Here is a 47,227-nt window from a genome sequence, read left to right as displayed (position 1 = left end):
GCCGGCGGTTTCCTTATTGCGATAGGGCTGACCGTCGGCGCCGTCCTGGGGATGACGCGGGGGAACGCGCTGATGTGGCTGTTGATCGGCGCGCTCGCCGGCGTCGCCGCCGCGGTGGTAATCTGGTTGGTCGACCGGCGGCGTTGAGCCTCACTTCAGCGAGCGCGCCAATCTTACCACCCGCCCGATAATCTCCGCCCGATCCGCGCGCACCGGCGCGATGGGCGGGGCGGCGGGATTGTCGCTGGCGATGCGAAGCTCGAGCCCGATCCGCGCCACTCGCTTGACCAGCAGAGCGCCATCGAGCCGCAGCACGAACAGCCCGGGCCGCGACGACAATCGCCGGTCGCCGGTATCGACGAACAGTGCATCGCCGTCATGGATCAGCGGCTCCATCGAATCCCCGCGTGCGGTGATCATGGTCAGCGCGTCAGGCGTCACGCCTAGCCGCGCAGCGACTCGCGGGTCGATGCGCTCCTCGCCGATTGCGCGGTCGTCCTCGACCAGCCCGCCCGGCCCGGCCGCGGCCTGAGCATCGATCCGCCGCACCGCCACCATCCCGACATCGCGCTGCGGCGCGCCGAGCAGGCCCTCGTCGATCCCGAAGAACGCCGCGAGCCGCGCCCGCGCCTCCTCGTCGAGCCGCTTGGGCGACCCGCGCTGGACGAACTGCTGCAGATAGGCCGGGTTGCGCCCGATCATCCGCGACAGCGCCGCCAGGCTGGTGCCCATTTCATCGGCCATCGCCGCCACCGTTTGCCGCGCGTCCATCGTCAGCACCATAGTCGTAGGAAATTTCCTAGACAAGTTGGATTTTGGAACAGAACAAGAACTTATTCGAGCGAATCGAGAAGGGCTTGGCAATGCATATCGGGCGGGAAGTGGAACGGTTTTTGCGGCGGACGGGCATGCCCGCGACCAAGTTCGGGCGGCTCGCGGTCAACGATCCGCGCTTCGTGCTCGACTTGCGTAACGGGCGCGAACCGCGTTCGTCCACTGCCGTTCGCGTAATCGACTTCATCGTCGCGCAGGGGTCGCCGCGATGACGCCGCTCATGCGCGTAGGGGTGCGACTTTTGCGACGTTTGGCGGCGGAGCGGTCGCTGAACGTCACGATCGACGTGCTGGGAGAGCGACCTTGGGCATCGGCGCTGTTCGTCGGGACGCGGCTGACGATCGCGGTCGAAAGCGCCGATGACGAGCGGCTCGACGAATGGCTTATCGCGTTGCCCGACATGGACTTGCCGTTGTCCGGGCATTTCGTCGCGAGTGCGGAGTTGGTAGAACGCCGAGCCAACGCTGCGACGATCGAACTGCTGCTGATCGAGGGCTAGCCGACCCGCCGGGCGAGCGCGCGGAGTGCGTCGAGCGTTTCTTCGAGCGTTTGCTCGCGCTCCGGCTCTGCTTCGGCGGCGGGTTCTGGCTGGCGCTTGGCGACGCCACGCTCAAGCCGCTCGAGCAAATCGTGGATAGTCGCTTGCGGCAGCGGCTGTGACGGTTCGTTGTCCGGTGCGACCGCCAGGCCGAACGTTTCGATCCGCTCATGCGGCGCGAAGCGCGGCGCGGAGACCGGGGTCAGGACCGGCGCTTGCGGCGCAGGTTCCGGATCGGGCAGTTGCGCGGAGGTCGGGGCCAGGACCGGCGCTTGCGGTGCGGGCTCGGGATCGGGCAGCGGCGCGTCGGTCGGCGTGCGATACGCGGCGATCGGCGTGTCGAGATCGGCGGGCACGTCGCACGCCTCGACCACGAAATGCGGCACGATGGCCGGCACGTCCGCTTCTTCCACGACCGGCTCGGCCTTCACGTCAAGGAACGGCGTGCCAAGGTCGCGATTGGCGAACACCGGGCGGCGCGGCGGCGCATCGGGATGCGCGTCGGCGCGGCGTAGCACGGGGACGCCATCCTCAGGCGTTGCGCGATTGAGCAAGACGGTGCGCGCGCCCAGGATCAGGAACAGCCCGAACCAGATAACTCCCCCGGCAGCGAGCGCAGCGAAGAAGGCGACGGCCAGCCGCGCGGTCAGCCCGAACGGCGGCGCGGCGGCGGTCAGCATCGCGGCGACGCCGCTGTCCATCGCCATGTCCTCGATCACCACGATCGGCATGAGCAGGAACGCGACCGCAACCAGGCCCGCGGCGACGATTCCCGCGGCCGGGGCAATCGGCACCGCGACCGGCGAGCGGCGGGCGAAGAGCGCGCCGAGGGACATCAGGTGCTGGCGACGGTTCGTGGCAAACATGCGGGATCCGATTTCCGAGCGTCGATAAGTCTTTGGTAAACCGGGGCGTAACGCGAAATGTTTGACGACCAGTTACGATCGCGCTCGACGAAGGCCCGCGCCCTCGCTCGACGGGCGTCCCAGCCGGTGCGGTCGGCGAACAATCCGGCCACCGCGCTCGCAATCGCGTCAGGGCTGTTCGGGGCAAACAGCGTGCCGGTATCGCCGTCGCGAATCAGTTCGCGATGCCCGCCGACATCCGACGCCGCGACCAGCCGCCCCTGCGCCATCGCTTCGAGCGGCTTGAGCGGGGTGACCAGATCGGTCAGCCGCATCTTCTTGCGCGGATAGGCGAGCACGTCGATCAAACTGTAATACCGCTCGACCTGGTCATGCGGAATACGCCCGACGAACCGGATCGCGCCCGCGACCGGCGACGCGGCGGCTTGCGCGCGGAGCGCCTGCTCCATCGGTCCGCCGCCGACGAGCAGCAACTTCGCGTGGGGCCGCGCGGCAACGAGCGCGGGCATCGCCGCGATAAGATCGTCGAGACCTTCATAGTCGTAGAAGCTACCGATGAACCCGGCGACATCGTCATGCTCACCCAGCCCCAAGTCGGCGGCGAGCGCGGCATCGCGCGGCAATGGCTCGCCGAACAAGGTCAGATCGACGCCGTTGGGCGACACCATGATCCTGGCCGGGTCGATCCCGCGCGCCACCAGGTCGCCTTTCAACCCCTCGCAGATCACCGCGACGGCATCGGCGCGGCGGACCGCGCGCGTCTCCAGCCATTTGGTCGCGCGATATTTGAGCGACCCTTCGCTGCCCGTGCCGTTGCCGACCGCCGCATCTTCCCAGAAGGCGCGGATTTCGTAGAGCACCGGCACGCCGAGCGCATGACCCGCGCGCAATGCCGCCATCGCGTCCATCACCGGCGAATGCGCGTGAATGACGTCGGGGCGGAAGTCGCGCGCGACCTCTGTCACGCGCTCGGCCAGTGCCCCGATTTCGCGCCACTCGCCGATCACCGGGAGCGATTCGCCGGACGGTTCGGTGCGATAGAAATCGAGTCCGTCAACCGTCTCGGCGGCCACAGCGCTCAAACCGTGCCGTGCCCCGGTCACCGCCGCGACCTTCCACCCGCGCGCGATCTGCGCCTTCAGAATGGCGCGCGTGCGAAAGGTGTAGCCGCTCTGCAACGGCAGACCGTGGTCGAGGACGTGGAGGATGCGCATCGTTAATAACCTCTGCCACGCCAGTGTTTAACGCAGCGTCAACCCGGGGTCGCTAGGCAAAGCGGGAGACAGGCGGACACGGGCCAATGATCGACAATTTCGCGCTGGCCGTAAGCCATGGACTGATGCTGCTCGCGGCATGGTTCCTGCTGCGCCGCCGCGACCTCGACGACGAGCGTCCCGAGCCTCCCGAAAAACCGTTCAAGCGCCCATGATCCACGATCTCGCCTTTGTCGGTTATCTGCTCGCGCTGATGGGGCTCGCGCTGCGGCGCCCGTTCCTGTTCATCCTGACCTATGTCTATATCGACATCGTCTCGCCGCAGCGGCTGACCTATACCCTGCTCAATACGGTGCCGATCTCGCTGATCGCGGTCGCGCTGGCGGTCGCGTCCTGGGCGGTTGTCGATCGCAAGGAAGACACGCGCATCGCACCGCGCCAGTTGCTGATCGTGCTGCTGCTCGGGTGGTGCGCGGTGACGACGATGCGCGCCGACTTCCCGATGGAAGCGCTCGATAAATGGGATTGGGTGTGGAAATGCCTCGCCTTCGCCGCGTTCCTGCCGCTCACGTTGCGCACGCGGTTGCGGATCGAATCGTTGCTCACCTTCATGATCCTGTCGGCGGCATCGATCATCATTGTCGGCGGGATCAAGACCGCGGCGGGCGGCGGCGGCTATGGCTCGCTCGACTTGATGGTGACCAACAATTCGGGGCTGTACGAGGGATCGACGATCTCGACCGTCGCCATCGCGATCATTCCGACGATCCTGTGGCTGGGCAAATACGGCACGATCTTCAAGCGCGACTGGAAGGTCAAATTGTTCACCGCCGCGCTGGTCTTCGCCTGCCTGCTGATCCCGATCGGCACCTCGACCCGCACCGGCTTGCTGTGCATCGGTCTGCTCGCGCTGCTGCTGTTGCGCGATGCCAGGCGCAAGTTTCTCTACCTCGGCATGATCGGCGCGCTCGGGCTGGTCGCGGTGCCGTTCCTGCCCAAGTCGTTCACCGACCGTATGTCGACGATCCAGACCTACCAGCAGGACGAATCCGCCGCGACGCGGGTCGCGGTGTGGAAATGGACGTGGGAATACGTCAAGCTGCACCCAATGGGGGGCGGCTTCGAAATGTACCGCCAGAACCAGATCCGCTACGACATCGTGAAAGCGGATGGGGTCGCGGGCAACGCCAAGCTCGACACCACGCTGACCACCGACCGCGCGCGTGCATACCACTCGGCCTATTTCGAAATGCTCGGCGAACAGGGCTGGCCGGGCTTCCTCCTGTGGATGGCGATCAGCCTGACCGGGATCGTGCGGATGGAAGTGATCCGCCGCCGCTACCGCAAGGCGCCCGAGAAGGAAGCGTGGATCGCGCCGCTCGCCGGGGCGCTCCAGGCGGGGCAGATCCTCTACATGCTCGGCGCGTGCTTCATCGCGATCGCGTTCCAGCCGTTCATGTTCATGATGATCGGCGCGCAGATCGGGCTCGACACCTACCTGAAGCGCAAGCGTGCGGAAACGTCGTTCCGGCCGATGGGACGCCGCAACCGCTCGACCGATCCCCAACCGGCGCTGGCATGACCGGGCAGCACGAACTCCGCGCGCTGACCAGCGCACGCGGCGTCGCGGCGTGGATGGTGGTGCTGTACCACATCCGCTTGTCGGTCGCGGGGTTGCCCGAGGCGTGGGTGCATGTCTTCGCCAAGGGCTATCTCGCGGTCGATTTCTTTTTCCTGCTGTCGGGGTTCGTGATCTGGCTGAGCTGGGGGGCGCGGCTGCGCAACGATGGCTGGCGTGCGGTGCCGGCGTTCCTCCAGAAACGCGTCGCGCGGATCTGGCCGCTGCATCTGTTCGTGCTTGGCGGCGCGGTCGCGCTGGCGCTGGCGCTCGCCGCCGCGGGACGGCACGACCCGGTCAAATATCCGTTCGGCGAGCTGCCGCTGCACGTCTTCCTGCTGCAGAATTGGGGCTTCACCGCCAAACTGGCGTGGAACGACCCGGCCTGGTCGATCAGTTGCGAGCTCGCCGCTTATCTCGCTTTCCCGTTGCTGGTGCGCGCGGTCGATTGGCGCGCGTTGCCGAGCTGGTTGGTCGCCGGCGTGGCGGCGGCTTTCCTCGTGATACTCGCCGTCGTGATGTCCGGCGAACCGACCCTCGGCCACGACATCGCGCGCTTCGGCCTGGTCCGCTGCCTGACCGAATTCGCCGCAGGGAGCGCGATTTGCGCACTGTGGCTGCGGTGGAAAGAGGCACCGTCGACTCCGGCCTATGTTGCATTTGGCGGTAGCGCCGTCGCAATGATTGCGTGGGCGTTTGGCGTGCCGGAGACATTGGCGGTGCCGTTCGCCTTCGCGGGCCTACTGCTCGGCCTATCGCTAACCTCAAGCATGCGCGGCAACCCCCTCGACTGGGCGCCACTGCATTATCTCGGCGAGATCAGCTACGCGACTTATCTCTCGCACTTCATGCTGTTCGTGGTGTTCAAGCTCGCCTTCGTCGACGACGCGCACGCGATCCCGCCGGTGCTGATCGCGCTTTACTTGGCGCTGGTGCTCGGCTGCTCGGTCGCGCTCTATCACCTTGTCGAGCGGCCAGCGCAGAAGTGGGTCAATGGGCTCCACCTGCGGGGAAGGCGCGACGGCCAGCCAAATCTCCTGCCGTCATCCTGAACTTGTTTCAGCATCCATCGTGCAACAAGCGAAGCGCCACCTGCGGCGCGTTGGATGCTGAAACAAGTTCAGCATGACGGACTGAAGGAGCTGCGCGTTAAGCGTCCGCCAGTTCCTCCGCCAACGCATCGATGATCGCCCGATTGAACGCCGGAATATCGTCGGGCTTGCGGCTGGTGATCAGCTTGCCGTCGACGACCACCTCCTGATCGACCACATCCGCCCCGGCATTTTCCAGGTCGGTGCGGATCGACGGCCAGCTCGTCACCTTGCGCCCGTCGATCACGTCGGCCTCGACCAGCAGCCACGGCCCGTGACAGATCGCCGCGACGATCTTGTCGTCGTCCATGAACTCCTCGACGATCTGGATCGCGCGGCCCTGCAACCGCATCTTGTCCGGGTTGCCGACCCCGCCGGGGATGACGAGCGCGTCGAATTCCTCGGTATCGACATCGCGCAATGTCATGTCGGGCGTGATCGTGTCGGCCTTTTCGCCAGCCTTCTCGCCCTGGATCGGCTCCCTCTCGATCGACGCCAGCGTCACGGTCGCGCCGGCATCGATCAGCGCCTGGCGCGGCTTGAACAGTTCGTCGTTCTCGAAACCGTCGGTCGCGATCATCAGCACGCGGGCGTTTTTCAGGTCGGCCATGGTCGAAGCTCCTTGGGGATTGTTCGCCCCTCCAACCAACGCCGCCGCGCCGCGTTCCGGAACGAAGCGGTGAGCCGCGCATTTCCGAAGGCCTAGCGAAATGGAGCCGTATGACCCGATTAGTCTATAGCGACGACAGCCAGCCCGGCATCGCCCGGAAGAAGGTACGGCATGGCTGGGGCTATTGGGACGCCGAGGGCAAGCGCATCACCGACCGCGACGAGATCGAGCGGCTGAACGCGATCGGCCTGCCGCCCGCCTATGAGAATGCCTGGTTCAGCCCCAAGCCGCACGGCCATATCCAGGCGGTCGGCTGGGACGCCAAGGGCCGCAAGCAATATCGCTATCACGTCGATTTCCGCAGTCGCAAGGAAGGCGAGAAATATGACCGCTGCGCCGCATTCGGCCGCGCGCTGGCCAAGCTGCGCGCGCAAGTCGATCTCGATCTGAAAACGCGCAGCCACAGCAAGGAACGCACCGTCGCGGCGATCGTGAAGCTCCTCGACATCGGCTATTTGCGGATCGGCAACGAAGTCTATGCGCAGACGAACAAGAGCTTCGGTGCGACGACGCTGCGCAACCGTCATGCCAAGGTCAGCGGCAGCACGCTGAAGCTTCAGTACCGCGCCAAATCGGGCAAGATGAAGCTGCTGGCGATCAGCGACGGCAGTCTCGCGCGGTTCGTCAAGAAATGCCAGGATCTGCCCGGCCAGCAGCTGTTCCAATATGTCGGCGACGACGGCGAACCGCATCCGGTCACTTCGTCCGACGTCAACGATTATATCCGCGAAGCGACCGGCGCCGACTTCACTGCGAAGCATTTCCGCACCTGGGGCGCGAGCGTGCTGGCATTCGAGGCGCTGGCCAGCGCGGAGGGCGATATCGGGCTTAAGACGATGCTCGAGCCGGTGACCGAGGCGCTCGGCAACACGCCCGCCATCGCGCGCAAATCCTATGTCCATCCGGCGCTGATCGAACTCGCCAAGAACGGCCAGGCGAAATTTCGCGAGAAGCTCGCCCTGCCGCGAGAGACGCGCTATCTCGACCGTTACGAACGCGGCTTGATCGCGTTCCTGGAGGCCGGCGCCAAGCCGCGCCGCAAGGCAGCCTGAAGAGAGTTCGATGACCAACACTATTGCGACCCACCCGGCCGCCGACCTGCGCAGTCAGGCCGGCGAATTCTACGATTCGGCCACGGCGTGGTTCGCCACCCACTGGCTGCAAATCCTGATCGCGGTCGGCGCCGGGATTGTGCTCTTCCTGGCGCTGCACTTCGTGAAAAGCCTGGGCAAACGGCTGTGCGCACGCGACGTCTCGCACACCGGTTGGGGCACAGTGCTCGGCCGCGCGCTGGCCAAGACCAAGAACTTCTTCATCGCAATGGCGGCCGCAAAGATCGTCGTCAGCGTCGCGCAATTCGCCGCCGCTCCAGAAGGCGTGGTCGCTGCGGTCAACTTCCTCTTCACCATCGCCGCAGCGTTCCAGGGTGCGATCTGGATACGCGAGATCATCCTGGGCACGATCGAACACCGCACGTCCGCCAGCGATTACCATGGCGAAGCGCTGGTCAACGCGATGGGTTTAATCCGCGTGTTCGTGACGTTCGTCATCTTTGCCATCGCGTTCGTGCTGATGCTGTCCAATTTGGGCTATGATGCGACCGGGCTGATCGCCGGCCTCGGCGTCGGCGGCATCGCCATCGGCCTGGCCGCGCAAAGCATCTTCGCCGATCTGTTTGCGGCGATCGCGATCATCTTCGACCGCCCGTTCAAGAAGGGCGATGCGATCACCTTCGACAAGTCCGCCGGCACGGTCGAATCGATCGGCATGCGATCGACCCGCATCCGCGGCACCGCCGGCGAAGCGCGCATCATCGGCAACAAGAAGTTGCTCGACAACGAAATCGTCAACAACACCCAGCGCGAATTCCGCCGCATCATCTTCACGCTCGGGGTTGTTCAAACCACGCCGATCGCGGTGATGGAAATGCTGCCCCACCTGCTCAAGGACATCGTCGAGGATCACAAGGGTACGTTCGTTCGCGCCGGATTCGTCGCGTTCGGCGCGCAAAGCTACGACTTCGAAGTGCAGTTCGATTCGCACAGCGCCGCGCTGCAGGACATGTTCGACCTGCGCCATTCGGTCGGGCTGGCGATCATTCAGCGGTTCAACGACGATGGCATCGCGCTGGCCTATCCGACCCAGATCGGCCTGACCGCCGAAGAAGCCGGATTGATTCAGCCCAAGCGCGCGAAGAAGATCAAGGACAGCAACGAAACGATCGCCAAGCCCCCTTCATCGGGTGACCGATCATCGTCGGATCAGGAGGGCGGAGCCTAGCCCTCCAGCGTGTCGCTCTTGCGGCGGAACAGCTTCCTGAACCAGCCGGCGATCGCCGCGCCGGCCACAGCGAAGATGACGAGGAATTTCTTGCCGAAGAGCAGGATCAGCCCGAGGAACCCGAGCTTCTTCGCCACCGCCACGCCGACCCCGAGCCCGACCAGTCCGGCCAGACCATAGCCCGCCGCCTTGTCGGTGCCCGAGTTATACTCGGCATAGGTTGCGCCGCTGGTGAAGGTTGCGACCTTGCCGAAATCCTGCGCGGCGGCGCGGACCTCGTTCAGATGCGGCATGTCCCACAACATGTTCATGCTCAGCACGCCCTTCCGCCCGAGAATGCGGACGTCGTAATTGAGCGTATCGACCGGCACGCCATCGAATCTGAGATCTCGCGCCCAGATCAGCGAATGATTGGCCTTGTCGTACGATGGCGGCTGCGCCCAGCCGACGAGGTGGATCGCCTTGTACCCGCCTTTGACTCGCTCGGCATTGTTGTCCGCCTCGCCCGACTGCATGTCGGTCAGGATCTTGTCGTAATCGGCGCTGTCGGCATCGTCGTCGGTGACATATCCGCTGTCGTTGAACGTGATCACCGCGCCCCAGGCGTTGTCGAACACCGTCTTGCCCGCCGGAATCACCAACCCGAGCACGCCATCGGCTTCGCTCGGCGGATTGCCCCAGACGTCGACCAGCACCTTCCTGGCCTCGTCGGCGCCGAGGAAATAATATTGGGTGCCGAGGTGGAGCACCGCGCCTGCGGCCGGGATGGCCACGTCGCCGGTCTGCTTGTGCAGACCCTTGTCGAACGTCGCCTGCTCGCCCGACATGGCCGGCGCCGTCGCGGCTGGAGCGTCGGCCAACGCGACGTGCGCAGGCATCGTCACTGTGGCGAGCGCCAGCGCACTTGCGATCACCATCTTCCGCATTGTCGTCAGCCCCCTGATCGAATCACCGTCGCTCGACCCGCAAAAGGCCGTCAAATCCCGCCTTCGTCAAGGCTGAGCAGCGTCGCGTTGCCGCCCGCGCTGGTCGTATCGACCGACACCGCGCGTTCGGCGATGAAGCGGTAGAGGTAATGCGGACCGCCCGCCTTCGGGCCGGTTCCTGACAGCCCTTCGCCACCGAACGGCTGGCTGCCCACGACCGCGCCGATCATCGAGCGGTTGATGTAGAGATTGCCGACCGCTGCTTCCGCCTCGACGACGTCGCCGGCGCGCGCGATGCGGCTGTGGAGCCCCATCGTCAGGCCATACCCCTTGGCGTTGACCCGCGCGATCGTCTCCGAAAGCTTACCCGCGGGCCAGGTCGCGACGTGGAGGATTGGGCCGAACCATTCGGCTTGGAGGTCCTCGATCGCGTCGAGCTGGATCAGCGTCGGTGGGACGAACAGGCCGCTGGCGGGCGCATCGAGCGTCTTGATGACCTTGCCCTTGGGTGCGGCGCGATACGTCATCAATTTGTCGTAGGCCGCCTGGTCGATCACGGGTCCGACATCGGTTTTGGGATCAGCCGGATCGCCGAGGACCAGCAAGTCCATCGCGCCCTTGAGCATCTCGATCGTCGCGTCGGCGATGTCCTCCTGCACCAGCAACAGCCGCAGCGCCGAGCAGCGCTGCCCCGCCGAGCGGAACGAAGAGGTGACGACGTCCGCGACCACTTGCTCAGGCAGCGCGGTAGAGTCGACGATCATCGCATTGATTCCGCCGGTTTCGGCGATCAGCGGGACGATCGGGCGGTTGTCGTCCTCGAGCAGCGACCGCGCGATCTTCTTCGCGGTGGCGGTCGATCCGGTGAACGCGACGCCCATGATGCGCGGGTCGGCGGTCAGCGCCGCGCCGACTTCCGGGCCGCCGGGGGCGAGGATCAGCGCGTCCCATGGAATGCCCGCCTCGTGGGCCAGTTCCACAGCGAAAGCAGCGACCATCGGTGTTTGAGGTGCAGGCTTGGCCACGACGGTGTTGCCCGCCACCAATGCGGCTGCGGTCTGCCCAAGGAAAATCGCCAGCGGGAAGTTCCATGGCGCGATCGTCGCCCAGACGCCGCGACCATCGAGGTGCAGCGTATTGCGCTCACCGGTCGGCCCGGGGAGCTCGATCGACTGGAGTCCGGCGCGCGCCTGTTGCGCGTAGTAGCGGCAGAAATCGGCTGCCTCGCGCACTTCACCAACCGCGTCGGGAATCGTCTTGAACGCTTCCTGCACGCAAATCGCCATCAGCTTTTCGCGATTTTCCTCCAGCAGATCGGCCAATCGCTCGAGCATCGCCGCACGCTGATCAACGGGTGTCGCGGACCAGCGCGGAAAGGCCGCGTACGCCGTTCCAATCGCCGTTGCGACACCCTCAACACCCACTGGCAACGCTGCCGCAGCCAAGCTCGCTTCGGGAGCGAGTGGACTATCGGCAGAAACTTCCCGAGCGACGCCCGCCAACACATCCCGATCGCTCAAATCGATCCCGCTCGAATTCTTGCGGTCGCCGAACAGATCGATTGGCAACGGAATGCTCGGATGCCGCGCGCCGCCAACCGCGGCGATCTTCTCGACCGGGTCGGCGAGAATTTCCTCCTCCGACAAATTCTCGTCCGCCAATTGATGCACGAAGCTCGAGTTCGCCCCATTCTCCAGCAGCCGCCGCACCAGATACGCGAGCAAATCGCGATGCCCGCCGACCGGCGCGTAGATGCGGCAGTGATAGCCCTGATCCTGCACCAGCCGCTCGTAGAGACCGTCGCCCATGCCGTGGAGGCGCTGGAATTCGAAGTCGCGGCTGTTGCCCGCCCATTCGATCAACGTCGCGACGGTCAGCGCGTTGTGGCTGGCGAACGCCGGGCGAATGTTCTTCGCGTCGAGCATGTCGCGCGCCACGGCGAGGTATGACACATCGGTCGCCGCCTTGCGCGTGAACAGCGGATAATCGGCGAGGCCCTCGACCTGCGTGCGCTTGATCTCCGAGTCCCAGTACGCGCCCTTGACCAACCGCACGTTCATCAGCCGGTCGAGATTGTTCGCCCATTCGATTACCGGCCGCGCGCGCTTGCCGTACGCCTGCACCGCCATGCCGAACCCGTCCCAGCCCTTCAGGCTCGGCAACGCGGCAACCGCTCCGATGATGTCGAGGCTCATCTCCAGCCGCTCGGATTCCTCGGCATCGACCGTCAGCGCGATATGCTTGCCCGCCGCCTGCACCGCCAGCGCTTCGAGCATCTCGGTCAGCGCCGGCACGCAGCGGTCGTATTGCGCGACCTCGTAGCGCGGGTGGAGCGCCGAGAGCTTGACCGAGATCGAATGTCCCGCCGCCGGATCGCGCCCGACCGCGTCGATCGCGTCGGTATAGGCGTTAAAATAGCGCGCCGCGTCGGGGATCGTCCGCGCCGCTTCCCCCAGCATGTCGAAACTGGCAGTGAAGCCGCGATTGTCGGGCTTGCGCATCCGCGCCATCGCTTCGTCGATCGTGCGGCCCATGACGAAAATCTCGCCCATCATCCGCATCGCCGCGCCGACGGCCTGGCGCACGAACGGCTCGCCGGCGCGGCTAATCAGGCGGCGCAGTGGTCCTGCCTCGCCCTCGCCGACCAGGACGCGGCCGACCACCAGCCCCCAAGTCGCGATGTTGACCAACGACGAATTGCTCTCCCCCGTATGCGCGCGCCAATCGGCATCGCCGAGCTTGTCGGCGATCAGCAGATCGGCGGTTTCGGGATCGGGGACGCGCAGGAACGCCTCCGCCAGCGACAGCAAAGCGATGCCCTCCGACGAATTGAGCCGGTATTCCTGCAGGAACTGGTTGACCCATCCCTTGTTCTGCGCCGCGCGCAGATCGGCGAGCAGTCCCGACGCATGGCCCATCACCCGCGCGCGCGAGTCGGGGGTCAGCGCGGCGCGCGCCAATAACGGCTTTAGAATATCCGGTTCGGGGGCACGGTACTGCGCGGCCATGATTTTACGAGCGGATGACGTAGCGTCAGCGGTCATTTTCCGGTTTCCGGTCTAGCGAGGCTTGCGGGATCGCCGCGCTCGCGCATATGGGGTTCGACGCGCTATGCGCAAAAATGTCCGAGAGGGGAATGCCGTGGCCACCACGACCGACACCGTCACCATCCAGGATCTGGCCACGCAGATCGGGCGCGAGAGCGTGTCCGATTGGGTCGAGGTCAGCCAGGACATGATCAACAAGTTCGCCGACGCGACGGGTGATCATCAGTTCATTCACGTGAACCCCGAAATGGCCAAGATAACCCCGTTCGGCGGGACCATCGCGCACGGTTTCCTAACGCTGTCGCTGATGCCGTTGCTGGCGTCCAAGGCTGACCAGCCGCGGATCGAGGGCGTAAAAATGGGGGTCAATTACGGCGGCAACAAAGTCCGCTTCCTGACCCCGGTACCATCGGGCAGCAAGGTGCGCGGCCGCTTCAAGCTGATGGAGCTGATCGAAAAGCGCCCCGGCCAGTGGCAGCAGACCAACGAGTTCACCGTCGAGATCGAGGGCAAGGACAAGCCCGCCCTGATCGCCGAATGGATCAGCCAGATTTTCGTTTGACGTAATGCGTCGCCCCGGCGGAGGCCGGGGCCGCCGGGTTGCCCTAGCAACGCCGGCAGCGCACCCTAACTCAGCGGTCCCGGCCTCCGCCGGGACGACGAAAGGATTGAAATGCGCTCCGCCGTCATCGTCTCCACCGCACGTACCCCGATCGGCCGCGCGTATCGCGGCGGGTTCAACAACACGCCGTCGCCGACGCTCGCCAGCCACTCGATCAAGGCCGCGGTCGAGCGCGCCGGGATCGACCCGGCCGAAGTGCAGGACGTCGTGTTCGGCTCCGCGCTTCAGCAGGGCGTGCAGGCGGGCAACATCGCGCGCACCTCGCTGCTCCGTGCCGGCCTCCCAGTCTCGGTCGCGGGCCAGTCGATCGATCGCCAATGCGCGTCGGGCCTGATGGCGATCGCCACCGCGGCCAAGCAGATCATCGTCGACAACATGGACGTGACGGTCGGCGGCGGGGTCGAATCGATCTCCATGGTGCAGACCCCGCAGATGCGCGTCGGCCGCGACGACGAGCTGCTGGCGATGCACAAGGACGTCTACATGCCGATGCTGCAGACCGCCGAGGTCGTGGCCAAGCGCTACAATATCAGCCGCGAGGTGTGCGACGATTACGCGCTCCAGTCGCAGCAGCGCACCGCCGCGGCGCAGCAAGCGGGCTATTTCGACGCCGAGATCGTGCCGGTCAAAGCGACGATGGCGATGACCAACAAGGAAACCAAGGAAGTCACGCACCACGAGGTGACGATCAGCAAGGACGAGGGCAATCGCCCCGAAACCTCGATCGAGGGTCTGCGCGGGCTGCAGCCGGTGCTCGGCCCCGATTTCACCGTGACCGCGGGCAACGCGTCGCAGCTGTCGGACGGATCGTCGGCGAGTGTGCTGATGGAGGAATCGCTCGCCGCGAAGCGCGGGTTGACCCCGCTCGGCCGCTATGTAGGCATGGCGGTCGCGGGCACCGAGCCCGACGAGATGGGTATCGGTCCGGTCTTCGCGATCCCCAAATTGCTTGAGCGCAACGGGCTGACGATGAACGACATCGGGCTATGGGAGCTCAACGAAGCCTTCGCGGTGCAGGTGCTCTACTGCCGCGACAAGCTGGGCATTCCCGACGAGCTGCTCAACGTCAACGGCGGGTCGATCTCGATCGGCCACCCCTACGGCATGACCGGCGCGCGCTGTACGGGACACGCGCTGATCGAGGGCAAGCGCCGCGGCGCGAAGTACGTCGTCGTGACAATGTGCGTCGGCGGCGGCCAGGGCGCGGCGGGGCTGTTCGAGGTTCTCTGACGCTTGACGGCGGAGGGCGCGGCACGCACCCTCCGCTCCATGCGCAGCGACTATGGTCCAAACAAGGTGTCGCTACGGCTGGCGTTCCGGCCGTTCGTCGATATGTTCCAGTTTCGCGGGCGCTCGACGCGGACCGAAGTCCTGTCGTTCTGGCTGCTCGGCCTCCTGTCGAGCCTGATTTATTTCCTTTACAGCTACCCCCCATCTGCATTTGAGCGCGTGATCGAGAGCATCTGGTTTGTTCTCTGGAACTGGCCGTGGATTCCGTTGCTGGTCCGCCGCTTACATGATCAGAGCAGGAGTGGTCGATGGGCGGCTTTGCCGCTGATCGCCGTTACGCTGTTCGCGCTGAACTGGTGGTTTGCTCCGGCGGGCAACGACCTCGACATGAACTTAGCTCCGGGGCCGATTAATCTGCATCGAACGATCGGCTGGAGTCCGTTGACGATCACCTCGAGCATTGTCTTCGTTGCGATAATAATCGCCAATTTTGCGTTTTATTTGCTGCCCGGCACTGGCGGAGCAAATCGCTTCGGCCCTGATCCCCGCCTCGATGCCCAACCCGCGTTGGCGCTGGCGGAAACCTAAACCGCCGCGGGCGTTGTCTCCTCGTATCTGAGGAGAAACCACATGGCTGACCAACAGGAAATCAAGCAGCATTTCTGGAAGAAGCTCGCTGCCAGCCCGTTCGTAATGATCGGGCTCGACGATGGCGGGCATAGCGAGCCACTGACCGCGCAGCTCGACGAGGATCAGGTCGACACCTTGTTCTTCTTCATCGGCAAGGACAATCGCCTCGCCGCCGGCGAAGCCGCGATGGTGCAGTTCGTGTCCAAGGGGCACGATTTCTTCGCGTGCCTGGCCGGCACGGCGCGGGTCGACAACGATTTCGCGATGATCGACAAGCTCTGGAACAAGCAAGTCGAGGCATGGTTTCCGGGCGGCAAGGACGACCCCAACCTCGCGCTGCTGCGCTTCGACATATCGGATGCCGAATTCTGGGAAACCGACATGTCGCTGTCGGGCAAGGTCAAGATGCTGTTCGGCGCCAAGATCGACGCGGGCGAAGAAGGCAGTCACGCGAAGGTAAGCACCACGGCCGCCTGATATAGACTTTGCCTAAGTCGTCGGATCGCGGCATTTTGCGACAATGCCTGACTTCACTCGACTAGTGGCATTCGCGACCGCCGGTGCCGCCCTGACATTCTCGGGTACCGCGCTGGCTTGTTCGATACTGCCGCCGCCAGCACAGACGCAGAGCGAATCGGGCATTGCCTATGCGGCGAGGATCAAAGCGTTCAACGATGCTTCGATGTCGTCATGGGAAGCTTCCCAATGGGATAGCGCAACGACGGTAGTTCTTGCCAAAGTTGTCCGCCTCCAACCCTTTTGGGCACGATGGACGGACGTGCGCACTTATGCAGTCGCACTTACGTCCAACTTACTGAAAGGCCAGAAGCCGCAGAGGGCGCTTCGTGTTTATCCGGGCGATTCGGGCATGTGCGAGGGTTCGACCGATGCAGTTGCGACATCGGCGTCGGGCGGGATATTCGTGCTGTTCGTAACAAACGGCAAAGTTACTGCCGCTGCTAACCCTGCGACAATCCGCGAGCCAAGGATCAGGGAAGCGCTCGATAAGCTGCGTTAGCTGCACGGGATCAAGCGTCGTGCGCGGCGATCCACTGTTCGACGACCGGCGCGATTTGCGTGCGCCACTTGCTGCCGTTGAAGATGCCGTAATGCCCGGCGTCGGCGACGAGATACTTCTTCTCGGCTTCCGGCAAATTGGTCGCGATGGTCAGCGCCGCCTTGGTCTGGCCGAGCCCCGAAATATCGTCGCGCTCGCCTTCGATCGCCAGCAGCGCGATGTCGGTGATCGCGCCGGGATCGACCCGCCGCCCGCGGTGCATCATCTCGCCTTTGGGCAATTTGTGGTGCTGGAACACCACATCGATCGTCTGGAGGTAGAATTCGGCGGTCATGTCGCAGACCGAGCGATACTCCCCGTAGAAATCCTTGGTCGCATCGGCCTCGACATCCTCGCCCTGGACGAGGTGTTTGAACATCTCCCAATGCGAGGTCATGTGGTTGCCGAGATTCATTGTCATGAACCCGGCGAGTTGCAGGAAACCCGGATAGACGCGGCGACCGGCACCCGGATAGTTGATCGGCACGGTCGCGATGACATTCTGTTCGAACCAGGAGAACGGGCGCTCGGTCGCCAGCGTGTTGACCGCGGTCGGCGCTTCGCGTGTGTCGATCGGGCCACCCATCAAGGTCAGCGTCCTGGGCCGGCACGGATTCTTGTCCGCGCTCATCAGGCAAGCGGCGGCGTAGCACGGCACCGACGGCTGGCAGACCGCGAGCATGTGCGCGCCCGGCCCGACCTTCTCCATGAACTCGATCAGATAATCGACGTAATCGTCGAGGTCGAACGTCCCGTCGCTCAACGGCACCGACCGCGCGTCGCGCCAGTCGGTGATGTAGACGTCGGCGAACGGCAGCATCCGCTCGACCGTCCCGCGCAGCAGCGTCGCATAATGGCCCGACATCGGCGCCACGATCAGCAGCCGCGGGCCGCCCTCGACGCCCTTGCGCGCAAAATGCTTGAGCTGGCCGAACGGCTTGCGCAGAACGATCTGCTCGTCGACCTCGATTTCCTTGCCGTCGATCACGGTGCGGTCGAGCCCGAAATCGGGTTTGCCGCGAGGCGCGGAGGCATGCGCAAAAACCTCCAACGCCGATGCCAGCACCGGCCCGCCACCAAAATAGGAGAACGGATAGGACGGATTGTTCAGCAGTTCGGCGCTGAAATTGGCCCAGGCGCTGGCCCCTGCCAGCATCGACCGCTGCATTTCATATGCGTTGTAAAGCATTGGCCCCCGATACATCGTAACCGTTTACTTGGGGTCAAGCCCTAGGCCGATGTTGCAGCGCACACAACGGCCTTAACGATGCGCCGTTGCAGCATCCTCTATGCGGCTCTACGGCGTAACGATCATGGCCGATCCCCTTACCGACGCACCGAAACCGGGCCGCAAGCTCGGTAGCCTGATGATGGTCTGGCGCGCAGTCAGTCGCTATCCCGGCCATCTGGCGATCGCGTTGGCCGCGTTGCTCACCACCACGGGGGCGACGCTGAGCCTCACCTGGATTCTGAAAATGGTGGTCGATGGCCGGTCCGGGCTGGGTGAAAACCGCGCCTTCACCGCGCTATTCGCGCTGGTCGGCGTGCTGGCGATCGCAACCGCTATCCGGTTCTACTTCGTTTCGTGGCTGGGCGAGCGAACGGTCGCCGATGTACGGGTCGCGGTGCAATCCAATTTGTTGCGGCTGGAACCCGGCTGGTTCGAGGAAAACCGCCCGTCGGAAATCGCGTCGCGGCTGACCGCCGATACCGCACAGATCGAAATGGCGGTCGGCACCACCGTCTCGGTCGCGCTACGCAATCTGCTCACCGGCGTCGGCGGCGTGGCGCTGTTGTTCTATTACGACCCAGGCTTGGCCGGCATGCTGATGATCGGCATTCCGGTCCTCGTTCTGCCGCTCGTGCTCCTCGGCCGCCGCGTCCGCGGTCACTCGCGGTCGAGCCAGGACCGCATCGCCGATATCGGCGCAATGGCGGTCGAGACCCTGTCGGCGATGAAGGTGGTTCAGGCGTTCTCGCAAGAGCGGCGCGAGGCCGAGCGATTCGCCGGCGCGGTCGACCGCGGGTTCGTCGCGGCCAAGCGCCGGATCCTGATCCGCGCGCTGATGACGTCGATGGTGATCGGGCTGCTGTTTGGCGGGCTCTCCCTGCTTCTCCGCACGACACTGGGCGCGGTGTCGGCGGGGGTCATTTCGCCGGGCACGCTGCTGGCGTTCGTGACGACCAGCGTGCTCGTCGCCGGCGCATTCGGCGCGCTGAGCGAAGTCTATGGCGATTTGCTGCGTGCCGCCGGCGCCGCCGAGCGGCTTGGCGAGTTGCTCGTGATGCAGCCGGGGATCGCGGCGCCCGCCAGCCCCGTCGCGCTGCCCGAACCGGCGCGCGGTGCGATCCGTTTCAACCATGTCGCGTTTCGCTATCCGACACGGCGCGACGTGTCGGCACTGGTGGATTTTTCGCTCGACGTTGCGCCGGGGGAGACCGTTGCGGTGGTCGGACCATCAGGCGCGGGCAAGTCCACCTTGTTCCAGCTTCTCCAACGCTTTTACGACCCGGATAGCGGCGAGATCGCGATCGACGGCGTACCGTTGCCCGCCGCCGATCCCGCCGCGATCCGCCGCCGCATCGCGATGGTGCCGCAGGAAACGGTGATCTTCGGCGCCTCGGCGCGCGATAATATCCGCTACGGCGACTGGGACGCGAGCGACGACGCGATCTGGGCCGCCGCCGAGGCGGCCAATGCCGCCGAATTCCTGCGCAAACTGCCCGACGGGCTCGACACGTTCATGGGCGAAGGCGGCGCGCGGCTGTCGGGCGGGCAACGCCAGCGGCTCGCGATCGCCCGCGCATTGCTGCGCGACGCGCCGATCCTGCTGCTCGACGAAGCGACCAGCGCGCTCGACGCGGGAAGCGAGCAATTGGTCCAGCAAGCGCTCGAACGGCTGATGGACGGGCGCACGACCCTGGTCATCGCGCACCGCCTCGCGACGGTGCGCGCGGCGGGGCGGATCATCGTGATGGACGACGGCCGCATCGTCGAGGAAGGCACGCACGCGACGCTCAATGCGCGTGGCGGGTTATATGCTAGGCTGGCGGCATTGCAGTTCAGCGAGGCTGCCTGACGGGGAGAGACCAATGGCGCGCGAATTCGATGTCATCGTCTATGGCGCGACCGGGTTCACCGGGCGGCTGGTCGCCGAATATCTGGTCGAGAATTATCCGAGCGGCGTCTCATGGGCGATGGCCGGGCGGTCGCTGTCGAAGCTGGAGGAAGTGCGCGACCTGATCGGTGCGGCCAAAGACACCGTGCTAATTACCGCCAATTCGGACGACCCGGCGAGCCTTGCGGCGATGTGCAAGCGCGGGACGGTCATCATCTCGACCGTCGGGCCGTATCAGCTCTACGGCAGCGACCTGGTCGCCGCGTGTGCCGCGACGGGCACCGCCTATGTCGACCTTTGCGGCGAGCCGGCGTGGATGCGGCACATGATCGACGCGCATCACGATGCTGCCAGGGCGAGCGGCGCGCGGATCGTGTTTTCATGCGGGTTCGATTCGATCCCGTTCGATTTGGGCGTCCTCGCGCTCCAACAATGCGCGATCACCAAGCACGGTACGCCCGCGCCGCGCGTCAAAGGCCGCGTCCGGGTGATGAAGGGCGGCTTTTCGGGCGGCACCGCGGCTAGCCTGAAGGCGACGCTCGCCGCTGCCGCGCGCGACCCCGGGATCCTGAAGCTGCTGACCAGTCCTTTCGCGCTGACCCCGGGGTTCAAGGGACCGCACCAGCCGACCGGGCTGATCCCCGAATACGATTCTTCGGTGGGCGCGTGGGTCGCGCCATTCATCATGGCGCCGATCAACACCAAGAACGTCCACCGCACCAACTTCCTGCTCGGCGAGAAATACGGCGCCGACTTCGTCTATGACGAGATGATGGTCGCGGGGCTTGGCGATCTCGGCAAGGCGGCGGCCGAGGCGATCGCCAAGATCAATCCATTGGCGAGCGACAAGGGGCCCAAGCCCGGCGAAGGCCCGTCGAAGGAAGAGCGCGACGCCGGGCATTACGACATATTGTTCATCGGCGAATATCCCGATGGCGCGCGGATCGATTGCGTCGTCACCGGCGACCGCGATCCCGGTTACGGTTCGACCAGCAAGATGATCGCCGAGAGTGCGCTCTGTCTGGTGCGGGATGTAAAGGGCGACGGCGGGATCTGGACCCCCGGCGCGCTGATGGGCGATGCGTTGCGCGAGCGGCTGGTGGCGAAGGCGGGACTGACCTTCCGCGCGGGCTAGCCGCGATAGAACATCACCGCGATCACCGCGACGACCAGCGCGAGGCCGAACCCCCACATCGCCCGCACGCGCCCGCGCGCCTGTTCGCGCAAGTGATAGGCGACGAGGTCGAACCAGAAACGCTCGCCGGGCAGTTCGCGGACGATCCCGTCGGCGCGCAACGCCGCAAACGCCGCCGTGTCGCGCGGATCGGGCGCGAACTCGATCGCATCCTCGGGCGCCAGCGCATGTGCCGCGAGCATCGCCTCGGCGATCCGCCCGCGCACGCGCAACGCGCCCGGCGGCAAAGGCGGCGGCGTGGGCCGCGCGGTCACGCCGGTCAGTTGCAGCCGGTTGGGCATCAGCCCGCGAAGAAACTCAGCGCCGCGCCGATCGCGACCGCCGTGCCGACCATGATACCCGCGCGCCGTCGCCGCTTGCGCGTCCACGCATCATAGGCCGGGATGTCGAGCCAATAGGTGCCCGCCTTGCCGACATGGAGCACGCCTTGGTCGATCAGCCGTTCGAGCAGCCGCCGCTCCATCCCGCGGTCGGGCGCGTAGTTGATCGCCTTGTCGGCGGAGACCGCGTCGTTCGACATGAAATGCGACACCAGTCGTCGCCGCGCCCGCGCCATCGCGCCCGCCGCCGCCCCTGCCGCTGCTCCACCCATCGAATCGCCCCCTATTTCCGCCGCTTGCCTTGGTGACGGATGTTGGACGGACGGCCACGCCGGTGCAAGACGCGCGGTGGGCGCGATCCGGGCGCGGCATGCTTCCCCTCGGGCATTTCGAATCGAAGCGCGCCAGAGACGGGATTGGATTCGGCGAGCCGCAGCGTCAGCCGCCGGCCGATGCTATATTCGTCGCCCGATTGTTCGCCGACCAGTTTCTTGGCGGTTTCGTCGTAGCGAAAATATTCGCTGCCCAGGTCGCGCACCGGCATCAGCCCGTCGCCGCCGATCCCGTCGACCGTCGCGAAGAACCCGAAATTGGTGACCCCGGTGATCCGCACCTCGCACAATTCGCCAACGCGCTCGGCGAGATACGCGGCGACATAGCGGTCGATCGTGTCGCGCTCGGCCTCCATCGCGCGGCGCTCAAGCCGGCTGATCGCCTCGCCAATGCGTTCCATCCCGGCCGCCTCGTCTTGGGTCAGACCGCCGGGGCCAAGATTATAGGCCGTCACCAGCGAGCGGTGCACGAGCAGATCGGCGTAGCGCCGGATCGGCGAGGTGAAATGCGCATAGCTGCCCAGTGCAAGCCCGAAATGGCCGTGATTTGCGGGGGCGTAATAGGCTTGCGTTTGCGAGCGCAGCACTTGCTCCATCACTTGCGGGCGGAAATCCACCTCGCCGATCCTGTCGAGGATGTGGTTGAACGTCGCGGAACGGATCACTTGCCCCAGCGCGAGCTTGACGCCGTAGGTCTCGAGATAATCCTTCAGCCCCATCAGCTTTTCGCGGCTCGGCGGCTCGTGGACGCGGTACATCACCGGCGCCTTCTTCGCCTCCAGTGCCTTCGCCGCCGCGACGTTGGCGGCGATCATGTAATCCTCGATCACCCGGTGCGCGTCGAGCCGCTCGCGCGGCGCGACCGACATGATCCGCCCCTTCTCGTCGAGCACCACGCGGCGTTCGGGCAGGTCGAGGTCGAGCGGTTCACGCGCATCGCGCGCCTTGGCGAGCGCGTGCCAGCAGGCCCAGAGTGGCTTCAACGCGGTCTCGGTCAGCGGATGGTCGAGCGTGCCGTCGATCGCGGCTTGCGCGTCCTCGTATGCGATATTGGCGGCGATCCGCACCACCGCACGGGTGAAGCGCCAGTTCTTGAGCTGCCCGTCCTTCCCGACCTGCAAATGACACGCCAGCGCCGCGCGATCCTCACCGGTCTTAAGGCTGCACACTTCCGCCGACAGGATCTCCGGCAGCATCGGCACGACTCGGTCGGGGAAATAGACCGAATTGCCCCGCCGCCGCGCCTCGCGGTCGATCGCCGATCCGGGACGGACGTAAAACGACACGTCGGCGATCGCGACGACCGCCTTCCAGCCGCCGGGATTGCCCGGATCGTCGTCGGGCGCAGCCCATACCGCGTCGTCGTGATCGCGCGCGTCGGCCGGGTCGATCGCGACGATGGGGAGGTGCGTCAGGTCTTCGCGTCCCTCGCCGAGCGGCTGCTTCGCCACCCGCTCCGCTTCGTCGAGCGCCTCGTCGACGAACGCATCCGGAATCCCGTGCTCATGGATGGCGATCAGCGAGAAGCTGCGCGGCGCGAACGGATCGCCCAGCCGCTCGGTTACGCGCACGGTGATCCGCGGCGGACGCCCGGCCTTTTCCGCCAGCACCAGGTCGCCGGGTTCGGCATCGCCCGCATCGGACACCGGATATTGCCGCCGTTCGCGCTTCTCGACGCCTTCGAGCCACAGGCCGTTGCCTTCCTTGCGCAGCACGCCGAGCATCAGCTCGTCGCCCTTGGCGAGCTGCTTCATCGGGTGCGCTATCCAGCCGTTCCCGGCCTCCTCGGTCCGCGCGAGAATGCGGTCGCCGATTCCCAGCGCCGATCTTTTGCTCCGCTCGCGTACGCGCAGCCGCGGCATCGGCGCGGCGTCGGCGTCCCAGCGCTCGGGCACCGCCCAGACGTTGCCGCCGTCATCGACGTCCGACACGCGCAGCACCGTCACCTTGGGCAATCCGCCCATCTTGTGGAACGCGCGGCCGGGGGCGCTGTCGATCAGCCCCTCATCGGCCATGTCCTTGAGCAGCGCCTTGAGCGCGATCTTTTCCTGCGCGGTCAGCCCGAACGCCTTGGCGATCTCGCGCTTGCCAGCGGGGGTGTCCGACGCGGTGATGAAATCGATGATCTGCTGACGGGTCGGGAGGCCGGGCTGTCGTTTTGGTTTGGGCATGTTGCTCAACCCTAGGCGACCAGCACCAATTCGTCACCCCGGCCTTGTGCCGGGGTCCACCGTGCCGCACATCCCAACCAATGGTGCTTGCGGCACGGTGGATGCCGGGACGAGCCCGGCATGACGGAGTTGATGTGGCCGACCCTTACGACCTCCTGATCATCGGCGGCGGTATCAACGGCTGCGCGATCGCGCGTGAGGCGTCGTTGCTCGGGCAAAAGGTGCTGCTGGTCGAGCGCGACGACCTCGCCAGCCATACCTCATCCGCCTCGACCAAGCTGATCCACGGCGGGTTGCGCTACCTCGAATATTACGACTTCCGGCTGGTCGCCGAGGCGCTGCGCGAGCGCGAGCGATTGGTCCAGGCCGCCCCGCACATCATCCGCCCGCTGCGCTTCGTCCTGCCGCAGGAAAATGCGGTGCGGCCGTGGTGGATGGTGCGGATCGGGCTGTACCTCTACGATTTCCTCGGCGGCAAGATGTCGCTCCCACGCTCGCGCGGCCTGCGCAAATCGGACCGCGACTATACCGATCCGCTCAAGGGCGGCGACAGCGGGTTCGTTTATTCGGATGCGCAGGTCGACGATTCGCGGCTGACCCTGCTCAACGCGGTCGATGCAGCGGCAAACGGCGCTGAGATTTGCGCCGGCGTGGCGCTGGAAAACGCACGACGCGAGGACGGATTATGGCGCGCGACCTTGTCCGACGGGCGCATGGTCGAGGCGCGCGGTCTGGTCAACGCGGCGGGTCCGTGGGTGCATTTGCTGCTCGAAAAGCTCGGCATCGGCGGCAAAGCCGGGGTGCGGCTGGTCAAGGGCAGCCATATCGTCGTGCCAAAATTGTACGAGGGCGACCACGCCTACATCCTCCAGCTCCCCGACCGCCGCATCATCTTCGCGATCCCGTGGCAGGGCGGGACCGAGATCGGCACCACCGACATCCCGGTCGATCGGCCCGAGGACGCGGTCATCTCCCAGAAAGAGATCGCGTACCTGTGCGAGGGCGCGAACCACCATTTCGTCAGGCAGATCAGCCCCGCCGACGTCACCCACAGTTGGTCGGGTGTGCGCCCGCTCTACGACGACGGCGCGAGCGAGGCGAAGGCGGTGACGCGCGATTACGTGCTCGAACTGGACACCAGCGGCCCGCCGCTGCTCAGCGTGTTTGGCGGCAAGATCACCACCGGGCGGCACCTGGCCGAGGAAGCGCTCGGCAAGCTCGCCCGCGCGCTCGGGATCGCTGCTCACCCGGTGACGCGGGCGCGCGTCTTCCCCGGCGGCGCGATCGACGATTTCGATGCGTATCTTGCACGGGTGCGGGCGAGCTTGCCGTTCCTCGGCGACGAGCGTTCGGCGCGGATGACTCACGCTTACGGGACAATGCTCGGCGAGATGCTGGAAAGCGTCTCCGACGAAGCGGCGATGGGCAAGGATCTGGGCGGCGGGCTGACCGAAATCGAAGCGCGCTGGATGCGCGACCACGAATGGGCGAAAACCGCCGCCGACGCGCTCGAGCGGCGCAGCAAGGTAGGGCTGCACCTGACCGCCGATCAGCGTGCGGCGTTTGAAAAGGCGTGGGACGCGTTGACGGAAAAGGAAGGCCGATGATCGCCGCAATATTCCCGTTGATGTCGGCGTGGTCCGGGCCGACCCGGGATACCCGCCCGCCACCGCGTCTTTGCCGAACAGTACATGGCCGATTGATGTACACCAACGGCACACCAGACATGCGCATCTGGGTTGTTGGGACGAGACGAATTTTGGGCGTTGAAGGACTGGACGATACGTTTGATCGGTACCGCCATTTGCCGCGCAACGTTCGAACAAAATGGGATTCTAAACCGGCCGAATCATCCTACTACGATTATTGGGTCTACGGCGATTTCCGAGTGTGCGCATGGAAACCACAGCGACCCGAAGAAATGCAGATGGTTCGCGTCACTAGCGGACGGAACTTGGTGTTAAGCAACAAATGATCCGCATCGCCGCGCTCTACCGCTTCGCCCGATTCCCCGATCCGCCCGCGTTGCGCGGGCCGCTGCTCGATCTGTGCGCGGCGGAGGGCGTCAGGGGCACGCTGCTTCTCGCGACCGAGGGGATCAACGGCACGATCGCGGGACCGCCCGACGGCATCGACCGCGTCCTCGCGCATATCCGTACGCTCCCCGATTGCGCCGATCTGGAGGTCAAATTCTCGATCGCCGAGACGATGCCGTTCCACCGCCTCAAGGTCCGGCTGAAGCGCGAGATCGTGACGATGGGGGAGCCCGTCGATCCGCTCGGCGGCGTCGGCAGCTATGTCGCGCCCGCCGACTGGAACGCGCTCATCGACCAGCCCGGCACGCTCGTCATCGACTCGCGCAACGATTACGAAGTGCGCGTCGGCAGCTTCGCCGGCGCGGTCGATCCGCACACCGAGAGCTTCAGCGACTTCCCCGCCTGGTTTCGCGACCACCGCGACCAAATCGCCGCCGCGCCGCGCGTCGCGATGTTCTGCACCGGCGGCATCCGTTGCGAGAAGGCGACCGCGCTGCTCAAAGCCGAAGGCATCGAGCAGGTGCATCACTTGCAGGGCGGCATCCTCAAATATCTTGAGGAAGTCCCTGCCACCGACAGCCGCTGGCACGGCGAATGCTTCGTGTTCGACGAGCGCGTCGCGGTCGGGCACGGTCTCGCGCCCGGGACGCACGAGCTATGCCGCGGCTGCCGCATGCCAGTCAGCCCCGCCGACCGCGCGTCGCCGCTCTACGAGGAGGGCGTAAGCTGCCCCGCCTGTCACGGCACGCGCGACGACGCGGCGCGCGCCGGCTATGCCGAGCGCCACCGCCAGGCGAAGCTCGCCGAGGAGCGCGGAGAAGCGCATGTCGGCGCAACCTACCGGAAAAACACGCTTTAGCGTCTCCTTAACCCCGGCACTGCATCACTGCCGGCTGGGGCACACCGGGGGCCGCACGTGGCAACAAGGTTTTCGCAATATCGGCGGGTCGAACCCGCATCGATCGAGCAACGTGCGGAACCGCGACTCAAGCTGTCGTTTACGCGCGCCAGCGTGCGCCGACACGGCAAGACGCCGATCGAGGCGCTACTACACGATCTTTCCACCTATGGCTGCCGGATCGCGGCGGGCGTTGCGGCGAAGGAAGGTGAGCGGTTGTGGCTCCGCTTTGACGGGCGAATGCCGATCGCGGCGACGGTGGTGTGGTGCCTCGACGGGATGGTCGGGTGCCGTTTCGACACTCCGATCGAGCGCGCGGTGATGCGCGCGCTGACGTTGAGAATCGCCTGACCTTAGCGGCGGTGCGCGGCGAAGAACGCCCACATCAGATCGGTGCCGTTGACCCGCCCGGTCGACCGCGTCACGCCGGGCCGGCCGATTGTCCCGCCGGGCCAGCCATGTTCGGCATCCTTGATCACGTAGAAATCGACGTCGGCGCCGCGCGCGCAGCCGGTCCAGTGCTGGCGGATGTAATCGGCGGTCTCGCTCGTCGCGGGACTCGCGGTGCAGCGATTGGCGCTCGCCCACCAGGTCGCAGCGTATAGCGAAGGCCTGTAAGAACTCGATTGCGCGCCGCTCACCGCCTTCGGGCCGATCCCGCCCGCGACGGGCACGTTCTGGTCGTTCGCGGCGTTGACGATCAACATCGGCACTGGCGCGACGGGCGTGGGCTCATCGCCGAACAGCGCGCCGACGAACACCGTCGCCGCCGCGATGCGGTCGCCCAGCGCAATCGCGACGCGGTGCGTCATCATCCCGCCGTTCGACATGCCAACGACATAGATACGCTTGGGATCGACTCGACCGCCGCGGATTTGCTCGTCGATCAGCGCGCGGATGAAGCCGATATCGTCGATCTTCTGCCGCATCGCATAGGCACAGCAACCGCCCGCGTTCCACGTCTGCAACTTGCCGATCCGCGCGGTGCCTTCGGGCAGCGCGAGGATGAACCCCGCCGCCCGCGCTTTCTCGATCAGCGCAGCAGACCGCGTGAGTTGCGCACCGTTACCGCCGCCGCCATGCAGCGCGATGACCAGCGGCATCGACGTTCGTCCGGGCGGCACGAACAGTTTATAGTCGCGTTGCGCGCCACCAACGGTCAGCGACATGGATTGCAACGAATCGTCGCCCGCCGCCGGCGCACTGGCGGGCAGCTGCAATGCGATCCCAAGCGCCAGCATCATCAACAATAGCCACCGCATCGCATCCCTCCAGAAGCGAGACCCGGAATAATTACGCGCGGGCAACGAAAACCCTTCGCGGGAATCAGCCGCGCGCGATTACCGCCAACGTGATCCGCGACAGGCAGACCAATTTCCCCGCATCGTCGCTGATCCGGATCGTCCAGACCTGAGTCGTGCGGCCGATCGACTCCGCCGTTGCGACCGCGGTGACGTACCCGCTCATCGCCGGGCGAATATGGTTGGCGTTGATCTCCATCCCGACCGTCGCATGCGTTGCTCGATCGACCGTCATCCCGCCGCCGACCGACGCCACAGTCTCGGCCAGCGCGACCGAGGCGCCGCCATGGAGCCGCCCAAACGGCTGGTGCGTGCGGGCATCGACCGGCATCCGCGCGGCGAGCCAGTTGTCGCCCACCTCCGTGAACTCGATCCCAATATGCCCCGGCATCGACGCTGCGCCCATTTGCGTCAGCATCGCCGGGTCGGGCGCGGTTCCGCCGAACCAGATAGCCATCAATAGGCTCGCGCGATCAGCACGCGCTCGACCGCGGGATCACCGGTGAACAGGCAGGCGCCGGTCGCCGGAGCCGCGCCCTGCGGCACGTTGCGCAAGGTCAGCTTCATCGACTTGAGCGTCTCGACCACCTTGTCGAGCGCGGCACCGGTCGGCTTCGACCACCCCGCCTCGACCCAACCGGGGTTCTTGATCCCCTCGGCGAAGAACGCCTCCAGCCCCGCCATGTCGGTCACGTCGCGTGCGATGTTCGCGTCGAGCCGCGCTTTGGCATCGGCGAGCAGCCCGGCCTGGATGTCCTCCAGCGCCGCCGCCGCGCCCGCGATGAACTCGCCCTGTGCGACCACCGCGCTGTCGAGCTTGCCGTCCTCGCGGTACAGCCGGTCGCGGCGGATCACCGACACGTTGCCGCCCGCGACGTCGCGCCCGCCGACCTCGATCACGATCGGCGCGCCCTTCTTGATCCAGCCCCAGCGCTTGGTGGTCGACTTCGCCGCCTTGAGGTCGAGCAGCGCGCGCACCGGCTCACCGCACGCCGACAGCTTGGCAAGCTCGCCCTGCAACCCCTTGCAATAGTCGACGATCGCCGCGTCCTCGTCATTGTCGCGTAGCATCGGCACGATCACTACCTGCCACGGCGCGAGCCGCGGCGGCACGCGCAAGCCGTCGTCGTCGCCATGCACCATGATCAGCCCGCCGATCATCCGCGTCGACACGCCCCAGCTCGTCGTGTTGGCGAACTCCAGCTCGCCGTTCGCGTTCTGGAACTTGATGTCCTGCGCGTGCGCGAAATTGGTGCCGAGGAAATGCGAGGTGCCGGCCTGGAGCGCCTTGCCGTCCTGCATCATCGCCTCGATCGACCAGGTCTCGACCGCGCCGGGGAAGCGCTCGTTCTCGGGCTTTTCGCCCGCCACCACGGGAATCGCGACGCATTCTTCGGCGAAGCTGCGATAGACTTCGAGCATCCTGAGCGTCTCTTCGCGCGCCTCGGCTTCGGAAGCGTGCGCGGTATGCCCCTCCTGCCACAGGAATTCCGCGGTGCGCAGGAACATCCGCGTGCGCATCTCCCAGCGCACGACGTTCGCCCATTGGTTGATCAGCACGGGGAGATCGCGCCAAGACTGCACCCAGCGCGCGAACGCGGTGCCGATCACCGTCTCGCTAGTGGGACGGATGACCAGCGGCTCTTCAAGCTTGGCGGACGGATCGGGGATCAACTTACCCTTGCCGTCGGGGATCAGCCGATGGTGCGTGACGACCGCCATTTCCTTGGCGAAGCCGTCGACATGCTCGGCTTCCTTCTCGAAATTCGACAGCGGAATGAACAGCGGGAAATAGCAATTCTCGTGCCCGGTCGCCTTGATGCGATCGTCGAGCAGCCGCTGGATGCGCTCCCAGATCCCGTACCCCCACGGCCGGATCACCATGCACCCGCGCACCCCACTCTCTTCGGCCATATCGGCCTCGGCGATGACGGTCTGATACCATTGCGCAAAGTCGTCGGCGCGCGTGACGGATAGGGCGTGCTTGATCATGGGAGGCGGATAACCGCATTGAGGAAATCCGTCACCCTGAACTTGTTTCAGGGTCCATGTGCCTCCATTGGCGTCGTACGTGCGGTAGGGGGCGCGCATGGATGCTGAAACAAGTTCAGCATGATGGGCAGAAGGCGGCCGACGGTGATCGCGTCATGCTCGGCATCGCGATGCGGTTGCTCGCGGTGCTGTTGCTCGCGACTTTGTCGGCGCTGATCAAGCTGGCCGAGGCGCGCGGGGCGACGCTGGTCGAGATCATGTTCTGGCGGCAGGGTGCGGCGATTCCGGTGGTGCTCGGCTACATGGCGATCACCGACCGTAGCCTCGGCGCGATCCGGTCGAATGCGTTTCGCGGGCAAGCGATCCGCGCGACGATCGGCGTCACCGGGATGGCGTTCAACTTCGGCGCGGTGCTGCTGCTGCCGCTGGCCGAGGCGACCACGCTCGCTTTCACCGTCCCGATCTTCGCGACGATCCTGGGCGCTCTGGTGCTCAAGGAGCCGACCGGTTGGCACCGCTGGGGCGCGGTCGCCGCCGGGTTTGCCGGCGTGCTGATCGTGACGCAGCCGGGCAGCGGGCACGTCCCGTTGGCGGGCGCCGCGGTCGGACTGACGTCGTCGGTGTTCGTCGCGATCGTCGCTATCCAGCTGCGTCAGATCGGCAAGGTAGACCGGCCGGTGACGACGGTGTTCTGGTTCTCGACGCTGTCGATGATCCCGCTCGTGCTGCTCTATCCGTTCTTCGCGCTTAGCCACGACGTCGGCACCTTCGCGATCCTCGCGGCGATGGGATTGTTCGGCGGGCTGGGGCAAATCGCGTTCACCGCCGCGCTCAAGCACGCCCCGGTTTCCGCGGTGATGCCGATGGATTATTCGAGCCTGATCTGGGCGACGCTCTACGGCTACGCGCTGTTCGGCATGCTGCCGACGCCGTGGACCTGGATCGGCGCGCCGGTGATCATCGCGAGCGGGCTCTACATCGTCTGGCGCGAACGCCGCGTCGCGCGGCACCCGCAAGTCAGCGAAGCGATCGCAGACTAGGCCATCCGCCCGCCCCGCGCTTCTTCGAGCATCCGCTTCGCGCGCAGATACATCTCGACGCGCGTCATCGTGAACAGGCCCAGCCCGAACGCGAACGCCGCGTCGGTGACCAGCGCTACGTCGAAACCCAGCGCCCGCCCCTCGCCCTGCGCGATCATCTTTACCGCAATGATCGCGAGCAGGAACAGGATCGCGAGCGGCGAGCCCTTCTGATTGAGCGCGTGCGTTTCGGGATCGACATGAATCTGCATCATTCGCCCGCGCTGCCACCCGATCGCCGCGCCGACGACCAGCGCGATCGCCAAGGCAAGCCACGCGCTCGCGGTCGGAGGCGTAAAGGCGAAGGCCGGCGGTCGGAAGAATATGTTGATGACCGCGATCACGAGATAGATCGCCGGCACGATCCACAGCCGTTCGAGCTTCAATGGCCGCAGCTGCGACATCCGCCGGGCGCGCAGCCCGAAGATCACGATAAAGACAGCCGCCATGGTGGCGTACCGATAGATGTCCGCCTGACTCACGCGCCCTCCCGAAACCAATACCGCGCTGTAATAGCGGACCAACTCACCCCGGCACAGCCCTATTCCGCCGCCTCCGCCATTTCGGGATCCTTCCACACCAATACCGGCTTCCTCGCCGCCAGCGTCTCGTCGAGGCGGCGGCGCGGGGCGAAGTGCGGCGCGGACTTGAGGCTTTCGTCGCCCGCTTTGGCCCGCTCCGCGACCGAGCGCAGCGCGCCGATGAACTGGTCGAGCGCGGCCTTGCTCTCGGTCTCGGTCGGCTCGACCAGCATCGCGCCGTGGACGACGAGCGGGAAGTACATCGTCATCGGGTGATAGCCCTCGTCGATCAGCCCCTTGGCGATGTCGATCGTCGAGAACCCCTCGGGCAGCCCGTCGTCGCTGAAGATCGCCTCGTGCATGCACGGGCCCGAATGCGCGAACGGCGCGTCGAGCGTGTTCTCCAGGCTGCGCAGGATGTAATTGGCGTTGAGTACCGAATCCTCGGCGACCTGGCGCAGACCGTCGGCGCCATGGCTGAGAATGTAAGTAAGGGCGCGGGTGAACATGCCCATCTGGCCGTTGAACGCGACCATCCGGCCGAAGCTCTGCGCGTGATGCTCGCCCGCATTCTCTTCCTCGACCAGCGCGAAATGTTCGCCTTGCTTTTCGACGAACGGCAACGGCGCGAACGGCGTCAAGGCTTCGGAGAACACCACCGGCCCCGCCCCCGGTCCGCCGCCGCCGTGCGGGGTCGAGAAGGTCTTGTGCAAATTGATGTGCATCGCATCGATGCCGAGATCGCCGGGGCGGACTCGCCCGACGATCGCGTTGAAGTTCGCACCATCGCAGTAGACGAAGCCGCCGACCGCATGGACGGCATCGGAAATCGTCCGCATCTCGCGCTCGAACAGCCCGCAGGTATTGGGGTTGGTGATCATCACCCCCGCCACGTCGGGGCCGAGCCGCGCGGTCAGCGCTGCGACATCGACCCGGCCGTCGGTGGTCGCGGGAATGTCCTCGACCGAATAGCCGGCAAACGCCGCCGTCGCGGGGTTCGTCCCGTGGGCGCTCTCAGGCACCAGGATAACGTTGCGGTGTCCCTCGCCCTTCGCTTCCAGCGCGGCCTTGATCGCGAGGATGCCGCACAATTCGCCATGCGCGCCAGCCTTGGGGCTCATCGCCACCGAATGCATGCCAGTCAGCGTGACCAGCCAGTGCGCGAGCTGATGGATCACCTCGAACGCGCCCTGCACGGTGTCGGTCGGCTGGAGCGGATGAACGTCGGCAAAGCCGGGTAGCCGCGCCATCTTCTCGTTAAGCCGCGGGTTGTGCTTCATCGTGCACGATCCAAGCGGGAACAGCCCGAGGTCGATCGCGTAATTCTGGCGCGACAGGCGCGTGTAGTGGCGGACGGTTTCGGGTTCGCTGAGGCCGGGGAGGCCGATCGGCGCGGACCGTGCAAGATTGCCGAGCTTCGAGGCAACCTTGGCAGGTTCGGCGACTTCGACGCCGGTCGTCTGCGTCGATCCGATCTCGAAGATCAGCGGCTCTTCGAGCATCAGCGCGCGATTGCCGGTGAAGGTCGCATCGCTGCTGCGCCGCTCAGGCGTCATTTCGGGGCGCCAGCCGCTCTGGTTCGGGTTGCTCATGCCAGCGCCTCCTGCAGCGCGGACGCGAAGGTGTCGACATCCTCCGCCGTCGTGGTTTCGGTCACCGCGACGACCAGCCCGTTGGCGAGCCCGTCCGCCCCCGGATACAGCCGCCCGAGCGACACGCCGGCGAGGATGCCGTTATCGGCAAGGTCGCGCACGACCGGCCGCGCTTCCTTCGACAGCTTGAGCGTGAATTCGTTGAAGAAGCTGTCGTTGACCAGCACGACCCCCGGGACCTGCACCAGCCGCTCGGCCGCGGCGACCGCGCCGGCATGGTTGGTCTCGGCCAGCGCGCGTAACCCCGCCTCGCCCAGCAACGTCATATGGATCGAGAAGGCCAGCGCACACAGCCCTGAGTTGGTACAGATATTCGACGTCGCCTTCTCGCGCCGGATATGCTGCTCGCGCGTCGACAGCGTCAGCACGAAGCCGCGCTTGCCCTCCGCGTCGATCGTCTCGCCGCAGAACCGCCCTGGCATTTGGCGGATATATTTGTCCTTGCACCCCATCAGGCCGACATACGGCCCGCCGAATTGCAGCCCGACGCCAATCGACTGGCCTTCGCCCACGACGATATCGGCATCCATCTCGCCGGGTGACTTGAGCGCGCCGAGCGCGACGGGCTCGGTCACAACCGCGATCAGCAACGCCTTCTTAGCGTGGCACGCATCGGCCAGCGGCGTCAGGTCGGCGATGCGGCCGAGAATGTCGGGATATTGCACCACGACGCACGACGTATCGTCATCGATGCTTGCGATCAGGCTTTCGATATCGGTGTCGGCCGTGAGCGACGGTAGCGAGGTTTCGAGCTGGTCGCCGGTGTACTTCGCCATGGTTTTGGCTACCGAAACGTAATGCGGGTGCAGCCCTGAAGACAGGATCGCCTTGCCGCGCTTGGTGATGCGCCGCGCCATGCCGATCGCTTCCCAGCACGCGGTCGACCCGTCGTACATCGACGCGTTGGCGACGTCGGTGCCGAGCAGCCGCGCGACCTGCGTCTGGAACTCGAACAGCATCTGCAGCGTGCCCTGCGCGATTTCGGGCTGGTACGGCGTGTACGCGGTCAGGAACTCGCCGCGTTGGATCAAGTGATCGACCGACGCCGGGACGTGATGCCGGTACGCCCCGCAGCCGAGGAAGAACGGCGCCTCGCCCGCCGCGAGGTTCTTCCTGGCGAGCTTAGTCATGTGACGCTCGACCGCCAGCTCGCTGGCGTGCATCGGCAAGTCGTGGATCGGCCCGTCGAGTTGCGCGATTGCGGGCACATCGGCGAACAGATCGTCGATCGAGGACGCACCAATCACGGCGAGCATCGCCTCGCGGTCGGGCTGGGTCAGAGGGAGGTAGCGCATTTATTCGTTCTCATTGCATGTTGGCCGGTGCGCCGTCCGCAGGCGTCCAAGGGCGGATGTCGATAGGATCGATCCCAAACGCGCGGTCCGTGCCAGTCGCGAAGCCGGTGCAGCTGTCCTTGGACACCCGGCCGGTTATGACGACGTAGCTGTGCTGTAGTGAAGCAGCTTTACGATCGAACGTTTCGTCGTATCCGATGCCGATCGGCGCTACCGCTGCGAGCCGATTCCAGGCTTTCGGCCACTCCGCACTGTCCCGCTTAGCATTACGTACCGCCTTCCAAGCATCAGCGGAGATGCCGATGGCCTTTTTGTCGGCAAAGAGTTGGCAATCATTATCGGCACAGTCATCCAGATATCCGGCAGCGCGCACCGTTTTGCCCCGGTACGAATCGCAATTCTTCACGATTTGCGCCACACGGACGAGCGGCGCTGCCGCGTCCTCAGCGGCGCCTAACAGAGCGGAAGCAGCGATAAGGGTTACTGACCGGATCACAGCTTCGCGACGAACGCCTCGTACTTCGATTCATCCATCAGCTCGTTCAGCTCATCCGGATCGCTCAAGGTCAGCTTGAAGAACCAGCCGTCGCCATCGGCGTCCTCGTTCACCAGGCCGGGATTGTCGGCGAGATCGGCATTGCCCTCAATCACCGTCCCCGACACCGGCGAATAGACGTCCGACGCCGCCTTGACCGATTCGACCACCGCGGCCTCGTCGCCCTTGGTCACGGTCTTACCTTCTTCGGGGACGTCGACGAACACGATGTCGCCGAGCTGGCCCTGCGCGTAATCGGTGATGCCGACCGTGCCGATATCGCCGTCGACATCGACCCATTCATGATCTTCGGTGAAATAGCGCATCTTACTTCGCTCCTCTGACATAGCGGTGGGGGACGAATGGCATCGCGGCGACGGTCGCTTCATGGACCTTGCCGCGCTGGTTGAGCTGTATCTTGCTCCCGACCTCGGCCATCGCGGCGGGGACGTACGCCATCGCGATCGGCGCGCCGAGCGTCGGGGCGAACCCGCCCGAGGTGACCTTGCCGACCTCGGACCCGTCGGCGTCGAGCACCGCGGCGCCCTCGCGCACCGGCTGGCGGCCTTCGACTAGCAGGCCCACGCGCTTCGACACCGCGCCTTGCTCGCGCTCTAGCAGGATACGTGCCGCGCCCGGATAATTGGCTTCCTCGCGGCGGCGCTTGCTCGCGACCGCGAAGTTGAGCGCGGCCATGATCGGCGTCGTCTCGGGATCGAGATCGTGGCCGTACAGCGGCAAGTCCGCCTCGAGCCGGAGCGAATCGCGCGCGCCCAGGCCGATCGGCTTCACCTCGGGTTCGCCGCACAGCAGGTCGGCGATCTTTTCGGCGGCATCGGCGGGGATCGAAATCTCGAACCCGTCCTCGCCGGTATAGCCCGAGCGGCTGACATACGCCTCGACCCCGGCAATCTCGAACTGCCCCCCGCGCATGAACACCAGCGCATCGAGCGGCCATTTGCCCGTCGTGTGGCGTTTGAGCACCTCGAACGCCTTCGGCCCCTGCAGCGCCAATAGCGCGCGATCGTCGAGATGATTGATCGTGATCTCGTCGGGCAGATGCTCGCGCAAATGCGCCAGATCGTCATATTTCACCGCGCCGTTGACCACCATGTAGATGCCGCCCGGCCAACGCGAGAACATCAGATCGTCGAGGATCCCGCCATTGTCGGCGAGGAGCAGCGAGTATTTCTGCTGCCCGAGTTGCACGCCCTTCACGTCGGCGGGAATCAGCGCCTCGAGCGCGTCGTCCAGCCCGTCGCCCGATATCAGCAACTGGCCCATGTGCGACACGTCGAACAGCCCGGCCGATTCGCGCACCCACAGATGCTCGGCCATGATGCCTTCGTACTGGACCGGCATGTGATAGCCCGCGAACGGCACTATCCGGCCGCCTTTGGCGCGGTGCCATGCATCGAGCGGGAGCGTTTCCAGCTCTACTTCGACATAATCGTTGGCAAGGTCGGTGTCGCTCAAGGCCCGGTCTCCACAACAGATGACGGCGTGACAACGGCTCGATCGAGCCGAATATCCGCCGCCCCCTCTGTCACGGAACCTGAGAGCTTTCCCCCGAATCCCGGGGTTACACCTTCGGTGGTCCGGGCGAACCGGACTCTTTCCAGAGCGTCGCTATCGACAAAACGCGGTCCGTTTGCCTGAGAGATTCCGGGGCGGTTGCTCCTTCGGCGTTGAGGTCTCCCTCACACTCTCCCGCGCTGTCAGCGACTGAGTTCGCTGTGACGTGGCACGTTGACCGAGTCAACGCGACTTAGCGCGTGGCGTTATATTTGAGCTGATCGTCGGTCAGCTGGAAGCCGACCAGCGCCTCGAAGCTCGCACGGAGCACTGCGGCGCGGACATCGGGCGCGGTCAGCGGATCGACCGCCGCCGCCTCGCTGCCGCCCTTGCGCTTCTCGGTGATGCGGCGCCGGACGTCGTCGGGCAGCGTCGCCGCGGCACGCGCGACGCTAGCGCGGGCCGAACCATTGACCGAGGCGCGAGTCTGGCCGGCGTCGAAATGCACCACCACGCGGCCGACGCGCTTGGCGACCACCGCACTGCCGCCCTGCACGACGGTGATAAAATAGGGCAGCGTCACGTCGCGCGGCCCGGCGGCACTGGCGCGGCGCGCGAGCACCTGGAAAGTCACATCGGTAATGACATCCGCGCCCGCATCGCCGCAGGTCGATCGCACGTCGGTCATCGCGGCGACTACGTCGATCGCGGTCGAATCGCGGCTGGTCGCAGGGTCGAACAACGTCACGTCGCCGGTCCCCGCGGGCACGCCGACGGTCGGGCAGGCGGTGCGGATCGCGGTGACGCCGGCGCCGGCCTCCGAAATATCGAGGTCGCCCTTGCTGGCGCAACCGCCCAGAATCAGCGCGAGGGCGATCGGGGCGGCGAGGATGCGGAATGACACGGGCGAGAGAACCTTCTTCAACGCGGGAACGGGGCCGATCACTCCATAGGAACCACCTTTGCCTCACGCAAGCAATCGCGTAGAGGCTCGCGAGCTATGGCGACCGTCTCCAAACCTGTCCTCGAATTGCTGATCGCGGCGCCGCGCGGATTCTGCGCGGGCGTCGATCGCGCGATCCGAATCGTCGAACTGGCGATCGAGAAATACGGCGCGCCGGTCTATGTCCGGCACGAGATCGTCCACAACAAGTTCGTCGTCGACACGCTGAAGGCGCAAGGCGCGATCTTCGTCGAGGAACTCGACCAAGTGCCCGATGGCGTCCCCGTCGTGTTCTCCGCACACGGCGTGCCCAAGGCCGTGCCGACCAAGGCGGCCGAACGCGGGCTGTCCTATCTCGACGCCACCTGCCCGCTGGTCAGCAAGGTCCACCGCCAGGCCGAGCGGCTCGTCGCGATGGGCAAACACATCGTGTTCATCGGCCATGCCGGGCATCCCGAGGTGATCGGCACGTTCGGCCAAGTGCCCGAAGGATCGATGACGCTGGTGGAAACGGTCGCCGATGTCGCCGCTCTCATGCCGACGGACGCGGACAATCTATCGTTCCTGACTCAGACCACATTGTCGGTCGACGACACTGCCGAAATGGTTGCCGCGCTTCACGCGAAATTTCCGACGATCCAGGCGCCGCGCGGCGAGGACATCTGTTACGCCACCTCCAACCGTCAGGCCGCGGTCAAGGCGATCGCCTCATCCTGCGACGCCGTCCTGGTGATCGGCGCGCCCAATTCCTCCAATTCCTTGCGGCTGGTCGAGGTGGCCGAGCGTCAGGGCGTGCCCGCGCGGCTGATCCAGCGCGCCGCCGATCTCGATTGGGATTTTCTCGAAGGCGTCGGTGCGCTGGGCCTGACCGCGGGAGCATCGGCACCCGAGCAGTTGGTGCGCGAACTGGTCGATCGCCTTTCCGAGCGTTTCGATGTCCGCGAACGCGAAGTCGAGACGACGCGGGAGAACATCGCGTTCAAGCTCCCCCACGGGCTCGAAGCGGCCGCCTGAGCCTTGGCGGTCTACACGCACGTTTCGGCCGAAGCGCTGGGGGATTTCCTGACGCGCTACGATGTCGGCGACCTGGTATCCGCCAAGGGCATCGCCGAGGGCGTCGAGAATTCCAATTACATGGTCGATACGACCCAGGGCCGCTTTTTCCTGACTCTCTACGAAAAGCGCGTCGCGGCTGGCGACTTGCCGTTCTTTATCGCGTTGCTCGATCATCTCTCGGCGAAGGGCTGTCTGGTACCGCGGATGCTGCCCGATCGAGCCGGCGTAGCGATTCAGACGCTGGAGGAGCGCCCCGCTTGCTTGATCGAGTTTCTGCCCGGCGTCTCGCTGTCGCATCCGACCCCGGCGCAGGCCCACGCCGCAGGCGCGGCGTTGGCCGAGATGCATGTCGCGCTCGCCGATTTTGACCGCGGTCGAGAGAATGACTTTGCGCCACATGCCCTCGCAGCCTTCGCTGCACGTGAGGGTTTCGATTTCGAGGCGATCCGACCCGGCTTGAACGCGCGCGTGGCCGACGAAATCTACGCCATCGCTGCGATCGACGCCACGCTTCCCGCCGGGATCGTTCACGGCGATCTGTTTCCCGACAACGTGCTGATGATCGGCGACCACGTTACGGGGCTGATCGATTTCTATTTCGCCGCGAGAGGCATGCTCGCTTGGGATTTGGCGGTGATGCACGGCGCCTGGGCGTTTGACGTGTCGGGCGCGGCTTACGATGGAGCGGCAGGTGACGCGCTGATCGCCGGGTATGAAAGTGTCCGTCCGTTGTCCGGGGCCGAACGGGCCGCCATGCCGTTGCTCGCGCGCAGTGGCGCGTTGCGCTTCCTGCTCACCCGCGCGTGGGACTGGCTATACACGCCGTCCGACGCGCTGGTCACGCGCAAGGACCCGATCGCGTACCTCAACCGGCTCGATTTCTACGCGGCCAACCCCGGCATCTTCGCATGACCGAACTCGCCCATGTCGAGATCGCCACCGACGGCGCCTGCAAGGGCAATCCCGGGCCGGGCGGCTGGGGCGTGCTGATCCGCAAGGGGTCGCGCGAGAAGGAATTGTCGGGCGGCGAAACGCTCACCACCAACAACCGCATGGAGCTGAAAGCGGCGATCGAGGGGCTCAACGCGCTCACCCGCCCGTGCCGCGTGACGCTGTCGACCGACAGCCGTTACGTGATGGACGGGCTGACCAAATGGATCCACGGCTGGCGCAAGAACGGCTGGCGCACCGCTGACAAGAAACCGGTCAAGAATGCCGAACTATGGCAGGCGCTGATCGACGCCGCGGCGCCGCACCGCGTCGAATGGGTCTGGGTGAAGGGCCATGCCGGTCACCCCGACAACGAGCGGGCCGACCGGCTGGCGAGCGACGCGGCGGACGCCGCGCGCAAAACCGCTTAGGCGTTATCGACGACCTCAGCCCCGGGGCCGTTTTCCTTGATCGAATCGATCGCGTTCTGCGCGTTGGCCTTGCTCGAATAGCCCTCGGTCGAGAACATGATTGTGCTGTTATACTTGAAGCGGACTCGGAACTCCTCGGCCTTGTCCTTGTAGATTTCGAACGTGTACGCCATCGGAACCCTCCCTCTGATAGACTGATCCATGTTAGCGGTCCCGAACCGGCCCTGCTAGCGAAACCGTGCGGGCGAATAACGGTCCCGATCAATTCCCGCGACGAGCGGATCGGGCGTTGTGCCGAGCAATAGCGAGGCGGCAACCAGCGACGCGGCGGGCGCGGTCTGGATGCCGAACCCGCCCTGCCCCGCGCACCAGAAGAAGCCCGGCACCGCGTTATCGAAGCCATAGACCGGCAAGCGGTCGGGTGCGAAGCTGCGCAATCCCGCCCAGCTTCGTTCGACCCGCTCGATCCGCCAGTCGACCGCGTGTTCGAGCCGATCGATCGCGATCGCGATATCGAGTTCCTCGGGCTGGACGTCACCGGGATCGCTGGGGATTTCGTCGTGCGGGCTGAGCCACAGCCGCCCGCCCGCCTCCGGCTTGAAGTAGAAGTCGCCGCCGATATGCGCGACGTGCGGCGCATCGTCGGGCACCGGCGGATCGACGCGGAGCTGGACCAAGGTGCGGCGAAACGGGGCGATCCCGATCGGCGCGACGCCGGCCATCGCCGCGACCCGATCGACCCACGCGCCCGCCGCGTTGACCAGTATTTTGGCTTGGTACGCTCCGGCCTTGGTCTCCAGCCGCCACACGCCATCGGTGCGCGTCGCGCTGGTCAGCGCGGCGTCGAGTACCAACGCGGCCCCGGCTTTTTTAGCCCGCGACAGCGCCTGAGCGTGCAGCGCGGCGACGTCGATATAGGCGCAACTCGGCTCCCACACCGCCAGGTTCCACTCGGGCCGCAGCCCGGCGATGCGCTCGCGCGGATCGACCGGCGACAGATCGACCCCGGTGCCCGCGAACTGCGCCAGCATGCCGTCGATCAGCTCCCGCTCTTCCTCGCGTCCGATATGGAGCGACCCCAGGGGTTGCAGGAATCCTGCAGCGTCCAACAACCCGCGCGATGCTGCGGACAGCGGCTGGACGGCGGGCCCGCCGTACGTCTCCTCCCAGAATGCGGCGGAGCGCCCGGTGGCGTGATAGCCCGCGACATCCTCGGCCTCGAGGACCAGCACGCTGGCATGCGGTGCAACCTCGGCGGCAAGGCTCGCACCCGCGATCCCGGCGCCGATGATGGCGATGTCGAAATTCATTGCTGCGCGCGCGCCGAGAGGAAAATGTCGATCTCGCCAAGCGCGCGATTACGGACGTCATCGACCTCGCGCAGGATTTCATGTGCCGATTCGGCGCCGAAGCGGACGACGCGGCAATCGGGAATGTTGCCGGCAACCGACAATTCGTCCTGCGCGCGAACCAATTTGTCGGCGTCCGCCACCAGCATCAGCACGGGCACCTTCATCAGCTTGACCCGCCGGCTCAGCCGAAGCCGCCGAGTCGATTCGAACGCCCGCACCACCCAGCGCCAGCTCGGCGGGCCGAGCTGGAGTTCGGGGTGGGCCTGCCACCACCACGGCTCGTCGGCATAGCGATCGTCGTCGTGCGTCAGCAGCGACTGGCGGCTGCCCATCGTCGCCGGGCGTTCGTTCCCCTTCCACGCGCGCCGCTTCGGGTCGCCCCTGTTCATCGCGAAATTGGCGAGCCATTCGCCAAACCCAGAACTGATCGGCGCATGCACCCCCATCATCGGCGCGACGAGCACCGCGGCGGCGGGCTCGGCCAGGCTCTTGGCGAGCGCGCGGCAGATCAGATGACCGCCCATCGAATGCCCAATCGTCACGTGCGGCGTTGGCGCGGTCGGTGCCCAGATTTTCCAGAATGCACCGAAATCGGCGAGGTAGGTGCCGAACCGGTCGATATCGCCGACATGCGGATCGTCGGACAGGCGCCCGGACCCGCCTTGCCCGCGCCAATCGAACGAGCTGATCGACCAGCCCTGGTCGTGCCAGTGATGGAACGTCTCGAGATATTTTTCGAACAAGTCGCCGCGCCCGGCCTGAAACAGGATCGATCCGCGCGGTTTGGCCGCCGCCGACGGCCAGTCGAACCGGCGCAATTGCCAGCCGTCGGGGGCGGTCCACATCGAGATTTCGCTGCCGGGCGGATAGGCGCGGCGGATGTTTTCTGCGGAAGTCATCCCGCTGGTTACTTTTTGGAAAGCCCTCGCGTCTAGGGCTATGGTCCGATGGGCTGGGGTTTTCTGTCTTACGCGCTCGTTGCGGCGCTTGTCCTGATCCTGCTTTCCGCAGGGATCGAGGACGCGCGTACCCGTGAGATCGCCAATTGGAAGAACGCCGCGATCGCGCTGATGGCGCCGGCCTGGTGGTATGTTCAGGGCTATGGCTGGAGCGACGCCGCAATCCAGCTCGCCATCGCGGTCGGCGTGTTCGCGGTGTTCGTCGGCGCGTTCCACTTCGGGTGGATGGGCGGCGGGGACGTCAAGATGATCGGCGCGCTCGCTTTGTGGCTGCCGGGACAGGCGCTGCTGAGCATGCTGGTGATCATGTCGGTCATCGGCGGCGCGCTCACGCTGATCATGATGCTCGACCATTGGCGCAGGAAAGCGCCGGGGGCTGTCGAGACGCCGTACGGGGTCGCGATCGCCATGGCGTCGATGATCGCGCTGAGTGAACCAATATTTAACCAGTTTACGTAGATTAACGGTGGGTCAACCGGCCAGTCGGCCGGCAAAGGGGCATGAACGACATGGATAGTCGCAAGATCATTTTGCTGGTGGGGGCGCTGGTCGTCGCCGCCATCACCGCGTTCATGGCGCGCAGCCTGATCGCCGGATCGAGCGCGCCGGCGGCGAGCGCCCAAATGGCGCCGCCGACGGTCACGGGCACCGAAGTGCTGGTCGCGACCAAGGCGTTGCCGGTCGGAACGATCCTCGACGCCACGAGCTTCAAATATCAGCCCTGGCCCAAGGAATTGGTCGAGGGTGCGTATTTCGTGAAGAAGGACGGGTTCGATCCCAAGACGCTGCAGGGCACCGTCGTCCGCAACGTGATCACCGCCGGTCAGCCGCTGACCCAGGGGTCGCTGGTCAAGCCCGGCGACCGCGGCTTCCTGGCCGCAGCGCTGACGCCCGGCATGCGCGCGGTGACCTTCCCGGTCGAAAACAAGAATTCGGTCGCGGGCTTCGTGTTCCCGGGCGACCGCATCGACATCATGCTCACGCAAAAGGTGCCCGGCGGCGGCGATGGCCCGCCGCTCAGCGTCGCCGAGACGATCATGAAGAATTTGCGCGTGCTGGCGACCGACCAGCGCACCACCACCGACGTCGACGACCAGGGCAAGACCGTGGTCAAGAACATCTCGATGGTGACGATCGAGGCGACGCCGTCGATCGCGGAGAAGATTTCGGTGGCGCGTGCGCTCGGCGACCTGTCGGTCGTGCTGCGCCCGCTGGCCGACAGCGCGAGCGAGCTCGACGCGGCGATCGCCGACGGCAGCATTCAGGTGCCGAACGGCAAGGATCCCAAGGCCGAAAAGGCCATGCTGGACGCCGCTTCGAACCAGCCGACCGCGAACAAGACGACCTTTGCCACGGGTGCCGACGTGTCGCGCTTCCAGCGCCGCACCGTGCCCGGCAAGAGCGAGTCGCCCTATGCCCGCTCGGGCGGCAGCGGCGGCGGATATCCGGGGGGAGTCCCCGCGAATGTTGGCCCGACGGTGCGCATCGCCCGCGGGAATAGCGTGACCGAAATGCCGGTCGGGGGGAAGAACTGATGTTGAACCGTCTCAACAGGGCTGGCTGGCCGATGGCCGCCGCGCTGGCGATCGCCGCCACCGGCGCCGCCACGCCCGCCGCCGCGCCCGCTCAATCGGCCTCCGCCCGCGTGGTCGAGGTCGACACCAACCAGGGCCGGCTGATCACGCTGGCGCGTCCGATCAGCGACGTGTTCGTCGCCAACCCGACGATCGCCGACGTTCAGGTCCGCTCGCCGACCCAGATCTACGTGTTCGGCAAGCTGGGCGGTGAGACCACCGTCTCGGCCACGACCAAGACCGGGCAAGTGGTGTTCTCCGCGACGATCCGCGTCGGCGACAATTTCAGCTCGATCAACCAGATGCTCAAGCTCGCAATGCCCGAGGCGCAGCTCACCAGCTACACGATGAACGGCGTCGTGCTGCTGACCGGCACCGTGATGAGCCCGGACGACGCGCAGGAAGCGCAGAGCCTGGTCCAGGCATTCGTCGGCGACAAGACCAAGGTCATCAGCCGGATCAGGACGGCTACTCCGCTGCAGGTCAACCTGCAGGTCAAGATCGCGGAGGTGACCAAGAGCTTCGCCAAGAATATCGGGTCCAATCTCACCACGCTCGACGGCACCGGCGGGTTCAAGTTCGGTATCGCGAACGGGCGTAGCCCCGCGACCACCTTTACCAACGATCCCAACCTGCCGCTCGGCGTCGGGTTGGGGACGGTCACCGGCTACACGCGCGATCCCAATACCGGCCAGTTCATCCAGGCGCCGGGCACGGCGGTCCAGAAGGGTGCGCAGAGCACGACGATCGGCGGGCTGGGCCGGCTGTTCGGGCTCGATATCCTGGGCGCGCTCGATCTCGGTGAATCCAACGGCCAGGTCGTGACGCTGGCGCAGCCCAATTTGTCGGCGCTGTCGGGCGAAACCGCCAGCTTCCTGGTCGGCGGCGAAATTCCGATCCCGCTCAGCACCGGGCTTGGCGCGGTAACGGTCGAGTTCAAGCAATATGGCGTCAGCCTGGCCTACACCCCCACGGTGTTGTCCGACGGTCGCATCTCCTTGCGCGTTCGGCCGGAAGTGTCCGAGCTGACATCGGCCGGTTCGGTCACGATCGGCGGCAATATCATCCCCGGTCTCAGCACGCGCCGTGCGGAAACCACGGTCGAGCTAGGGTCGGGCCAGTCGATGGTGATCGGCGGGCTGATCTCCAATTCGACCAACAACAAGATCGACAAGACCCCGGGGCTGGGCAACGTGCCGATCCTGGGGGCGCTGTTCCGTTCCACCGGATGGCAACGCAACGAAACCGAGCTGATGATCGTCGTTACGCCGTATCTGGTGAAGCCGGTCAATGCGAACGAGATCGTGCTGCCGACCGACGGCTATCAGGCACCGACCGACCTCGGTCGCGTGTTCATGGGCAAGCTGGGCGGCGGCGTCCAGGGTGGCGATCGCGCCAAGCCGAGCATGGCGACGCCGAACGTCGCCGGCCCGTCGCTCGGCGCCAACGCGCCGGTGCCGGTCGCTCCCGTCAACAACGGCCCCGTCCCCGAAGCCAAGCGCGACGAGGGCAAGGCCGTGTTGCCCAAGAAATCGAAGAAGGACGCCGGTTCGCCGACGCCCGGGTTCAGCCAGTGAACGACGCCAGCGAGGGACATCCCATCATGCGCAAGATCCTGTTCGCCGCTTTCTCGGCCCCGGCCTTGATGCTGGGCGGTTGCGGCACGCTCAATCGCGGCGTCGACACCGTCTATCAGCCGGTCGTCAGCCGCACCGATTATACGTTCGACGTGCAGACCACCCCCGGCGGCCTTGCCCCCGGCGAGGCCGACCGCGTCGCCGGCTGGCTGGCGACGATGCGCCTGCACTACGGCGACCATGTCTCGGTCGACGATCCCAACCGTGGCGGTGGTGCCGCGACCGGCCAGGTCGCCGCGATCGCCGCGCGCTACGGCATCCTGATCGACGATCGCGCGCCGATCACGCCCGCACCGATCACCGCCGGCATGGCGCGCGTGGTGGTCAGCCGCACAGCCGCCCGCGTCCCGGGCTGCCCGGATTTCAGCCGCAGCGGCCAGGATGAATTCGAAGCCAGCACAACGTCCAATTACGGCTGCGCCACCCAGGCCAATCTGGCGGCGATGGTCGCCGATCCGCTCGACCTGGTGCGTGGCCAGCCGGGCACCGACACGTTCGACGCCAGGACGTCGGGCCGCGCGATCGACACCTATCGCAAGGCCACGCCGACCGGTGCCGGCGGCACCGTCATCAAAACCGAATCGACTGGAGGCAAATAAGATGAACGCGCCGTGGAAACCCGCAGGCGTCGCACATCGCGAGCCCTTCGTCGCCTATGTCTGCGACGAGACGACCGCCGAGGCGTTGCGTCCGATCGCCAGCGAATTGGGGTGGTCGGCCGAGAAGGTCAACAAGGGCGGGCTGCGCAATGCGGTCCAGTCGCTGTCGGTCTCCGCGAGCCCGCAAGTGCTGTTCGTCGATCTTTCGGAAAGCGGCGATCCGCTCAACGACATCAACGCACTGGCCGAGGTCTGCGAGCCGGGCACCGTCGTGATCGCGGCGGGCCAGGTCAACGACGTCCGCCTGTACCGCGACCTGACCGCGAGCGGGATCCAGGACTATCTGCTCAAGCCGCTGACCGCCGACATGTTGCGCGAAGCGTTCGGCAACGCGCAAGCGATCCTCAACGCGCCGAAGCTCGCTGAAGGGTCGGTCGATCGTCCGCATTGCGCGACCGCGATCATCGGCACCCGCGGCGGCGCCGGCGCCTCGACGGTGGCGACCTCGGTCGCGTGGCTGATGAGCGAAAAGGGCGGCCGTACCACGGCTTTGCTCGACCTCGACGTCCATTTCGGCACCGGCGCGCTGGCGCTCGACCTCGAGCCGGGCCGCGGCCTGACCGACGCGATCGAGAATCCCAGCCGCATCGACGGACTCTTCATCGAACGCGCGATGGTCAAGGCCAGCGAGCGGCTCGCGGTGTTGTCGGCCGAAGCGCCGATCAACTCGCCGATGATGACCGATGGATCGGCCTTCTATCAGTTGCAGGAAGAGATGCGCGCTGCGTTCGAATGCACCGTCGTCGATCTGCCGCGCGGCATGCTGGTCCAGCACCCGCATCTGATCAGCGACATCCAGACCGCGGTCGTCGTCACCGAACTGACGCTGGCGGCGGCGCGCGATACGATCCGCATCCTGTCGTGGCTCAAGTCGAACGCCCCGCAGACCAACGTCGTCGTGGTGGCCAACCGCGTGCCGCAGGGCGCGCTGGAAATCGCGCGCAAGGATTTCGAGGGCTCGATCGAGCGCAAGATCGATTTTTTGATCCCATACGACCAGAAGCTGGCAGCGCAGGCGGCCAAGCTGGGCAAGCCGATGGCCGAAGCCGGCAAGGGGTCGAAGACCGTCATGCCGATCACCGAACTCGCCACGCGGCTGATG

49 protein-coding genes and 2 riboswitches are annotated in these 47,227 nt (G+C 65.8%); of the genes, 26 read left to right on the top strand and 23 right to left on the bottom strand.

Annotated elements, in window-relative coordinates:
• Positions 1-150: 150 nt before the first annotated feature.
• Positions 151-771: a S24 family peptidase gene (locus JWM94_RS01200; protein ID WP_299420088.1), complete on the bottom strand. Its 621-nt coding sequence runs from the start codon at positions 769-771 to the stop codon at positions 151-153.
• Positions 772-863: 92 nt separating this feature from the next.
• On the opposite strand from JWM94_RS01200, the gene JWM94_RS01195 reads away from it, so the two are divergent.
• Together JWM94_RS01195 and JWM94_RS01190 are read left to right on the top strand one after the other, a co-directional pair.
• Positions 864-1,046, top strand: a complete 183-nt coding sequence (locus JWM94_RS01195; RefSeq protein WP_299420104.1) for a hypothetical protein — start codon at positions 864-866, stop codon at positions 1,044-1,046.
• Complete coding sequence (locus JWM94_RS01190; RefSeq protein WP_299420085.1) at positions 1,043-1,333, top strand: hypothetical protein; 291 nt, start codon at positions 1,043-1,045, stop codon at positions 1,331-1,333. Before JWM94_RS01195 ends, JWM94_RS01190 begins: the two co-directional genes overlap by 4 nt.
• On the opposite strand, the gene JWM94_RS01185 is transcribed toward JWM94_RS01190, so the two are convergent.
• Together JWM94_RS01185 and JWM94_RS01180 are read right to left on the bottom strand one after the other, a co-directional pair.
• Positions 1,330-2,208: a hypothetical protein gene (locus JWM94_RS01185; protein WP_299420082.1), complete on the bottom strand. Its 879-nt coding sequence runs from the start codon at positions 2,206-2,208 to the stop codon at positions 1,330-1,332. The two genes, JWM94_RS01190 and JWM94_RS01185, sit on opposite strands and share 4 nt — an antisense overlap.
• Positions 2,208-3,452 (bottom strand): TIGR04063 family PEP-CTERM/XrtA system glycosyltransferase, encoded by a 1,245-nt coding sequence (locus JWM94_RS01180; protein WP_299420079.1) that lies wholly within the window; start codon positions 3,450-3,452, stop codon positions 2,208-2,210. The genes JWM94_RS01185 and JWM94_RS01180 overlap by 1 nt, the downstream gene beginning before the upstream one ends.
• 86 nt (positions 3,453-3,538) lie before the next feature.
• Here JWM94_RS01180 and JWM94_RS01175 point away from each other — a divergent pair, with 86 nt between their 5' ends.
• Genes JWM94_RS01175 through JWM94_RS01165 form a run of 3 tightly spaced genes read left to right on the top strand, consistent with a single transcriptional unit; the run spans position 3,539 to position 6,122 of the window.
• The gene (locus JWM94_RS01175; RefSeq protein WP_299420077.1) at positions 3,539-3,667 is read left to right on the top strand and encodes a hypothetical protein; all 129 of its coding nucleotides are present in this window, start codon (positions 3,539-3,541) and stop codon (positions 3,665-3,667) included.
• Positions 3,667-5,034, top strand: a complete 1,368-nt coding sequence (locus tag JWM94_RS01170) for a putative O-glycosylation ligase, exosortase A system-associated (protein ID WP_299420100.1) — start codon at positions 3,667-3,669, stop codon at positions 5,032-5,034. Before JWM94_RS01175 ends, JWM94_RS01170 begins: the two co-directional genes overlap by 1 nt.
• A complete protein-coding gene (locus JWM94_RS01165) occupies positions 5,031-6,122 on the top strand; it encodes an acyltransferase (RefSeq protein WP_299420073.1) in 1,092 nt (363 codons plus the stop codon). Before JWM94_RS01170 ends, JWM94_RS01165 begins: the two co-directional genes overlap by 4 nt.
• 97 nt (positions 6,123-6,219) lie before the next feature.
• Here the strand turns inward: JWM94_RS01165 and JWM94_RS01160 are convergent, their stop codons facing one another.
• Positions 6,220-6,771 (bottom strand): type 1 glutamine amidotransferase domain-containing protein, encoded by a 552-nt coding sequence (locus tag JWM94_RS01160; RefSeq protein ID WP_299420069.1) that lies wholly within the window; start codon positions 6,769-6,771, stop codon positions 6,220-6,222.
• A gap of 110 nt (positions 6,772-6,881) precedes the next feature.
• On the opposite strand from JWM94_RS01160, the gene JWM94_RS01155 reads away from it, so the two are divergent.
• Both JWM94_RS01155 and JWM94_RS01150 read left to right on the top strand, forming a co-directional pair.
• Positions 6,882-7,883 carry a DNA topoisomerase IB gene (locus tag JWM94_RS01155; protein ID WP_299420066.1) on the top strand — a complete coding sequence of 334 codons (1,002 nt, stop codon included), beginning with the start codon at positions 6,882-6,884 and terminating at the stop codon, positions 7,881-7,883.
• Between the two features lie 10 nt (positions 7,884-7,893).
• The gene (locus tag JWM94_RS01150) at positions 7,894-9,111 is read left to right on the top strand and encodes a mechanosensitive ion channel family protein (protein WP_299420063.1); all 1,218 of its coding nucleotides are present in this window, start codon (positions 7,894-7,896) and stop codon (positions 9,109-9,111) included.
• On the opposite strand, the gene JWM94_RS01145 is transcribed toward JWM94_RS01150, so the two are convergent.
• On the bottom strand, positions 9,108-10,037 hold the full coding sequence (locus JWM94_RS01145; RefSeq protein ID WP_299420058.1) for a DUF2167 domain-containing protein: 930 nt from the start codon (positions 10,035-10,037) through the stop codon (positions 9,108-9,110). The two genes, JWM94_RS01150 and JWM94_RS01145, sit on opposite strands and share 4 nt — an antisense overlap.
• Before the next feature lie 50 nt (positions 10,038-10,087).
• Entirely contained in the window at positions 10,088-13,081 is a 2,994-nt protein-coding gene (gene putA, locus JWM94_RS01140; protein ID WP_299420055.1) for a bifunctional proline dehydrogenase/L-glutamate gamma-semialdehyde dehydrogenase PutA, read from the bottom strand.
• A 67-nt stretch (positions 13,082-13,148) separates the two neighbouring features.
• On the opposite strand from putA, the gene JWM94_RS01135 reads away from it, so the two are divergent.
• The 5 genes from JWM94_RS01135 (at position 13,149) to JWM94_RS01115 (ending at position 16,584) form a co-directional block, all read left to right on the top strand.
• Complete coding sequence (locus tag JWM94_RS01135) at positions 13,149-13,646, top strand: MaoC family dehydratase (protein ID WP_299420052.1); 498 nt, start codon at positions 13,149-13,151, stop codon at positions 13,644-13,646.
• 111 nt (positions 13,647-13,757) lie between these two features.
• A complete protein-coding gene (locus tag JWM94_RS01130) occupies positions 13,758-14,936 on the top strand; it encodes an acetyl-CoA C-acyltransferase (protein ID WP_299420048.1) in 1,179 nt (392 codons plus the stop codon).
• A gap of 3 nt (positions 14,937-14,939) precedes the next feature.
• On the top strand, positions 14,940-15,524 hold the full coding sequence (locus JWM94_RS01125) for a DUF805 domain-containing protein (RefSeq protein WP_299420044.1): 585 nt from the start codon (positions 14,940-14,942) through the stop codon (positions 15,522-15,524).
• Positions 15,525-15,566: 42 nt separating this feature from the next.
• On the top strand, positions 15,567-16,043 hold the full coding sequence (locus JWM94_RS01120; RefSeq protein WP_299420040.1) for a pyridoxamine 5'-phosphate oxidase family protein: 477 nt from the start codon (positions 15,567-15,569) through the stop codon (positions 16,041-16,043).
• Between the two features lie 43 nt (positions 16,044-16,086).
• Positions 16,087-16,584 (top strand): hypothetical protein, encoded by a 498-nt coding sequence (locus JWM94_RS01115; RefSeq protein ID WP_299420036.1) that lies wholly within the window; start codon positions 16,087-16,089, stop codon positions 16,582-16,584.
• A 10-nt stretch (positions 16,585-16,594) separates the two neighbouring features.
• Here JWM94_RS01115 and JWM94_RS01110 read toward each other — a convergent pair whose 3' ends face one another.
• Entirely contained in the window at positions 16,595-17,812 is a 1,218-nt protein-coding gene (locus tag JWM94_RS01110) for a polyhydroxyalkanoate depolymerase (RefSeq protein WP_299420033.1), read from the bottom strand.
• A 124-nt stretch (positions 17,813-17,936) separates the two neighbouring features.
• On the opposite strand from JWM94_RS01110, the gene JWM94_RS01105 reads away from it, so the two are divergent.
• Together JWM94_RS01105 and JWM94_RS01100 are read left to right on the top strand one after the other, a co-directional pair.
• Complete coding sequence (locus JWM94_RS01105) at positions 17,937-19,703, top strand: ABC transporter transmembrane domain-containing protein (protein ID WP_299420030.1); 1,767 nt, start codon at positions 17,937-17,939, stop codon at positions 19,701-19,703.
• 13 nt (positions 19,704-19,716) lie between these two features.
• Positions 19,717-20,877, top strand: a complete 1,161-nt coding sequence (locus JWM94_RS01100) for a saccharopine dehydrogenase NADP-binding domain-containing protein (protein WP_299420026.1) — start codon at positions 19,717-19,719, stop codon at positions 20,875-20,877.
• On the opposite strand, the gene JWM94_RS01095 is transcribed toward JWM94_RS01100, so the two are convergent.
• Genes JWM94_RS01095 through JWM94_RS01085 form a run of 3 tightly spaced genes read right to left on the bottom strand, consistent with a single transcriptional unit; the run spans position 20,874 to position 23,760 of the window.
• Positions 20,874-21,218, bottom strand: a complete 345-nt coding sequence (locus JWM94_RS01095) for a hypothetical protein (protein WP_299420023.1) — start codon at positions 21,216-21,218, stop codon at positions 20,874-20,876. The two genes, JWM94_RS01100 and JWM94_RS01095, sit on opposite strands and share 4 nt — an antisense overlap.
• A complete protein-coding gene (locus JWM94_RS01090) occupies positions 21,218-21,529 on the bottom strand; it encodes a hypothetical protein (RefSeq protein WP_299420020.1) in 312 nt (103 codons plus the stop codon). Before JWM94_RS01090 ends, JWM94_RS01095 begins: the two co-directional genes overlap by 1 nt.
• 11 nt (positions 21,530-21,540) lie before the next feature.
• Entirely contained in the window at positions 21,541-23,760 is a 2,220-nt protein-coding gene (locus tag JWM94_RS01085; protein WP_299420017.1) for a ribonuclease R family protein, read from the bottom strand.
• Between the two features lie 134 nt (positions 23,761-23,894).
• On the opposite strand from JWM94_RS01085, the gene glpD reads away from it, so the two are divergent.
• From glpD to JWM94_RS01070, 3 genes are all read left to right on the top strand, one after another.
• Positions 23,895-25,367: a glycerol-3-phosphate dehydrogenase gene (gene glpD / locus JWM94_RS01080; protein WP_299420013.1), complete on the top strand. Its 1,473-nt coding sequence runs from the start codon at positions 23,895-23,897 to the stop codon at positions 25,365-25,367.
• Positions 25,368-25,731: 364 nt separating this feature from the next.
• Entirely contained in the window at positions 25,732-26,655 is a 924-nt protein-coding gene (locus tag JWM94_RS01075; RefSeq protein ID WP_299420010.1) for a rhodanese-related sulfurtransferase, read from the top strand.
• 57 nt (positions 26,656-26,712) lie between these two features.
• Positions 26,713-27,045: a PilZ domain-containing protein gene (locus JWM94_RS01070; RefSeq protein WP_299420006.1), complete on the top strand. Its 333-nt coding sequence runs from the start codon at positions 26,713-26,715 to the stop codon at positions 27,043-27,045.
• A gap of 2 nt (positions 27,046-27,047) precedes the next feature.
• Here the strand turns inward: JWM94_RS01070 and JWM94_RS01065 are convergent, their stop codons facing one another.
• The 3 genes from JWM94_RS01065 to JWM94_RS01055 all read right to left on the bottom strand — a co-directional run bounded on the left by JWM94_RS01065 (position 27,048) and on the right by JWM94_RS01055 (position 29,987).
• The gene (locus JWM94_RS01065) at positions 27,048-27,956 is read right to left on the bottom strand and encodes a PHB depolymerase family esterase (protein WP_299420003.1); all 909 of its coding nucleotides are present in this window, start codon (positions 27,954-27,956) and stop codon (positions 27,048-27,050) included.
• A gap of 64 nt (positions 27,957-28,020) precedes the next feature.
• Complete coding sequence (locus tag JWM94_RS01060; RefSeq protein ID WP_299420000.1) at positions 28,021-28,452, bottom strand: hotdog fold thioesterase; 432 nt, start codon at positions 28,450-28,452, stop codon at positions 28,021-28,023.
• Positions 28,452-29,987 (bottom strand): aminoacyl--tRNA ligase-related protein, encoded by a 1,536-nt coding sequence (locus JWM94_RS01055; protein WP_299419998.1) that lies wholly within the window; start codon positions 29,985-29,987, stop codon positions 28,452-28,454. Before JWM94_RS01055 ends, JWM94_RS01060 begins: the two co-directional genes overlap by 1 nt.
• 101 nt (positions 29,988-30,088) lie before the next feature.
• On the opposite strand from JWM94_RS01055, the gene JWM94_RS01050 reads away from it, so the two are divergent.
• On the top strand, positions 30,089-31,027 hold the full coding sequence (locus JWM94_RS01050) for a DMT family transporter (protein ID WP_299419994.1): 939 nt from the start codon (positions 30,089-30,091) through the stop codon (positions 31,025-31,027).
• On the opposite strand, the gene JWM94_RS01045 is transcribed toward JWM94_RS01050, so the two are convergent.
• The 7 genes from JWM94_RS01045 to JWM94_RS01015 form a co-directional block, all read right to left on the bottom strand.
• Entirely contained in the window at positions 31,024-31,548 is a 525-nt protein-coding gene (locus tag JWM94_RS01045) for a CcdC protein domain-containing protein (RefSeq protein WP_299419990.1), read from the bottom strand. The two genes, JWM94_RS01050 and JWM94_RS01045, sit on opposite strands and share 4 nt — an antisense overlap.
• A gap of 59 nt (positions 31,549-31,607) precedes the next feature.
• Entirely contained in the window at positions 31,608-33,143 is a 1,536-nt protein-coding gene (gene gcvPB, locus JWM94_RS01040) for an aminomethyl-transferring glycine dehydrogenase subunit GcvPB (protein ID WP_299420096.1), read from the bottom strand.
• 32 nt (positions 33,144-33,175) lie between these two features.
• Positions 33,176-34,534: an aminomethyl-transferring glycine dehydrogenase subunit GcvPA gene (gcvPA, locus tag JWM94_RS01035; RefSeq protein ID WP_299419986.1), complete on the bottom strand. Its 1,359-nt coding sequence runs from the start codon at positions 34,532-34,534 to the stop codon at positions 33,176-33,178.
• A 10-nt stretch (positions 34,535-34,544) separates the two neighbouring features.
• Positions 34,545-34,940: a hypothetical protein gene (locus tag JWM94_RS01030; RefSeq protein ID WP_299419983.1), complete on the bottom strand. Its 396-nt coding sequence runs from the start codon at positions 34,938-34,940 to the stop codon at positions 34,545-34,547.
• Between the two features lie 86 nt (positions 34,941-35,026).
• On the bottom strand, positions 35,027-35,395 hold the full coding sequence (gcvH, locus tag JWM94_RS01025; RefSeq protein WP_299419980.1) for a glycine cleavage system protein GcvH: 369 nt from the start codon (positions 35,393-35,395) through the stop codon (positions 35,027-35,029).
• Position 35,396: 1 nt separating this feature from the next.
• Positions 35,397-36,545 carry a glycine cleavage system aminomethyltransferase GcvT gene (gcvT, locus tag JWM94_RS01020; RefSeq protein ID WP_299419977.1) on the bottom strand — a complete coding sequence of 383 codons (1,149 nt, stop codon included), beginning with the start codon at positions 36,543-36,545 and terminating at the stop codon, positions 35,397-35,399.
• Positions 36,546-36,602: 57 nt separating this feature from the next.
• A riboswitch (glycine riboswitch) is annotated at positions 36,603-36,701 on the bottom strand.
• A 1-nt stretch (position 36,702) separates the two neighbouring features.
• Positions 36,703-36,792: riboswitch (glycine riboswitch) on the bottom strand.
• 45 nt (positions 36,793-36,837) lie between these two features.
• Positions 36,838-37,449: a hypothetical protein gene (locus tag JWM94_RS01015; protein WP_299420091.1), complete on the bottom strand. Its 612-nt coding sequence runs from the start codon at positions 37,447-37,449 to the stop codon at positions 36,838-36,840.
• A gap of 135 nt (positions 37,450-37,584) precedes the next feature.
• On the opposite strand from JWM94_RS01015, the gene ispH reads away from it, so the two are divergent.
• The 3 genes from ispH to rnhA are packed head-to-tail and all read left to right on the top strand — an operon-like array spanning position 37,585 to position 39,944.
• Positions 37,585-38,541: a 4-hydroxy-3-methylbut-2-enyl diphosphate reductase gene (ispH, locus tag JWM94_RS01010; RefSeq protein WP_299419974.1), complete on the top strand. Its 957-nt coding sequence runs from the start codon at positions 37,585-37,587 to the stop codon at positions 38,539-38,541.
• Between the two features lie 3 nt (positions 38,542-38,544).
• Entirely contained in the window at positions 38,545-39,495 is a 951-nt protein-coding gene (gene thrB / locus JWM94_RS01005; RefSeq protein WP_299419969.1) for a homoserine kinase, read from the top strand.
• Positions 39,492-39,944, top strand: coding sequence for a ribonuclease HI (rnhA, locus tag JWM94_RS01000; RefSeq protein ID WP_299419965.1), 453 nt, complete (start codon positions 39,492-39,494; stop codon positions 39,942-39,944). Before thrB ends, rnhA begins: the two co-directional genes overlap by 4 nt.
• On the opposite strand, the gene JWM94_RS00995 is transcribed toward rnhA, so the two are convergent.
• Genes JWM94_RS00995 through JWM94_RS00985 form a run of 3 tightly spaced genes read right to left on the bottom strand, consistent with a single transcriptional unit; the run spans position 39,941 to position 42,195 of the window.
• Positions 39,941-40,117, bottom strand: a complete 177-nt coding sequence (locus JWM94_RS00995) for a DUF1508 domain-containing protein (RefSeq protein ID WP_299419961.1) — start codon at positions 40,115-40,117, stop codon at positions 39,941-39,943. The genes rnhA and JWM94_RS00995 overlap by 4 nt on opposite strands.
• A 54-nt stretch (positions 40,118-40,171) precedes the next feature.
• Positions 40,172-41,254 (bottom strand): FAD-binding oxidoreductase, encoded by a 1,083-nt coding sequence (locus tag JWM94_RS00990; protein WP_299419958.1) that lies wholly within the window; start codon positions 41,252-41,254, stop codon positions 40,172-40,174.
• Positions 41,251-42,195 carry an alpha/beta fold hydrolase gene (locus JWM94_RS00985; RefSeq protein WP_299419954.1) on the bottom strand — a complete coding sequence of 315 codons (945 nt, stop codon included), beginning with the start codon at positions 42,193-42,195 and terminating at the stop codon, positions 41,251-41,253. Before JWM94_RS00985 ends, JWM94_RS00990 begins: the two co-directional genes overlap by 4 nt.
• Positions 42,196-42,243: 48 nt before the next feature.
• On the opposite strand from JWM94_RS00985, the gene JWM94_RS00980 reads away from it, so the two are divergent.
• The 5 genes from JWM94_RS00980 to JWM94_RS00960 form a co-directional block, all read left to right on the top strand.
• The gene (locus JWM94_RS00980; RefSeq protein ID WP_299419951.1) at positions 42,244-42,714 is read left to right on the top strand and encodes a prepilin peptidase; all 471 of its coding nucleotides are present in this window, start codon (positions 42,244-42,246) and stop codon (positions 42,712-42,714) included.
• 50 nt (positions 42,715-42,764) lie between these two features.
• Positions 42,765-43,790 carry a Flp pilus assembly protein CpaB gene (cpaB, locus tag JWM94_RS00975; protein ID WP_299419947.1) on the top strand — a complete coding sequence of 342 codons (1,026 nt, stop codon included), beginning with the start codon at positions 42,765-42,767 and terminating at the stop codon, positions 43,788-43,790.
• Positions 43,790-45,406 (top strand): type II and III secretion system protein family protein, encoded by a 1,617-nt coding sequence (locus JWM94_RS00970; RefSeq protein WP_299419944.1) that lies wholly within the window; start codon positions 43,790-43,792, stop codon positions 45,404-45,406. The genes cpaB and JWM94_RS00970 overlap by 1 nt, the downstream gene beginning before the upstream one ends.
• A 26-nt stretch (positions 45,407-45,432) precedes the next feature.
• Positions 45,433-46,065: a CpaD family pilus assembly protein gene (locus JWM94_RS00965; RefSeq protein WP_299419939.1), complete on the top strand. Its 633-nt coding sequence runs from the start codon at positions 45,433-45,435 to the stop codon at positions 46,063-46,065.
• A gap of 1 nt (position 46,066) precedes the next feature.
• Positions 46,067-47,227: pilus assembly protein CpaE (locus tag JWM94_RS00960; protein ID WP_299419936.1), on the top strand; the 1,161-nt coding region annotated here is incomplete at its 3' end.

Source organism: Sphingomonas bacterium (assembly GCF_028289855.1).
In the GTDB taxonomy this organism is placed as follows: domain Bacteria; phylum Pseudomonadota; class Alphaproteobacteria; order Sphingomonadales; family Sphingomonadaceae; genus Sphingomonas.
Note: the sequence above shows the minus strand (reverse complement) of the source record. Positions and strands in the feature narration are given on the sequence as shown.

What these genes read in the sequence shown, in the direction of transcription:
- JWM94_RS01200 (WP_299420088.1), bottom strand. Translation starts at nt 771, where the DNA reads ATGGACGCGCGGCAAACGGTGGCGGCGATGGCCGATGAAATGGGCACC.
- JWM94_RS01195 (WP_299420104.1), top strand. Translation starts at nt 864, where the DNA reads ATGCATATCGGGCGGGAAGTGGAACGGTTTTTGCGGCGGACGGGCATG.
- JWM94_RS01190 (WP_299420085.1), top strand. Translation starts at nt 1,043, where the DNA reads ATGACGCCGCTCATGCGCGTAGGGGTGCGACTTTTGCGACGTTTGGCG.
- JWM94_RS01185 (WP_299420082.1), bottom strand. Translation starts at nt 2,208, where the DNA reads ATGTCCCTCGGCGCGCTCTTCGCCCGCCGCTCGCCGGTCGCGGTGCCG.
- JWM94_RS01180 (WP_299420079.1), bottom strand. Translation starts at nt 3,452, where the DNA reads ATGCGCATCCTCCACGTCCTCGACCACGGTCTGCCGTTGCAGAGCGGC.
- JWM94_RS01175 (WP_299420077.1), top strand. Translation starts at nt 3,539, where the DNA reads ATGATCGACAATTTCGCGCTGGCCGTAAGCCATGGACTGATGCTGCTC.
- JWM94_RS01165 (WP_299420073.1), top strand. Translation starts at nt 5,031, where the DNA reads ATGACCGGGCAGCACGAACTCCGCGCGCTGACCAGCGCACGCGGCGTC.
- JWM94_RS01160 (WP_299420069.1), bottom strand. Translation starts at nt 6,771, where the DNA reads ATGGCCGACCTGAAAAACGCCCGCGTGCTGATGATCGCGACCGACGGT.
- JWM94_RS01155 (WP_299420066.1), top strand. Translation starts at nt 6,882, where the DNA reads ATGACCCGATTAGTCTATAGCGACGACAGCCAGCCCGGCATCGCCCGG.
- JWM94_RS01150 (WP_299420063.1), top strand. Translation starts at nt 7,894, where the DNA reads ATGACCAACACTATTGCGACCCACCCGGCCGCCGACCTGCGCAGTCAG.
- JWM94_RS01145 (WP_299420058.1), bottom strand. Translation starts at nt 10,037, where the DNA reads ATGCGGAAGATGGTGATCGCAAGTGCGCTGGCGCTCGCCACAGTGACG.
- putA (WP_299420055.1), bottom strand. Translation starts at nt 13,081, where the DNA reads ATGACCGCTGACGCTACGTCATCCGCTCGTAAAATCATGGCCGCGCAG.
- JWM94_RS01135 (WP_299420052.1), top strand. Translation starts at nt 13,149, where the DNA reads ATGCGCAAAAATGTCCGAGAGGGGAATGCCGTGGCCACCACGACCGAC.
- JWM94_RS01130 (WP_299420048.1), top strand. Translation starts at nt 13,758, where the DNA reads ATGCGCTCCGCCGTCATCGTCTCCACCGCACGTACCCCGATCGGCCGC.
- JWM94_RS01120 (WP_299420040.1), top strand. Translation starts at nt 15,567, where the DNA reads ATGGCTGACCAACAGGAAATCAAGCAGCATTTCTGGAAGAAGCTCGCT.
- JWM94_RS01115 (WP_299420036.1), top strand. Translation starts at nt 16,087, where the DNA reads ATGCCTGACTTCACTCGACTAGTGGCATTCGCGACCGCCGGTGCCGCC.
- JWM94_RS01110 (WP_299420033.1), bottom strand. Translation starts at nt 17,812, where the DNA reads ATGCTTTACAACGCATATGAAATGCAGCGGTCGATGCTGGCAGGGGCC.
- JWM94_RS01105 (WP_299420030.1), top strand. Translation starts at nt 17,937, where the DNA reads ATGGCCGATCCCCTTACCGACGCACCGAAACCGGGCCGCAAGCTCGGT.
- JWM94_RS01100 (WP_299420026.1), top strand. Translation starts at nt 19,717, where the DNA reads ATGGCGCGCGAATTCGATGTCATCGTCTATGGCGCGACCGGGTTCACC.
- JWM94_RS01095 (WP_299420023.1), bottom strand. Translation starts at nt 21,218, where the DNA reads ATGCCCAACCGGCTGCAACTGACCGGCGTGACCGCGCGGCCCACGCCG.
- JWM94_RS01090 (WP_299420020.1), bottom strand. Translation starts at nt 21,529, where the DNA reads ATGGGTGGAGCAGCGGCAGGGGCGGCGGCGGGCGCGATGGCGCGGGCG.
- JWM94_RS01085 (WP_299420017.1), bottom strand. Translation starts at nt 23,760, where the DNA reads ATGCCCAAACCAAAACGACAGCCCGGCCTCCCGACCCGTCAGCAGATC.
- JWM94_RS01075 (WP_299420010.1), top strand. Translation starts at nt 25,732, where the DNA reads ATGATCCGCATCGCCGCGCTCTACCGCTTCGCCCGATTCCCCGATCCG.
- JWM94_RS01065 (WP_299420003.1), bottom strand. Translation starts at nt 27,956, where the DNA reads ATGCGGTGGCTATTGTTGATGATGCTGGCGCTTGGGATCGCATTGCAG.
- JWM94_RS01060 (WP_299420000.1), bottom strand. Translation starts at nt 28,452, where the DNA reads ATGGCTATCTGGTTCGGCGGAACCGCGCCCGACCCGGCGATGCTGACG.
- JWM94_RS01055 (WP_299419998.1), bottom strand. Translation starts at nt 29,987, where the DNA reads ATGATCAAGCACGCCCTATCCGTCACGCGCGCCGACGACTTTGCGCAA.
- JWM94_RS01050 (WP_299419994.1), top strand. Translation starts at nt 30,089, where the DNA reads ATGCTGAAACAAGTTCAGCATGATGGGCAGAAGGCGGCCGACGGTGAT.
- gcvPB (WP_299420096.1), bottom strand. Translation starts at nt 33,143, where the DNA reads ATGACGCCTGAGCGGCGCAGCAGCGATGCGACCTTCACCGGCAATCGC.
- gcvPA (WP_299419986.1), bottom strand. Translation starts at nt 34,534, where the DNA reads ATGCGCTACCTCCCTCTGACCCAGCCCGACCGCGAGGCGATGCTCGCC.
- gcvH (WP_299419980.1), bottom strand. Translation starts at nt 35,395, where the DNA reads ATGCGCTATTTCACCGAAGATCATGAATGGGTCGATGTCGACGGCGAT.
- ispH (WP_299419974.1), top strand. Translation starts at nt 37,585, where the DNA reads ATGGCGACCGTCTCCAAACCTGTCCTCGAATTGCTGATCGCGGCGCCG.
- rnhA (WP_299419965.1), top strand. Translation starts at nt 39,492, where the DNA reads ATGACCGAACTCGCCCATGTCGAGATCGCCACCGACGGCGCCTGCAAG.
- JWM94_RS00995 (WP_299419961.1), bottom strand. Translation starts at nt 40,117, where the DNA reads ATGGCGTACACGTTCGAAATCTACAAGGACAAGGCCGAGGAGTTCCGA.
- JWM94_RS00990 (WP_299419958.1), bottom strand. Translation starts at nt 41,254, where the DNA reads ATGAATTTCGACATCGCCATCATCGGCGCCGGGATCGCGGGTGCGAGC.
- JWM94_RS00985 (WP_299419954.1), bottom strand. Translation starts at nt 42,195, where the DNA reads ATGACTTCCGCAGAAAACATCCGCCGCGCCTATCCGCCCGGCAGCGAA.
- JWM94_RS00980 (WP_299419951.1), top strand. Translation starts at nt 42,244, where the DNA reads ATGGGCTGGGGTTTTCTGTCTTACGCGCTCGTTGCGGCGCTTGTCCTG.
- cpaB (WP_299419947.1), top strand. Translation starts at nt 42,765, where the DNA reads ATGGATAGTCGCAAGATCATTTTGCTGGTGGGGGCGCTGGTCGTCGCC.
- JWM94_RS00970 (WP_299419944.1), top strand. Translation starts at nt 43,790, where the DNA reads ATGTTGAACCGTCTCAACAGGGCTGGCTGGCCGATGGCCGCCGCGCTG.
- JWM94_RS00965 (WP_299419939.1), top strand. Translation starts at nt 45,433, where the DNA reads ATGCGCAAGATCCTGTTCGCCGCTTTCTCGGCCCCGGCCTTGATGCTG.